63 protein-coding genes, 1 tRNA gene and 1 pseudogene (2 of these 65 running past the window's edge) are annotated in these 55,021 nt (G+C 58.8%); 31 read left to right on the plus strand and 34 right to left on the minus strand.

Annotated elements, in window-relative coordinates; all coding sequences use genetic code 11:
• Positions 1-1,068, plus strand: the 3' end of a protein-coding gene (locus LIX15_RS05625) for a lamin tail domain-containing protein (protein ID WP_345410365.1). The gene continues 1,353 nt to the left of window position 1, outside the view; 1,068 of the gene's 2,421 nt are visible here — the last part of the coding sequence; its start codon lies beyond the left edge, outside the window; its stop codon occupies positions 1,066-1,068.
• 236 nt (positions 1,069-1,304) lie between these two features.
• On the opposite strand, the gene LIX15_RS05630 is transcribed toward LIX15_RS05625, so the two are convergent.
• Positions 1,305-1,484 (minus strand): hypothetical protein, encoded by a 180-nt coding sequence (locus LIX15_RS05630; RefSeq protein WP_227776515.1) that lies wholly within the window; start codon positions 1,482-1,484, stop codon positions 1,305-1,307.
• A 165-nt stretch (positions 1,485-1,649) separates the two neighbouring features.
• Between LIX15_RS05630 and LIX15_RS05635 the strand changes: the two genes are divergently transcribed.
• The 4 genes from LIX15_RS05635 to LIX15_RS05650 all read left to right on the plus strand — a co-directional run bounded on the left by LIX15_RS05635 (position 1,650) and on the right by LIX15_RS05650 (position 6,195).
• Positions 1,650-1,859 (plus strand): DUF7561 family protein, encoded by a 210-nt coding sequence (locus LIX15_RS05635; RefSeq protein WP_227776516.1) that lies wholly within the window; start codon positions 1,650-1,652, stop codon positions 1,857-1,859.
• A 109-nt stretch (positions 1,860-1,968) separates the two neighbouring features.
• Positions 1,969-3,129 carry a site-2 protease family protein gene (locus tag LIX15_RS05640; protein ID WP_227776517.1) on the plus strand — a complete coding sequence of 387 codons (1,161 nt, stop codon included), beginning with the start codon at positions 1,969-1,971 and terminating at the stop codon, positions 3,127-3,129.
• A gap of 119 nt (positions 3,130-3,248) precedes the next feature.
• The gene (locus LIX15_RS05645) at positions 3,249-5,036 is read left to right on the plus strand and encodes a helicase C-terminal domain-containing protein (RefSeq protein ID WP_227776518.1); all 1,788 of its coding nucleotides are present in this window, start codon (positions 3,249-3,251) and stop codon (positions 5,034-5,036) included.
• A gap of 88 nt (positions 5,037-5,124) precedes the next feature.
• Positions 5,125-6,195: an N-acetylmuramoyl-L-alanine amidase gene (locus tag LIX15_RS05650; RefSeq protein ID WP_227776519.1), complete on the plus strand. Its 1,071-nt coding sequence runs from the start codon at positions 5,125-5,127 to the stop codon at positions 6,193-6,195.
• A 113-nt stretch (positions 6,196-6,308) separates the two neighbouring features.
• On the opposite strand, the gene LIX15_RS05655 is transcribed toward LIX15_RS05650, so the two are convergent.
• The 3 genes from LIX15_RS05655 to LIX15_RS05665 all read right to left on the minus strand — a co-directional run bounded on the left by LIX15_RS05655 (position 6,309) and on the right by LIX15_RS05665 (position 9,384).
• Entirely contained in the window at positions 6,309-7,313 is a 1,005-nt protein-coding gene (locus LIX15_RS05655; RefSeq protein ID WP_227776520.1) for a class I SAM-dependent methyltransferase, read from the minus strand.
• Positions 7,306-8,418, minus strand: a complete 1,113-nt coding sequence (locus tag LIX15_RS05660; protein WP_227776521.1) for a 60S ribosomal export protein NMD3 — start codon at positions 8,416-8,418, stop codon at positions 7,306-7,308. The genes LIX15_RS05655 and LIX15_RS05660 overlap by 8 nt, the downstream gene beginning before the upstream one ends.
• 84 nt (positions 8,419-8,502) lie before the next feature.
• On the minus strand, positions 8,503-9,384 hold the full coding sequence (locus LIX15_RS05665; protein WP_227776522.1) for an NAD-dependent epimerase/dehydratase family protein: 882 nt from the start codon (positions 9,382-9,384) through the stop codon (positions 8,503-8,505).
• A gap of 175 nt (positions 9,385-9,559) precedes the next feature.
• Here LIX15_RS05665 and htpX point away from each other — a divergent pair, with 175 nt between their 5' ends.
• The 3 genes from htpX (at position 9,560) to radA (ending at position 12,371) form a co-directional block, all read left to right on the plus strand.
• A complete protein-coding gene (gene htpX, locus LIX15_RS05670; RefSeq protein WP_227776523.1) occupies positions 9,560-10,438 on the plus strand; it encodes a zinc metalloprotease HtpX in 879 nt (292 codons plus the stop codon).
• Positions 10,439-10,570: 132 nt separating this feature from the next.
• Positions 10,571-11,176 (plus strand): PspA-associated protein PspAB, encoded by a 606-nt coding sequence (gene pspAB / locus LIX15_RS05675; protein ID WP_227776524.1) that lies wholly within the window; start codon positions 10,571-10,573, stop codon positions 11,174-11,176.
• 163 nt (positions 11,177-11,339) lie between these two features.
• Entirely contained in the window at positions 11,340-12,371 is a 1,032-nt protein-coding gene (radA, locus tag LIX15_RS05680; RefSeq protein ID WP_227776525.1) for a DNA repair and recombination protein RadA, read from the plus strand.
• A 46-nt stretch (positions 12,372-12,417) separates the two neighbouring features.
• On the opposite strand, the gene LIX15_RS05685 is transcribed toward radA, so the two are convergent.
• The 7 genes from LIX15_RS05685 to LIX15_RS05715 all read right to left on the minus strand — a co-directional run bounded on the left by LIX15_RS05685 (position 12,418) and on the right by LIX15_RS05715 (position 18,331).
• Entirely contained in the window at positions 12,418-12,915 is a 498-nt protein-coding gene (locus LIX15_RS05685) for a GNAT family N-acetyltransferase (protein WP_227776526.1), read from the minus strand.
• A 45-nt stretch (positions 12,916-12,960) separates the two neighbouring features.
• Positions 12,961-13,377 (minus strand): iron-sulfur cluster assembly scaffold protein, encoded by a 417-nt coding sequence (locus LIX15_RS05690; protein WP_227776527.1) that lies wholly within the window; start codon positions 13,375-13,377, stop codon positions 12,961-12,963.
• A 27-nt stretch (positions 13,378-13,404) separates the two neighbouring features.
• Positions 13,405-14,694, minus strand: a complete 1,290-nt coding sequence (locus LIX15_RS05695) for an MFS transporter (protein WP_227776528.1) — start codon at positions 14,692-14,694, stop codon at positions 13,405-13,407.
• An 89-nt stretch (positions 14,695-14,783) separates the two neighbouring features.
• On the minus strand, positions 14,784-15,626 hold the full coding sequence (locus tag LIX15_RS05700; protein ID WP_227776529.1) for an ArsR/SmtB family transcription factor: 843 nt from the start codon (positions 15,624-15,626) through the stop codon (positions 14,784-14,786).
• Positions 15,627-15,660: 34 nt separating this feature from the next.
• Entirely contained in the window at positions 15,661-16,302 is a 642-nt protein-coding gene (locus LIX15_RS05705; protein ID WP_227776530.1) for an HD domain-containing protein, read from the minus strand.
• Between the two features lie 163 nt (positions 16,303-16,465).
• Positions 16,466-17,002: a DsbA family protein gene (locus LIX15_RS05710; protein ID WP_227776531.1), complete on the minus strand. Its 537-nt coding sequence runs from the start codon at positions 17,000-17,002 to the stop codon at positions 16,466-16,468.
• Positions 17,003-17,083: 81 nt separating this feature from the next.
• Positions 17,084-18,331, minus strand: a complete 1,248-nt coding sequence (locus LIX15_RS05715; protein ID WP_227776532.1) for an aminotransferase class V-fold PLP-dependent enzyme — start codon at positions 18,329-18,331, stop codon at positions 17,084-17,086.
• A gap of 117 nt (positions 18,332-18,448) precedes the next feature.
• On the opposite strand from LIX15_RS05715, the gene LIX15_RS05720 reads away from it, so the two are divergent.
• Positions 18,449-18,628, plus strand: a complete 180-nt coding sequence (locus LIX15_RS05720; protein ID WP_227776533.1) for a hypothetical protein — start codon at positions 18,449-18,451, stop codon at positions 18,626-18,628.
• A gap of 21 nt (positions 18,629-18,649) precedes the next feature.
• On the opposite strand, the gene LIX15_RS05725 is transcribed toward LIX15_RS05720, so the two are convergent.
• Positions 18,650-18,940 carry a DUF424 domain-containing protein gene (locus LIX15_RS05725; protein WP_227776534.1) on the minus strand — a complete coding sequence of 97 codons (291 nt, stop codon included), beginning with the start codon at positions 18,938-18,940 and terminating at the stop codon, positions 18,650-18,652.
• A 7-nt stretch (positions 18,941-18,947) separates the two neighbouring features.
• Complete coding sequence (locus tag LIX15_RS05730) at positions 18,948-19,679, minus strand: tetratricopeptide repeat protein (protein ID WP_227776535.1); 732 nt, start codon at positions 19,677-19,679, stop codon at positions 18,948-18,950.
• A 188-nt stretch (positions 19,680-19,867) separates the two neighbouring features.
• Between LIX15_RS05730 and LIX15_RS05735 the strand changes: the two genes are divergently transcribed.
• The 3 genes from LIX15_RS05735 to LIX15_RS05745 are packed head-to-tail and all read left to right on the plus strand — an operon-like array spanning position 19,868 to position 21,249.
• Entirely contained in the window at positions 19,868-20,428 is a 561-nt protein-coding gene (locus tag LIX15_RS05735; protein ID WP_227776536.1) for a TATA-box-binding protein, read from the plus strand.
• 38 nt (positions 20,429-20,466) lie between these two features.
• A complete protein-coding gene (locus LIX15_RS05740) occupies positions 20,467-20,829 on the plus strand; it encodes a DUF7473 family protein (RefSeq protein ID WP_227776537.1) in 363 nt (120 codons plus the stop codon).
• A gap of 42 nt (positions 20,830-20,871) precedes the next feature.
• Positions 20,872-21,249 (plus strand): hypothetical protein, encoded by a 378-nt coding sequence (locus LIX15_RS05745; RefSeq protein ID WP_227776538.1) that lies wholly within the window; start codon positions 20,872-20,874, stop codon positions 21,247-21,249.
• On the opposite strand, the gene LIX15_RS05750 is transcribed toward LIX15_RS05745, so the two are convergent.
• The 11 genes and pseudogenes from LIX15_RS05750 to thpR all read right to left on the minus strand — a co-directional run bounded on the left by LIX15_RS05750 (position 21,250) and on the right by thpR (position 29,585).
• Positions 21,250-21,732, minus strand: a complete 483-nt coding sequence (locus tag LIX15_RS05750) for a dihydrofolate reductase (protein WP_227776539.1) — start codon at positions 21,730-21,732, stop codon at positions 21,250-21,252.
• Positions 21,729-22,727 (minus strand): thymidylate synthase, encoded by a 999-nt coding sequence (gene thyA, locus LIX15_RS05755; protein ID WP_227776540.1) that lies wholly within the window; start codon positions 22,725-22,727, stop codon positions 21,729-21,731. Before thyA ends, LIX15_RS05750 begins: the two co-directional genes overlap by 4 nt.
• A gap of 80 nt (positions 22,728-22,807) precedes the next feature.
• Positions 22,808-23,967: pseudogene (locus tag LIX15_RS05760) on the minus strand (CapA family protein).
• Between the two features lie 261 nt (positions 23,968-24,228).
• Positions 24,229-25,194: a methyltransferase domain-containing protein gene (locus LIX15_RS05765; protein WP_227776975.1), complete on the minus strand. Its 966-nt coding sequence runs from the start codon at positions 25,192-25,194 to the stop codon at positions 24,229-24,231.
• Between the two features lie 364 nt (positions 25,195-25,558).
• Entirely contained in the window at positions 25,559-26,692 is a 1,134-nt protein-coding gene (gene ftsY / locus LIX15_RS05770) for a signal recognition particle-docking protein FtsY (protein WP_227776541.1), read from the minus strand.
• Between the two features lie 6 nt (positions 26,693-26,698).
• Positions 26,699-27,154: a prefoldin subunit alpha gene (gene pfdA, locus LIX15_RS05775; RefSeq protein WP_345410711.1), complete on the minus strand. Its 456-nt coding sequence runs from the start codon at positions 27,152-27,154 to the stop codon at positions 26,699-26,701.
• 212 nt (positions 27,155-27,366) lie between these two features.
• A complete protein-coding gene (locus LIX15_RS05780) occupies positions 27,367-27,624 on the minus strand; it encodes a DUF7344 domain-containing protein (protein WP_227776543.1) in 258 nt (85 codons plus the stop codon).
• 249 nt (positions 27,625-27,873) lie between these two features.
• Positions 27,874-28,539 carry a translation initiation factor IF-6 gene (locus LIX15_RS05785; RefSeq protein ID WP_227776544.1) on the minus strand — a complete coding sequence of 222 codons (666 nt, stop codon included), beginning with the start codon at positions 28,537-28,539 and terminating at the stop codon, positions 27,874-27,876.
• 4 nt (positions 28,540-28,543) lie between these two features.
• Entirely contained in the window at positions 28,544-28,822 is a 279-nt protein-coding gene (locus tag LIX15_RS05790; protein ID WP_227776545.1) for a 50S ribosomal protein L31e, read from the minus strand.
• Positions 28,822-28,974: a 50S ribosomal protein L39e gene (locus tag LIX15_RS05795; protein WP_227776546.1), complete on the minus strand. Its 153-nt coding sequence runs from the start codon at positions 28,972-28,974 to the stop codon at positions 28,822-28,824. The genes LIX15_RS05790 and LIX15_RS05795 overlap by 1 nt, the downstream gene beginning before the upstream one ends.
• Before the next feature lie 53 nt (positions 28,975-29,027).
• Positions 29,028-29,585 carry an RNA 2',3'-cyclic phosphodiesterase gene (thpR, locus tag LIX15_RS05800; RefSeq protein WP_227776547.1) on the minus strand — a complete coding sequence of 186 codons (558 nt, stop codon included), beginning with the start codon at positions 29,583-29,585 and terminating at the stop codon, positions 29,028-29,030.
• A 115-nt stretch (positions 29,586-29,700) separates the two neighbouring features.
• Here thpR and fer point away from each other — a divergent pair, with 115 nt between their 5' ends.
• Complete coding sequence (gene fer, locus LIX15_RS05805; protein WP_227776548.1) at positions 29,701-30,339, plus strand: ferredoxin Fer; 639 nt, start codon at positions 29,701-29,703, stop codon at positions 30,337-30,339.
• Positions 30,340-30,367: 28 nt separating this feature from the next.
• Here fer and LIX15_RS05810 read toward each other — a convergent pair whose 3' ends face one another.
• The gene (locus LIX15_RS05810; protein WP_227776549.1) at positions 30,368-30,844 is read right to left on the minus strand and encodes a hypothetical protein; all 477 of its coding nucleotides are present in this window, start codon (positions 30,842-30,844) and stop codon (positions 30,368-30,370) included.
• Between the two features lie 258 nt (positions 30,845-31,102).
• On the opposite strand from LIX15_RS05810, the gene LIX15_RS05815 reads away from it, so the two are divergent.
• The 3 genes from LIX15_RS05815 to LIX15_RS05825 all read left to right on the plus strand — a co-directional run bounded on the left by LIX15_RS05815 (position 31,103) and on the right by LIX15_RS05825 (position 33,759).
• On the plus strand, positions 31,103-32,482 hold the full coding sequence (locus LIX15_RS05815) for a signal recognition particle protein Srp54 (protein ID WP_227776550.1): 1,380 nt from the start codon (positions 31,103-31,105) through the stop codon (positions 32,480-32,482).
• Positions 32,483-32,616: 134 nt separating this feature from the next.
• A complete protein-coding gene (locus LIX15_RS05820; RefSeq protein ID WP_227776551.1) occupies positions 32,617-33,201 on the plus strand; it encodes a magnesium transporter in 585 nt (194 codons plus the stop codon).
• Complete coding sequence (locus LIX15_RS05825; RefSeq protein ID WP_227776552.1) at positions 33,202-33,759, plus strand: magnesium transporter; 558 nt, start codon at positions 33,202-33,204, stop codon at positions 33,757-33,759.
• Between the two features lie 3 nt (positions 33,760-33,762).
• Here the strand turns inward: LIX15_RS05825 and LIX15_RS05830 are convergent, their stop codons facing one another.
• Both LIX15_RS05830 and LIX15_RS05835 read right to left on the minus strand, forming a co-directional pair.
• The gene (locus LIX15_RS05830; RefSeq protein WP_227776553.1) at positions 33,763-34,176 is read right to left on the minus strand and encodes an RNA-binding domain-containing protein; all 414 of its coding nucleotides are present in this window, start codon (positions 34,174-34,176) and stop codon (positions 33,763-33,765) included.
• Positions 34,173-34,754 carry an AAA family ATPase gene (locus LIX15_RS05835; RefSeq protein ID WP_227776554.1) on the minus strand — a complete coding sequence of 194 codons (582 nt, stop codon included), beginning with the start codon at positions 34,752-34,754 and terminating at the stop codon, positions 34,173-34,175. The genes LIX15_RS05830 and LIX15_RS05835 overlap by 4 nt, the downstream gene beginning before the upstream one ends.
• Positions 34,755-34,861: 107 nt before the next feature.
• Between LIX15_RS05835 and LIX15_RS05840 the strand changes: the two genes are divergently transcribed.
• From LIX15_RS05840 to LIX15_RS05850, 4 genes are all read left to right on the plus strand, one after another.
• Positions 34,862-34,936, plus strand: a tRNA-Arg gene (locus LIX15_RS05840).
• A 267-nt stretch (positions 34,937-35,203) separates the two neighbouring features.
• Positions 35,204-35,773 carry a DUF1684 domain-containing protein gene (locus tag LIX15_RS05845; RefSeq protein WP_227776555.1) on the plus strand — a complete coding sequence of 190 codons (570 nt, stop codon included), beginning with the start codon at positions 35,204-35,206 and terminating at the stop codon, positions 35,771-35,773.
• Between the two features lie 271 nt (positions 35,774-36,044).
• Positions 36,045-36,194: a DUF7563 family protein gene (locus LIX15_RS33605; RefSeq protein ID WP_425556727.1), complete on the plus strand. Its 150-nt coding sequence runs from the start codon at positions 36,045-36,047 to the stop codon at positions 36,192-36,194.
• A 61-nt stretch (positions 36,195-36,255) separates the two neighbouring features.
• On the plus strand, positions 36,256-36,501 hold the full coding sequence (locus tag LIX15_RS05850) for a GIY-YIG nuclease family protein (protein ID WP_227776556.1): 246 nt from the start codon (positions 36,256-36,258) through the stop codon (positions 36,499-36,501).
• Positions 36,502-36,510: 9 nt separating this feature from the next.
• Here the strand turns inward: LIX15_RS05850 and LIX15_RS05855 are convergent, their stop codons facing one another.
• Complete coding sequence (locus LIX15_RS05855) at positions 36,511-37,089, minus strand: NADPH-dependent FMN reductase (protein WP_227776557.1); 579 nt, start codon at positions 37,087-37,089, stop codon at positions 36,511-36,513.
• 182 nt (positions 37,090-37,271) lie between these two features.
• Here LIX15_RS05855 and LIX15_RS05860 point away from each other — a divergent pair, with 182 nt between their 5' ends.
• Together LIX15_RS05860 and LIX15_RS05865 are read left to right on the plus strand one after the other, a co-directional pair.
• Positions 37,272-38,654, plus strand: a complete 1,383-nt coding sequence (locus LIX15_RS05860; RefSeq protein WP_227776976.1) for a phosphoglucomutase/phosphomannomutase family protein — start codon at positions 37,272-37,274, stop codon at positions 38,652-38,654.
• 345 nt (positions 38,655-38,999) lie between these two features.
• Positions 39,000-39,692, plus strand: a complete 693-nt coding sequence (locus tag LIX15_RS05865) for a glycosyltransferase family 2 protein (RefSeq protein WP_227776558.1) — start codon at positions 39,000-39,002, stop codon at positions 39,690-39,692.
• Positions 39,693-39,711: 19 nt separating this feature from the next.
• Here the strand turns inward: LIX15_RS05865 and LIX15_RS05870 are convergent, their stop codons facing one another.
• The 4 genes from LIX15_RS05870 to LIX15_RS05885 all read right to left on the minus strand — a co-directional run bounded on the left by LIX15_RS05870 (position 39,712) and on the right by LIX15_RS05885 (position 41,679).
• The gene (locus LIX15_RS05870) at positions 39,712-39,903 is read right to left on the minus strand and encodes a hypothetical protein (RefSeq protein WP_227776559.1); all 192 of its coding nucleotides are present in this window, start codon (positions 39,901-39,903) and stop codon (positions 39,712-39,714) included.
• Positions 39,904-39,928: 25 nt separating this feature from the next.
• Entirely contained in the window at positions 39,929-40,318 is a 390-nt protein-coding gene (locus LIX15_RS05875; RefSeq protein ID WP_227776560.1) for a GNAT family N-acetyltransferase, read from the minus strand.
• Entirely contained in the window at positions 40,315-40,512 is a 198-nt protein-coding gene (samp2, locus tag LIX15_RS05880; protein WP_227776561.1) for a ubiquitin-like small modifier protein SAMP2, read from the minus strand. The genes LIX15_RS05875 and samp2 overlap by 4 nt, the downstream gene beginning before the upstream one ends.
• Positions 40,513-40,578: 66 nt before the next feature.
• Entirely contained in the window at positions 40,579-41,679 is a 1,101-nt protein-coding gene (locus LIX15_RS05885; protein ID WP_227776562.1) for a bactofilin family protein, read from the minus strand.
• A gap of 137 nt (positions 41,680-41,816) precedes the next feature.
• On the opposite strand from LIX15_RS05885, the gene LIX15_RS05890 reads away from it, so the two are divergent.
• The 6 genes from LIX15_RS05890 to LIX15_RS05915 all read left to right on the plus strand — a co-directional run bounded on the left by LIX15_RS05890 (position 41,817) and on the right by LIX15_RS05915 (position 50,764).
• Positions 41,817-42,791 carry a replication factor C small subunit gene (locus LIX15_RS05890; protein WP_227776563.1) on the plus strand — a complete coding sequence of 325 codons (975 nt, stop codon included), beginning with the start codon at positions 41,817-41,819 and terminating at the stop codon, positions 42,789-42,791.
• Between the two features lie 426 nt (positions 42,792-43,217).
• Positions 43,218-43,955, plus strand: coding sequence for an ABC transporter ATP-binding protein (locus tag LIX15_RS05895; RefSeq protein WP_227776564.1), 738 nt, complete (start codon positions 43,218-43,220; stop codon positions 43,953-43,955).
• Complete coding sequence (locus LIX15_RS05900; protein WP_227776565.1) at positions 43,952-45,604, plus strand: hypothetical protein; 1,653 nt, start codon at positions 43,952-43,954, stop codon at positions 45,602-45,604. Before LIX15_RS05895 ends, LIX15_RS05900 begins: the two co-directional genes overlap by 4 nt.
• 52 nt (positions 45,605-45,656) lie before the next feature.
• On the plus strand, positions 45,657-48,428 hold the full coding sequence (alaS, locus tag LIX15_RS05905) for an alanine--tRNA ligase (protein WP_227776566.1): 2,772 nt from the start codon (positions 45,657-45,659) through the stop codon (positions 48,426-48,428).
• Between the two features lie 378 nt (positions 48,429-48,806).
• Positions 48,807-49,424: a GAP family protein gene (locus LIX15_RS05910; protein ID WP_227776567.1), complete on the plus strand. Its 618-nt coding sequence runs from the start codon at positions 48,807-48,809 to the stop codon at positions 49,422-49,424.
• A gap of 134 nt (positions 49,425-49,558) precedes the next feature.
• Positions 49,559-50,764 (plus strand): ABC transporter substrate-binding protein, encoded by a 1,206-nt coding sequence (locus tag LIX15_RS05915; protein WP_227776568.1) that lies wholly within the window; start codon positions 49,559-49,561, stop codon positions 50,762-50,764.
• Positions 50,765-50,823: 59 nt separating this feature from the next.
• On the opposite strand, the gene LIX15_RS05920 is transcribed toward LIX15_RS05915, so the two are convergent.
• Positions 50,824-51,636 carry an ATP-grasp domain-containing protein gene (locus LIX15_RS05920; protein WP_227776569.1) on the minus strand — a complete coding sequence of 271 codons (813 nt, stop codon included), beginning with the start codon at positions 51,634-51,636 and terminating at the stop codon, positions 50,824-50,826.
• 148 nt (positions 51,637-51,784) lie between these two features.
• On the minus strand, positions 51,785-52,042 hold the full coding sequence (locus tag LIX15_RS05925) for a DUF8028 family protein (protein ID WP_227776570.1): 258 nt from the start codon (positions 52,040-52,042) through the stop codon (positions 51,785-51,787).
• Between the two features lie 227 nt (positions 52,043-52,269).
• Between LIX15_RS05925 and LIX15_RS05930 the strand changes: the two genes are divergently transcribed.
• The 3 genes in view from LIX15_RS05930 to LIX15_RS05940 are tightly spaced (at most 21 nt apart) and all read left to right on the plus strand, a layout consistent with a single transcriptional unit that may run on beyond the window.
• Positions 52,270-53,676, plus strand: coding sequence for an extracellular solute-binding protein (locus LIX15_RS05930; RefSeq protein ID WP_227776571.1), 1,407 nt, complete (start codon positions 52,270-52,272; stop codon positions 53,674-53,676).
• A 4-nt stretch (positions 53,677-53,680) separates the two neighbouring features.
• Positions 53,681-54,631 (plus strand): carbohydrate ABC transporter permease, encoded by a 951-nt coding sequence (locus LIX15_RS05935; protein WP_227776572.1) that lies wholly within the window; start codon positions 53,681-53,683, stop codon positions 54,629-54,631.
• Between the two features lie 21 nt (positions 54,632-54,652).
• Positions 54,653-55,021 carry the start of a carbohydrate ABC transporter permease gene (locus tag LIX15_RS05940; RefSeq protein ID WP_227776573.1) on the plus strand. Its footprint extends 558 nt past the window's final position, so 369 of the gene's 927 nt are visible here — the first part of the coding sequence; its start codon is at positions 54,653-54,655; the stop codon falls past the right edge of the window.

The following is a 55,021-nucleotide window of genomic DNA, read 5'->3' on the forward strand; positions in this document are numbered from 1 at the left end:
GCGAGCGTCATGACTTCCACGGGCGGGGTCGCGGACTCCCGCGTTCCCGTGTATGCCGAGAGCACGGCGACCCAGAACGGCGGCTACGCCTACAGCGACGACATCCCGCTCGCGGCGGTTGACGAGTCTGTGAACGTCGCCATGCTCGGAAGCCCCCTCATCGACGAGGGCTACGAGAGCGACGAAGGCTTCGACGTCGATACCTCCGGCTACGAGAACTTCGTCTTCCTGACGAACCTCATCGACTACCTCTCCGATACGACGGGCGACGTGCTCATCGACGGCGGCCACGGTCAGTTCGACGCCGGCTACGCCCTGTCGAACGACGACGCCGCCTACTACCAGCGATTCCTCGAAGGCGTCGGCATCTCGTTCGAGCAGTCGAACAGCCTCGATACGTTCGACCTCTCCACCTGGCGAGCAATCGTCGTCACGACGCCCGTCTCGGCGTTCACGCAGTCCGAAATCGACGCCCTCAGCTCGTTCGCGGCGGACGGCGGCGCGGTTATCCTCATCGGCGCTGGCACGGCCCCGTCGAGCGCTCGAACGAACCTGAACGACCTCGCGTCCGGACTCGGTTCCGACCTGCGACTCAACGACGACCAAGTGACGGACGGTTCGAACAACATCAACGGCGATTCGGCGATTCCGACGACCGCGGTTTTCGACACCTCGTTCCCGCTGTTCGAGGCCTACGACGGTTCGCTCGGAGACGGTGATGGCGACGACGGAAGCGGCGACCTCACCGTCGCCGAGATTCACGAGGACGCGGCGGGCAGCGACACGGACAACCTGAACGACGAATACGTCGTCTTCGAGAACGCCGGGAGCGGTGACCTCGACCTGACCGGGTGGTACGTGCAGGACGAAGTCGAGAAAACCTACACCTTCCCGAACGGTTTCACCCTCGGTTCGGGCGAACAGGTGACGCTCCACACCGGCACCGGAACCGACACCCAGACCGATCTCTACTGGGGGAAGACCGGCACCGCCGTCTGGAACAACGGCGGCGATACGGTGTTCGTATACGACGACGGCGACAACCTGCACACCAGCAAGTCGTACTGAAGCGAATAACCGGGGGAGTAGCCGTTTCGTTTTTATTTCGTACCTTCTTTCTGTAGGAGTACTTTGGTCGGTAGCGCGCTAGGGGAACGGTGAAAAACCGAGCAGTACGCGATTTAAGTTGGCGTCGGTTCGTCGATAGCAACTGCCGACTCCACTGAAATCGCCACCGCACGCGCCAGGGTGGTTTGTCCCTATTCCGGAATCCGAGTCACTCTACATGGCGCTCGAAGCGACCGTCAGGTCGCCCGCGCGAGGTCGTCGTGAACGAAGTGAGCGACGACGGGGCGAACGAGAGCAGGGAGGAACTTGTTCCTTTCCGTGGGAGCAGGCGTCTTCCGGTAGACGACCGAAGAGAGTCGGTTGGGCGAGGGATGTGGGCGGGTGCGGTGGCGGTATTTGTCGTGCCTACCTCGCACCACTTCAAAATTCGAGTACTGGCAGGAGAATCGCTCCTCGTCACAATTCTGCGTCGTTTGCAGTACTTAGCTTCGTCCCAGGACTCACTTTGAACACCTGGAAGTGATTTGCTTCGTCCTCTCGTTGCCGAATGTTCTTTGCCCTCGAATCACCTACCAAGCGGTATGGCCACGGAAAAATGCGACGGCTGTGGGGCAGATGTCCCCATCGCGGGCGGCATCGCAAACCTCTGGAACACGAGTCAGCAGTCGTCCGGCGGGATGACGCTGGAGTTCGAGGACGGGAGCGAACATTTCCTCTGTTTTGCTTGCATCGAACAGTTGCCGGACTATCCCTCGAGCGAGGACGTGGCGAAAATCGAAACGGCGGACTAAGGTCCGCCGGACTTTCCGACCGCATTCTCCGCCGCAACCTCCCGTCCTCGTCACACCGTTCTTTCCCCGTCGAAATATTGACACGCGTTCGCGTCGTTACTACGTTGCTATGAGGGGGATTCGTCTCGGGTCGGTGTGGGGGGTTCCAGTTCGAATCGACATCAGCCTCTTGTTGGCGCTTCCGGTTCTGGGCTGGTGGATTCAACGGGGCGTCTCCGTCCGAGTGTGGATAGACGTTCTCACGGCGATTTCACCGCACGCACTCGCCTACTCGTCAATCGGCACTGGCGCGACGCCGTGGCTCATTGGAACGACGGTGTTTTTCGGCTTCTCGGCGAGCCTGTTCGTTCACGAATTGGCTCGCGTGGGGGTCGCCAGACGACACGACATCGAGGCTAGGTACATCCTCCTGTGGATTTTCGGCGGCCTCTCGCAGTTCGATTACGAACCCCGGTATTTCGAACACGAGACGCAGATCGCGCTGTCCGGATTGATAGCGAACACGCTTCTCACCGGATTTTTCACCGCGATTCTTTGGTCGCTTCCCGGAACTACGCCCGAGTTCGTCGCCTCGTTCGGCCTGCTTGCAATGTTCAACGGCGTGGTTTTGATCGTCAATCTCCTACCGATTTTTCCGTTCGACGGCGCGCTTTTGCTTCGCTCGCTGGTGGTTCGCGTTCGCTCCGCACAGACGGCGACGCGGGTGGTGAGTCTCCTTGGACAGGTGCTAGCAATTGGGATACTGTTTTACGCCGCGATCGTCCTCGGTAACGTCCTTCTGGGACTCATCGCCGTCTTCTTTTACTTCTCGACGGTGTCCGAACACCAGTTGGTGACGAATCAGTCGTTTCTGGCCGACATGACAGTGTCAGAGTTTGTGCGACGAAAGGAAGACTGCGTTCCGGCGAAGACGCCAGTGAAAGACTTCTTCGCAGACGAACGGCCAGACCGTGGCGGGATAGACCAATATCCAGTCTGTGGCAGGGAAGGAAATCCGGTCGGAATCCTCACGACGAATACCGTACTATCGTGGAGAGAACGAGCGCGACTCCCGAGTACGACGACCGTCGGCAAACTCGTATCGAAGGATTTCGTGGTCGTCTCGCCGGACGAAAACGCATTCGACGTGTATCTGTCCCTCCGCGAACGGACGAAATACGTCCTTGTATCCTATCCTGACTCGGTCGCCGTGTTGACCAAACCGGACTTTCTCTCCATGCTCGAAACGAGACAGCAGATAGCTGGCGTTCGTCCCACTACGTGGCCGTAAATCTCACTCGATATCGTGAACCTCACGGTCGCCCAGTCTTCTTGTTCTCCCGTTTCGGGAGAGAAATCTTCACCAGGGAACCCGTAGGTTTTACGCCCCACATCTCGTTAGGCCATACAGTGAATCCCGAGCGGATTTTGGACGAATTTCCCGCGCCCTCCTTTCGCGGCAACCAGCAAGACGCCCTCGCAGATATTCGAGACGCCTTCGAGAGTGGCAACGACGTGGTGCTGGTTCGCGCCCCGACGGGGAGCGGGAAATCGCTCCTCGCGCGTTCCATCGCGGGATGCGCCAGGCGGGTCGAGGACGCCGACCCGAGCGACGCCACGGGGTCGTACTACACTACGCCGCAGGTCTCTCAGTTAGACGACGTGGCCGGAGATTCCCTGCTAGGCGATTTGAAAATCATCCGCGGCAAGCGAAACTACTCCTGTATCCTGCCGGGGGAACACGACACGCCCGTGGATAGAGCGCCCTGCGCCCGCGAGAAGGGGTACGACTGCTCGGTGAAACACCGGTGTCCGTACTTTTCCGACCGAGCTATCGCCAGCAATCGGGAGATTGCGGCGATGACGCTGGCCTACTTCATGCGAACCGCCGGGTCGGAGGTGTTTAGAAAGCGCGACGTGGTGGTCATCGACGAGGCCCACGGACTCGCGGAGTGGGCCGAGATGTACGCGACCATCGATTTGAATCCCAGAACGGTGCCCATCTGGGACGACCTGAAAATCCCCGAGGTGACCGGACTGGACAGGGCGGTACAGTACGCAGACAGCCTCTCCGGAACCTGCAAGCAACGAAAGGACGACCTCATCGCACAGCAGGAACTCACCGCCCCGGAGGCGGCCCGCAGGGACCGCCTCCAGGAACTCATCTCCGAGTTGGACTGGTTCGTGGACGACTACCGGAACCCCGACAGCGCGACGGAGTGGGTCGTAGACCAACCCGACGGGGAGGGCGGGCCGATTACAATCAAGCCGATGAATCCCGAGCGTTATCTTGCGCACACCGTCTGGGAGCGCGGGAACAAGTTCGCGCTCCTCTCCGCGACCATTCTGAACAAGGATGCGTTCTGTCGGCAGGTCGGTCTCGACCCCGGCGACGTTGCGCTGGTGGACGTTGGCCACACGTTCCCGGTCGAAAACCGTCCGCTCTACGACGTGACGCAGGGGAAGATGACCTACGAACACCGCGATGAAACTCTGCCGAAAATCGCGCAAACTATCGTCAAAATCATGCAGAAGCATCCGGACGAGAAAGGGATCGTCCACGCACACTCCTACCACATTCAGGAGCGACTAACCGAAAAGCTCCGTGAGTTCGGCGTCGGAGACAGAGTCCGCGCCCACGAACGCGACAGCAGGGACGCCGATCTGGAAGCGTGGAAGGCCAGCGACGACCCGGACGTGTTCGTCGCGGTGAAGATGGAGGAAGCCCTCGATTTGAAGGGCGACCTCGCGCGCTGGCAAGTACTCTGTAAGGCCCCTTTCCTGAACACCAGCGACTCGCGGGTCGCCCACCGCCTCGAAAGCGGCCAGTGGGCGTGGTACTACCGGGCCGCGCTTCGAACTGTAATTCAAGCCTGTGGTCGCGTGATTCGCGCACCGGACGACTACGGCGCGACCTACCTTGCTGATTCCAGCCTTCTCCAGCTGTTCGACCGCGCTCGCACCGACATGCCCGACTGGTTCGCGGAACAGGTGAACAGGATGGGGCACCCCGATTTGCCGGATTTCGACCCCGGCGGTGCGGGTGGAAACGGCAGCGGTCGCGGAGAGAGGAATCGCGACAAAAATGGAGGCGACCGACGTGACAGCGGAAAGAAATCGAAGCCGAACTCACGAACCAAATCGGGCTACTCGCGCGAGCGAAAAAGTCCGATGGCGGACGTGTGGGATACGGACTGACTTCTTCTCAATCCGCGAAACTCCCAAATCGTATCCAGCATACTAGGTAGCTAATTTATCAATTTGTTTCTCGGAATCAGAACGAACGATGCACGAAACGAGACGAACGATTCTCAAGACTATCGGCGCTGTTGCGGGCGCAGGTGCGATTTCCGGCCAAACGAATGCGAAACGAACAATGCGACTTCCAGCGACGAAACCCGAAATGGAGTGGGCACCGGCGGACGAATCGAACTACAGCGAGGCGGAACGCGAATCCGATCTCGACATCCGGTGGTTCGTGGTTCACGTGGCGCAGGGCGAAGCGGAGTGGACGGTGGACTACTTTCAAAATCCGGATGCGAACGTCAGCGCGCACTACGTCGCAGACCACGAAACGGGCAACCTCACGCAGATGCTGGCTGAGGAGGACATCGGCTGGCACGCCGGGAACTGGCCGTACAACCAGCACTCACTCGGCATCGAACACTCCGGATGGGTCAACGACACGAACTACACCGACGAACTGTACGAAGCCTCCGCGAAAATCGTCCGGTGGTCTGCGACCGAGTTCGATTTCCCGAAGCGCGTCCGGCGCTACGACATCGCGCCCTGCGACGCAAAAAACGGGGAAGGCGGCGTCATCGGCCACGATCAGATACCGAACCCGAACGATTGCACGAAACCGGGCGGCATCAGCGGCCACTACGACCCAGGGTCGCTGTGGAACTGGGGTCGCTACGAGGGATTCATTCGGCGTTGGGACGTGGAATCCGGCGAAAACGCCGTCGTTCTCTTGGATGACGCGGTTCACCACGGGCCAGACGAACACGCGAAAACCGTGGCCGTTCCCGCAGGGGCGGTCGGAACCGCCACCGGAACCGTCCTCGTCCGCGATGGTGTACAGTGGTACCAATTCGACTTCGGTGGAACTCCCGGTTGGGCTTCCGCAGACGACGTGCTTTACGTGCGATTCGGTTCTGGGGAATCCGTGGAGACGACTTCAGAACTGTCCGTCCGGGCGGACCCAGACGGGGAACGACTCGGCGTCGTTCAGGAAGAAACGACAGGAACCATCGCGGACGGTCCGGTCGATACGGGCGGCTATCGTTGGTGGAAAGTGAACTACGAAGGTGGCGAAACTGGGTGGTCTGCTGACTACTGGCTCACAGCAGAGTAGCGGTGTAGGCGACCGCCGAGCTCAACATTAGCAGGACGAAGAACAGCGAGATCAATTTCTGCCGAAGGTTTTCCATACGAAAGCCGAACTATTCGAGGGAAATAAACCTTCGGTCACTCGATTCGGGCGTCCACGACGACGTGCCAGACGCCTTCGCTGTGGCTTTTGACGCGCCGTTTATCGAGGATTTCGACCTCGCGTCCGTGGGTTTCCGCGGCCTCTCGGAGTCGCCTCACTGGTCGCTCCCAGAGGAGATTTTCGGGCGTGGTTTCGTGCATGTGGACGATTCCGCCCGGTTTCAGCGCGGCGAGCGAGCTGTCGAGATAGTCGTGAGCGTCGTAATAGCCCATGACGACGCGCTCTACGGGTTCGTCGATCTCGATTTCTCGGCAGTCCGCCCGATAGGCGTCGATATTCTGGGTTACGTCGTTCAACACGGCGTTTTCGAGGAGGAACTGAAACGCGGTCGGATTTCGTTCCACGGCCGTCACCCGCGCTCCGGCGCGGGCCATCGGGAGTGTGAAGTAGCCGATTCCGGCGAACATATCGAGGACTCGTTCTCCGTGTTCGATGGCGGTTCCCATCCGAGCACGCTCGCGCTGGTTGCCGGGCGCGAACATCACTTTCCGCAAATCGAGAGCGTACTGGGTTCCGTGTTCGGTGTGGATTGTTTCCGTGTCGCCCGACCCGGCGACGACCGTTATCTCGGGTTCGCGGTGCTCACCCGAGATTCCTTCGCGTGCGAGGACGGTATCGGCCTTGCCGTGCAAATCGAGGAGCGTCTCGCCGACCTCCTCTTTTCGGGGACAGTCGCCGAACTGGATGAGAACGACGCTCCCGATGACGGCCCACGATTTCGGCACCCTTTCGAGTTCGTCGTCGTCCCACCCTTGTGTGCGGAGGTGCGATTCTAAATCCGGCAGTCGGGGTTCCGGACTTGGCTGCTCGATAACGTCCAGAACGTCGGTTTCCGCGGGGTCGTCCGTTACCGGTAGTTCGACAGTCTCACCGTCGTGTTCGCGCACTTTTCGGGTGTCGTCGTAGACTCCTTCGGCGGTCAGTTCGGCAATCGCGGTTTCCGCGTCCGATTTCGTTACGAGGGCGGCGAGGTCATTCATCAGGAACCACGTAGAGTCCGGAACGACTCTTGAACACCGGAACCACGTCACCGTCGTCGTCCATGTACGAGGGTCGCGCAATCGTCTTCGTCTGGAAGGTTTCGGGGTCGAGGACTTGCACCGCGTGCTCGTCCTCGACGGTGACGAGAGTGGTTTCCTCGGCGTCGTCGATGTGTCCCAATTTTTTCGCATCCGGGGCGTCCCCGTCCTCGAACTGCGATTCGTACTGCTCCCCGGTCGTGATTCGGATGCCCTTCAAATTGCCCCGGACGCTGCGAACCAGCACCGGGCCGTCGTCGTCGTCCGGGTCGATGATGTCCCCCTGTGTGAACGGCGGGAGTCGAATCGCGTAGGTCACTCGATACACTTCGTTGCCGTCCTCGTCCTCGGTGACGAGCGTTTCGGAATCCGTGAAGTTGCCGCCGAATTCCTCGATTACCTTGTTAGAAATCTTCTTGCCGATGTTGTTGGTCGAAACCTTGAGATTTAGCCCGTCGGCCGTCTCGTCTACTTCGGTGATGAAGGCGTTTCTGTCGCCCGTCGCTTCCATCTCCGCGACGATTTCGTTGGCGATTTCCTTCGTGCGCTTTTCCTCTTCTGGCGTCGGCACCCGGTCAACGCCGCGCAGTTGGACGATGCTGGCGTAGTAGTCGCCCGCGATGCGGCCACACCGGGTGCAGGTCTGTTTGGCCAGCATGACGGGAACCATCACTTCCTCCTCCACGAGGGTTCCGCGCACGACGCCGGAGAAATAACAGTGCATCCGAATCGTGTTCTGGTCGATCTGTTCCGGTTCGACCTGCCACGACACGTCGCGGGCATCCACGTGGACGGCGAGGGTTTCGCTCACCTCCTCGATGGCGATGTCGGTGTAATCCTGCGCGCCGATGTCCACCCAACGTCTGCCGCGGAAGACGGCACCACACTGCGCGCAGACGCGAACTTCGATTCGCTCCGGAGCGGAAACGAGGTCGAAACGGTCGAAGTAACACTCATCACAGAGCTTTCGGTCTTGGGTAGAGGCAGAGGCGGGATAGTCCCGTTCCGTAATATCCACTTCGATGGTGTTGCCGCAGTTCGGGCAAAATTCGCGGGACTCGGTCATTGGCGGTTCTATGTCGTTCTCACTTTTAAGCCTGTAGAACCGTATCTTCGCGCGAAGGGTCTATTTCGCGCGAATACCGAATCGTCACGCGAATATCGACACGTCATCGTCTTCCGAATCGCGCCACGAATAGGCGGGTTCCCACCCCAACATCGACCGGGCTTTCTCGGTCGAAAGCGCCGAATCACTGCCCGTAATTCGACAACTGTCGGGTACCTCGCCGAAGAACTCGGAAAGAACGTCTTCGATGGGGCTGTCGAGGTAGTTGTCCTCGGCGCTGACGAGAAACGGTTGGTGACCGCCGAAATCGGCCGTGATGGCGTCCTCGGTGGCCGTCGCAACGTCCCGAATATCCACGTACGACCAGAAGTTTCCCGCGCCGGTTGCGAGGTCGTTCCGCGCATCCAAACAGTCGTACTCGCCGGGGAACTGTATCCATGAGGCGCGAATCGACGCCACGGGGACGCCGTGGCGTCGGGCGACCATCGCGCCGATTTCCTCGCCGACGACCTTCGACGTTCCGTAGGGGTCTTCCGGACGAAGCGGATGCTCCTCGTCCAACGGCAGGTACTCCGGAAGCGACGGTTTGTCTGCGAGCGGGAATCCGAAGGCGCTCTCGCTCGACGCCCACGCGACGCGAGCGCCCGCACGCCCGGCGGCGGTCAGGACGTTGTAGACGCTGATGACGTTGTTCTCGAAGACGCGCATCCCGGCGTGGCGTTCCGGCGACGGGCGCGCCGTCCAGTGAACGACGGCATCCGGATTTTCGGTCGAAACGACCTCAGATGCTTCGACCTGTTCGGTCAAATCCGCGCTCCGAAACGAAAGATTGCGGTACCCCTCGAGATTCCACTCCGCTCGTGAAAGACCGACGCACGTAACGTCCCAGCCTTGTTCGGCGAGATGGACGGCGAGCCAGCGCCCGGTCTGGTCGAGACTACCGGTTAAAAGCACCGTACCGGTCATCGACATACCCTCGTCGGTTCACACGAGAACATACCAGGCCGTACTGTCCGTTTGTGGGTAAGCGTTCCGGCCCTCTTCACAATATTTGCGCATTAATCCGTATGAAATGATTGTGTCATACCGCTCCCCCGCAACTGACTAATCTTTAAACGGTCTGAATCCCTAGACACCACGTATGAAATGGAAGGCAGACTGGGGCCTCCGGGCCAGAATGGGCCTGACGATGTTCCTTTTATTCGCGCTGTACGTAGTGTTCGCCGTCGTGTTGATATCGTATTTCGGTGGCGAAGAGCTGATGTTCTTGGGATTCATGATGAGTTTCACCCTCGGAAGTTACTTCTTCAGCGATAAGCTCACGCTGTGGAGCATGGGCGCGAAGGAAGTCAGCGAGAGCGATTATCCGGAACTCCACGGCATGGTTAGCCGACTGTCCCAGCAGGCAGACCTGCCGAAACCAAAAGTGGCAGTCAGCGACCAGCGAGTTCCGAACGCCTTCGCGACGGGGCGTTCCCAGAAGAAAGCCGCCGTCTGCGTGACGACGGGATTGATGCAGACGCTCAACCAGGAGGAACTGGAGGGCGTCATCGCACACGAACTCGCCCACGTCAAAAACCGCGACATGATGGTGATGACCGTCGCCTCACTTCTCTCCACCATCGCGTTCATGGTCGTTCGCTGGGGCTGGTTGTTGGGCGGCGGCGGCGACAACCGCAATCAGGCGCCCATCTGGGTCGCCATCCTCGCCTCGTTCGTCGTCTGGATTGTCAGCTACATCCTCATTCGGGCGCTCTCGCGCTACCGCGAGTACGCTGCGGACCGCGGCGGGGCGACCATCACGGGCAAACCGTCGGCGCTAGCGTCGGCCCTGATGACCATCGACGGTCGGATGGACAAGGTTCCGAAAGAAGACCTGCGCGAAGAGGCGGAGATGAACGCCTTCTTCATCATCCCCATCCGGAGCGGTTTCATCGGGAAACTGTTCAGCACGCACCCGAGCACTGAGCGCCGGGTCGAACGACTCCGCGAGATGGAGCGCGAGATGGAGTCGTACTAGCGCTACGGGGGCTTCGCCCGCATTCCGTCGAGTTCACCGACACCTACCGGAACGGTGTCGAACCCGTTCCACGAGATATCGTTCTCTGATTTTATCAACTACTTTTTGCGCCCCCCGTGCGTACACCCGCGCATGGGACTACTGGATGGTATCCGCGAAGTACTCGGAATCCGGGCCGAGACGGACGCCGGACGGGACGCAGACCCGGACGACCTCTTCGGCATGAGTACGGCCTACGTCACGATGGAAGCCGACCTCGGCTACGAACCGGTCGGGATGGCAGCGCTCTGTTTTTCGGAAGTCGATAGCACCGACTTCAAGAACGCGGTGGACGACGTTCACGCCATTCTCGAAGCCGGAAAAGAAGAGACGGGGACGGAAGCGCACGCGCACGTGGACGACCACGGCTACTCGTGGGTCGTCCTCGAAGACGACGACTTCGAAGACCTTGTGACGAGTCTCCACTTCGCTGCCGACACGTTCGTCGAGCAGGGGTACGGTTCGCGCTTATTGGCCGCACTCTTCGGATTCCAGCAGGACGGAAACAACGTCTACTGGGTGTACTCGTTCCGCAGAGGAGCGTACTATCCGTTCGCACCCAAACGCGGCCACGACCGGGATTCCGCCGCGGAGTTCAAACTGGAGAGCAATCTCGACGGCGAACTCGAAATCGAGTCGGACGAGAAGTACTGGTATCCGCTCTGGCCCGACAACATCCGCCAACATCCGTGGGACTGAGTTCGTTTTCTTCGACGCCTGTGAGACAGAATGCCACGGCAGCGCGTCTTCCTATCTAAACTCTGTTGTTCCAACTCGTCCACCCCTCTGCAGTCACGTAGTTTCACTTTCACTCCACAGTTAACGGGGGTTTATATGATGGTGAGAACAAGGATGGAGTACGATGGCAGACGTAGACCTCGAAACCCTCCCCGGCGTTGGACCGGCGACAGCAGAAAAGCTCGGCGACGCGGGATTCGACTCGTATCAGAGCCTCGCAGTTGCAAGCCCTGGCGAACTCAGCAACACCGCCGACGTGGGCGAGAGCACCGCCGCGGATATCATTCAGGCCGCGCGGAAGGAAGCCGACATCGGCGGCTTCGAAACCGGTTCGCAGGTTCTCGAACGACGCGAACGAATCGGCAAACTCAGCTGGCAAATCGACGAAGTGGACGACCTCCTCGGCGGGGGCGTCGAAACGCAGTCCATCACCGAAGTGTACGGCGAGTTCGGTGCCGGAAAATCGCAGGTGACGCACCAGCTCGCGGTGAACGTGCAACTCCCCCGCGAACAGGGTGGCCTCGGCGGAAGCGTCATCTTCATCGACAGCGAGGACACGTTCCGACCGGAGCGTATCGACGACATGGTTCGCGGCCTCTCGGACGAAGTTCTGCAGACCACGTTGGACGACCGTGAAATCGAAGGAACGCCGAGCGACGACGAGGCGCTGACGGAACTCGTCGACGATTTCCTCGACAAGATTCACGTCGCAAAGGCGTTCAACTCCAACCACCAGATGCTCCTCGCGGAGAAAGCGCAAGAACTCGCTGGCGAACACGAAGACAGCGAGTGGCCCGTCCGACTGGTGTGCATCGACAGCCTTACGGCCCACTTCCGCGCCGAGTACGTCGGCCGTGGTCAACTCGCGGAACGCCAGCAGAAACTCAACAAACACCTCCACGACATCGACAAGGTCGGCAACCTGTACAACACCGCTATCGTCGTGACAAATCAGGTGTCCTCGAACCCCGATTCGTTCTTCGGCGACCCGACCCAGCCCATCGGTGGCAACATCCTCGGCCACAAATCCACGTTCCGGATGTACCTCCGCAAATCGAAGGGCGACAAGCGTATTGTCCGTCTCGTGGACGCGCCGAACCTCGCCGACGGCGAAGCGGTCATGCGCGTACAGGACGCCGGTCTGAAACCCGAGTAACCGCACCGTTTCGCGCGCAACGGCGACGGATTCCCCACTCTTCCTTTTACATCTCTTTTGCGTATTCGTAGCCGCGCGCGTCGATTCGTTCGTCGTAGAACTCCGATTCTCGCTCGTAGTTCGCCGATTCGTAGAAGCCAACAGCTTGTTCGTTCTCTGCCATGACACCCAACACGATTCGCTCTCCGTCTTGCTCTCTAACTCTCCGTTCGGTGTAATCGAGAAGTCGCCCGCCGATTCCCTTTCCCCACCGCTCGGGAGGGACGTAGATACGACCGAGGTGGTACGTAGTGGAACAATCGTCGTTGGGAGTAGCGGAAACGAATCCAACGGTTTCGGATTCGCTCGCTACCGCGATAGCAAAAATAGCATCATCGTCGTCGATGAGCGAGCGAAACGCTTCCGCATCGTAGTACTCTTCCAAAAATTCATCGACCGCTTTCGCCCCGATAATCGGTTCGTGGGCGGAGTACCACGCTTTTTCCGCAACTCGCTGAATGTCGTCGATATGCGTTGGTGTCGCCGGACGAATTTCGATACTCATATCGGGTAAACGTCAGTATCGGTAAAAAGAGCTGCTAGCCGATAATTACTCGGTCGTGGTTTGGTCGAGTTCCGCTTCTCCTTCGAAAATCTCCGCGCCGTCTTGGACGACTTTTTCGGCGAGCACGGCGCATTTCACCCGCATCGGACTGATTTCGACGCCGAGCATGTCGATAACGTCGTCCCTATCCATCTCCTCGACTTCGTCTAAAGTCATTCCCGGTAGCTTCTGCGACAGCATGCTCGCGCTGGCCTGGCTGATGGCACAGCCGTCGCCGCGGAATGCGACTCGCTCGATGGTCTCCTCGTCGTCTTCGAGAGTCACGTCGAATTCGAGTTCGTCGCCGCAAGAGGGATTGACGCCCTCGTGGGTGAAATGGGGGTCGTCCAGTTCACCGTAGTTGCGCGGGCTTCGGTAGTGGTCAAGAATCTGCTGTCGGTACATGTCCGAACCCATGCTCATTGTTGAATCTGGGTAGGAGAGTGGCGCCTAAAAGGATTCCGACGGTTCTGCCCGTTTCGGGCGTGTCAATCCGTACCGTTCCGAGCGGAGGTCTTCGACATCCGCGAGGCTTCGGAGGAGCGGATGGGTCAGCCAACAGGCGGCAATAAACATGAATCCGAATCCCGCACTGGTCATGACCATGGTATTTCCGAACGCGTCTCCACCGATTCCGCCGAGAAGGGAACCGAGAGGCATCGCGCCAACGGAACCGCTGGCGAGTACCGACGAGACGCGCCCCATCAGGTTTTCGGGAACGACGGACTGTATCATCGCGGCGAAGATGACGTTCGTTGCACCAACTGGAACGCCCGAGAGGAAAAACAGTGCCACCGTCGCTGGGAGCCACCCGATCCCCACTGCGGCAAGCCACGAAAGGCCGCTAAAAGCGAATCCACCGATGCTCAACGTCGCCAGCGAAAATCGTTTCAACGGCGTCGCGGATAGCGATCCGACAAGCATTCCACCGGTGACTGCGGCAAGGATGAATCCGTACGTGTCCGGCCCACCGTAGGTGTTCGCGTAGGCCGGTAGCACTGCGAGTGCCGTCCCGATAGTGGCGTTGACAACGAGACTCCCGACGAGAACCCAGACGAGTACCGAACCGCGAACGTAGCGGATGCCATCCGCGAGTTGCGCACGATACTCGTCTATGACAAAGCTGACGTTCTTCCCATCGCCGTCGCGGTCGTGTTCCTGATTCTCGGCGGGCGGGATTTGCACGCCGACGAACACCAGTGCCGCGATAGCGAAGGTCACGGAGTCGATGAGATAGAGCGCCACGGCACCGACCACTGCAACCACGATGCCGCCGAGGGCCGTGAAGACAAAATCGACTCCCTGATAGGCAAATGAGAACGCGGAGTTCGCTTCGATCAGTTCCTCTTTCTCAACGACGCGAGGAAGGGCGGCCTGCTGTGCCGGGTAAACGAACTGGTTGAGAAGCGAGACGATGGGCATCACGACCAGAACCACCCACACGGAGAGCAATCCCATCATTGCGGCGAGCGGAATCGCGAGGACGAGAATTCCTTGTGCAACCTGCGTCCCTACCAGAATTCGGCGGAGTTGCCGGCGGTCAACCAGTGGCCCCGCGAGGAACTGAAACGCTTGGGGAAGCATGGTTAGAAAACCCGCCAAACCCGTGTAGAACGACGACCCGCCGAGTTCGAACGCGAGCCACATCGCGGCGATAGTGTAGGCACTGTCTCCAGCGTTCGTTATCAAGCGCCCGAGAAAGAGTCGCGTGAAAGTCCGATTTTTGAATAGGGAGTGCACGAGACGAAGCAGACCCTCTCATCAGATAGATGTTCGCAGAAATACGTTTCTGTCGTAGGAACTACCGAAGCGAGATTCTGTTCGCTGGATTACAACTCATTGATTTCGATATTCAGTGTATCGTCTACGGTCACCGTAAGTTCGTCACCGTCCAGTTCGACCAGCAGTGGGTCGTCTGAAATGATTCGACTCTCGTTTTCGATGAGCCATTCGAGTTCCCACGCAGACTGCTGGCGGAGATTGACGCCGTGTTCGTAGTGGAACGCAACGACTGCCGGATGCTGAAGAATGTATGACCCGATTGACCCGAACCCGTGGTCGTTGCATCGCTCGCAGACGAATTCGACGCCGACTTCCGCTTCCTGTTCGAAATACTTCGATTCGGTAACGAGCGACTTGGTGGTTCGTCCCGAACAGTTTAAGCAAACACCGTCGGCCATCATCGAGAACACGTTACGAAGCCAGCGTTCGAAGGTTCGCGGCAGTTCCGTAACCTCACGGTCTTCGAACGCACCCGGCGGAAATCCGAACTCCGACCGCTGCTCGTCACAGGCTGGACAACAAACGCTCACCACCTCCTCGTCGTACTCCGCTTCCAACCTCGTTTCGCATTTGACGCAGAGAGAATCGAGTTCGTACGTCGTGGATTCAGCGCGTTGTGTGTACGTTCCCGAGAGAATTGCACCGATGACTCGAAATCCGGCGAAGGGGAGTTCGTACTTCCCGTTTTTCTGCCGGACGAACAAGCCGACGAGTTGGTTCAGATGGTAGTTAAACTGCCCGCTATCGCGCATGCCGACTCGGTTGTGCAGTTCGGAAAACGACAGCGGTTCGTCGGCCTCCCAGAGCGTCTGAATGATTCTGATTCGCGTGTCGTTCCCGAGGAGGGAGAACGCTTCGTCGGGGGACAAATCCCGTTCGTCCGCATCCATGAGTTCCCATTCGTCGGAGGTGTGAAAATGATTTTCAAGCTTCGCCGGTGACTTCGCGTTCGAACCGCTCGATAAAGTCTTCCACGAACGTACCGCGTTCCTCGGCCATTCGGCAACCTGCATCGGTGTACATCCGGTCAGGCAGTCGGAGAATTTTCTTGTGAAAGTGGTTCATCGCCGTGGCTCCGGAAGTCGTGTCGTCCGTCTCTATTGGTAGGTCGGGGTCGTGGAGCGTTTGGCCGAGTTCGCCGCTGAAACAGAAGTTGCGCGCGATTCCGACCGCGCCGAGCGCGTCGAGATTGTCCGCGTCGGAGAGCAACTTTGCTTCGGTCGTTTCGGGTTCCACGTCGTTCGAAAAGCGGTGTGCCCGAATGCAGTGTTGGATGGCCTCGATTTCGGATTCGGATACGTCGAACTCGGCGAGAATATACTTCGCTTCCCTCGCACCCCATTCGGCGTGGTCGTCGATTTCGCCGCGATCTTCGTGCCCTCTGCCGATGTCGTGGAGCCAAACCGCGGCGAACAGGATTCGGTCGTTCGCGTCGTGTTCTTCAGCGAGGGTTTCGGCGAGGGCGGCGACTCGCTGGACGTGGTGCCAATCGTGTGCAGGTGCGACATCGCCGAAGTAAGTTTTCGCGCGAGGGCGGACTGCTTCCGGGAGCGTTTGTGTCGCCATTCGTCTCCGTTATCGTAGGGACTGTCCAACTTTTACAATTATTGTTTCAGCTATATCGTGTATTTCAATGATTGGTTTTGCCCGGGGTACGTTCGTCGAACAGAATAGCCCATTCATCAAATGTATTATAAATCTGGTGTAGTTCCCTGTGTTCCAGTGGATATCACATCGCATCTTCTAACGCTGTTCGAAGCGGGGCAACGTCCCATTGCTCGTCGTAGCGCTCGCCGTTGATGAAGAACGTCGGCGTCCCGATGACCCCGCTCTGCGCGCCGGAGATGATATCCTCGCGAACTCGGCTACGGTGGGTGTGCATCGCGAGTTCGTCGTTGAACTGGGTGAGGTCGAGGTCGAGGGTTGCCGCGAAATCCTGTAACTCCGCCTCCCTTATCTCGCTTGGATGCTCGAAAAGCAGGTCGTGCATCTCCCAAAACTTCCCCTGTTCCGCCGCCGCTTCTGCCGCCTCTGCCGCTCGCTGTGCATGCGGATGTAGTTGCGTGAGCGGAAAGTGGCGAAAGACGAACCGCACCCTTTCGTTCAGCGTCCGTCTCAGCTCTTTTACTGCCTGATGTGCCTCTTCACAGTACGGACATTCGTAATCACCGTATTCGACGAGTGTGACGGTTGCATCGACCACCCCATCGACGTGGTCGTGCTGATTCACTGGCACAGAAAGCTGTGTTGCGCGTGATTGGCTCATTCATACCCTCGTATAGAACTACCGTCATCATCGGTCATAGACCTACCGCGAACTGCCGACAAATCGACTCCGCGTCGGTATCTACTGCGCGAACAACTGCCGTGCGGCGTCCACGGCTTCGACCAATTTGTCCACCTCTTTGCGGGTGTTGTAGATGTAGAACGAGGCCCGTGCCGACGCCGGAACGCCGAGTTTGTCGTGGAGCGGCTGGGTACAGTGGTCGCCCGCTCGAATCGCAACCGCGTGGTCGTTCACGATGCTGGAGAGGTCGTGGGCGTGAACACTCTCGACGTTGAACGAAACGAGGCCGCCGCGGTCGTCGCCCGGCGGGCCGTAGATTTCCACATCGTCCTCCTCGGTCAGGCGGTCGTAGGCGTACTCCGCGAGCTGTTCCTCGTGACGCTGGACGTTCTCCATGCCGATGTCTTCCAGATAATCGACCGCGGCGGCCAGCGCGACCCCCTGCGCGATGTTCGGCGTTCCGGCTTCGAATTTCCACGGCAGGTCTTCCCACGTCGCGTCTTCGTAGGTGACCTTGCGAATCATGTCGCCGCCGTAGAGGTATGGATCCATCTCCTCCAGTATGTGTTTTTTGCCGTACAGCCCGCCAATACCGGTCGGTCCGGCCATCTTGTGCCCCGAAAAGGCGTAGAAGTCGGCGTCTATTTTTTCGACATCGACGGGGCGGTTCGGCACCGCCTGCGCGCCGTCAACGAAGATGTACGAATCGTGGTCGTGAGCGATGTCGGCCAGTTCGCGAACCGGGTTCGTCGTCCCGAGGGTGTTCGAGACGTGGACGACGCTCACCATCTTCGTGTCGTCGGTAATCATCTCCCTCGCGGCGTCCATGTCGAGGTAGCCCTGCTCGTCCACGGGGATGTACTTCACGTCCGCGCCGGTTTTCTTGCCGAGCTGTTGCCACGTCACGAGCGAAGCGTGGTGCTCCATCTCGGTGAGGACGATTTCGTCGCCCGGCCCGAGTTCCTCCAGTCCCCACGCGTAGGCCACGAGGTTTTCGCCCTCGGTCGTGTTCTTCGTGAACACCATCTCCTCGCGCCCGCCGCTCGCACCGATGAACTCCGCGACTTTGTCGTGGGCCTCCTCGTAGGCGATGGATGCCTCTTGGCTCAACTGGTGGATGCCGCGGTGGACATTCGCGTTATAGTTCCGATAGTAGTCACAGATAGCGTCGACTACCTGCTCGGGGGTCTGCGTCGTCGCCGCGTTGTCGAGGTACACCAACTGATTTCCGTTTATTTCCCGCTCCAGAATTGGGAAATCCTCCCGAATACGCACTGCATCGAGCGCATCAGACTGCTGTGGTTCCATTGTGCACTGATTGGTGTTCGAGTCAAAACACTCCTTCGGTCCGTCGAGCGCAACGAAACCGGTTTTCGTTACGTCGTTGGCAACGTGGCTTAAGCCGCTCTATCCCCTCCCGTCCGTATGGTCTCGAAACGACGACTCGGCGCGAGCCTGCTCTTTCTCGGCCTCGCGTTCGTCGGTGCCTTCCACACGTTCCTCTCCTTGGCCTTCGACACCGGACTAACGACGGTTGGAGCGATTTTTGCGGTCGGATCACTGCTCTGTCTGGTGGCAGTGAACGTCCCCGCGTTGCTCGATTAATAGGGTAGCGAAGTAACAGGGCTAAAACCGCAAAAATTGGGCGTGTTTCGTAGAATCCAAATCGAGGACGCTCTCCTCGTCGACGAATCCCTTTTCGATTGCGAGCGCCACCGCATCAGTGCCGACGATGTTCGCTACGCTGGCGCGGGTGAGACTATCCACGACTTCGCTTTCGTCAACCTCGTCGCCACCGTAGAACTCCTCGGAGACGGTAAACGACACGTCGCCCGTCTCGAACGTCTCACCGAGCACGTCGTCGTCACAGACGGCGACCAGCAGTCCCTCCTGTGTGTCTCGTTCCCTGAGAATCATTATCTGTTTATTCCTGAACCAGTTCTTGCTCTGCCTGCTTTCGCATCTCTTCTGCTTCCTCCGCCAGTCGTTCGGCCTCCTCGTCCTCGCCGACTTCTTCCAGCGCGCGCGCTTTCTCTTCGACGACCTGCACGTTTCTGAAGCCGAGTCGAATCGCGTTGTCAAAGCAGTTCAGCGCGTCCTCCGCCAATCCGCGTTCGAGTAGGAAGAAGCCGCGATTGAACCACGCCTGAGGGAATCGCTGGTCGATTTCGACCGCGCGCTCCGAGTGTTCGAGCGCCTGTTCGGTCTGGCCGGACTCCCACAGCGCGTAAGCAAGATTCGTTTCGGCGGTCGCGGCGTGTTCGCTGTCGTCGTCGATTCGCAAGGCTTCACGGTACGACCCGATGGCTTCGTCCCACTCTTCGAGTTGGCCGTGCGCCGCCCCTTTGTTCACCCACGCCTCCTGCGCGTCGAGAGAGTCTTCATCGGCGAAGCGGGCCGCGCGCTCGAACGTCTCCGTCGCCTGTTCGAAGCGATTGATTTGCATGTAGCTCAGGCCGACTTCGACGAGGTCTTTAACGGAGACCCTATCGCTCGGAATCGCCTGCCGGTCTAACAGATCGGTGACGACGCGGGAGTCCACGGGGTCCACTTCGTCCGGACTCACTTCGAGTTCGGGCGGGTCTAAGTCGAACTCGTCGTACGGGTCGCCGAAGCCCTCTCCTTCCGAAAACTTGTGACTTCGCTCGTCGGTCATTACCCGTCGATTGGGGCGGCGCACTGTTAAGGTCTGCGCCATCGCGATTCGGTGAGACGGGCGCGAAAGGCCACTAAAAACCATAATATGAACGTTTCGCCCTGAAACAGTTCATAAAGGCTGTTTGAGACGTGTCAGCGAGGACTACCAACCTTTATAAACCTTAAATACGACATTTAAGTCGCGCTATGACCGACCCCAAGGAAACCATCAACATTGAAAACGTGGTCGCCTCGACGGGCATCGGACAGGAACTCGACCTTCAGAGCGTCGCTATGGACCTCGAAGGTGCGGATTACGACCCCGAACAGTTCCCCGGCCTCGTCTACCGTACCCAAAACCCGAAATCGGCCGCACTCATCTTCCGCTCCGGCAAAATCGTTTGTACCGGCGCGAAAAGCACCGCCGACGTTCACGAGAGCCTCGAAATCGTTTTCGACAAGCTCCGCGAACTGAACATCGAAGTCAACGAAAATCCCGAAATCGTCGTCCAGAATATCGTTACCAGCGCCGACCTCGGGCGCAATCTCAATCTCAACGCTATCGCTATCGGTCTCGGTCTGGAGAACATCGAGTACGAACCCGAGCAGTTCCCCGGCCTCGTCTACCGTCTCGACGAACCAGAAGTCGTCGCGCTGCTCTTCGGTTCCGGCAAACTCGTCATCACCGGCGGCAAAAAGCCGGAAGACGCGGAAAAGGCGGTCGACAAAATCGTCTCGCGTCTCGAAGAACTCGGTCTGCTGGAGTAATCGCTACACCCAAGACGCCACGCTCGTGAATAACGAGTATGGCACTGCTGGGTGAACTGACGCCAATCGTCGGAACGTATCTCCTTCTGGCGAGTTTTCTCACGCTGACGGCGCATATCGCCGCGAGAAACTTCCTTGGAAACGTGCCGTTTACTCGGGCGCTCGCAATCGGCCCGCCAATTGCGGTCGTTCCGTTCGTTCTCCAACGCTATTTCGGACTTCTCATCATCGTTATCGCGCTGGCGCTCGACTTGAGTCTTTTTCACATCGTCTATCGAATCAAATGGCGAACCGCGGGATTCGTCACCGCCATCCACGTCCTCGTCAGCTTTCTGGCGAGCATCGTCATCGGCGGTATCGTCTACCTCGTTTCGCTCGGTCCACCCACTGCACCGAGTTAAAAAGTCAGAAAACATATTATTCAGGACGACAAATATTTCTTCATGTCCCTCCCGCGCCGACTCGAACAAGTCGGCATCGTTCTCGGAAGCGTATTGATGCTCTCGCTTCCACTCAGCGTTTTTACTCCTTTCACCGCTGAAAATCCCGCTTTGTGGCAAATTACTCTCCTCTGGTACGTTCCCGGTCTCGTCGTCGGCACGCTTATCGCCATCGACAAATTCCCGATTTCGTACCAGCAGGTTTGGGCGTTCGGTATCGTCAGTTGGCTTGCGACGGTCGCGCTGTGGATGATTTTCGATGTTCAGAGCGTGACCGCAAATCAATCGACCGCGATCGGAACGTGGCTGGTCGCCCTGCTCGTCGGCGCGTTGGTCGCGTGGGTGAATCCGCGGATTCACCCACGCGAGAGTGAGACGTAACTATCGACGTTCGTACCGAACGAAATCCAACTCGTCGCGCTCGTCGCGTTCAGTTTCCCGCCACTCCTTCAAATCCCATTCCGGAAACCGCGTATCTCCCTCGTACTGTTCGTGAATCTCGGTGATAATCATCTCGTCCGCGCGCGGAAGAAACTGCTCGTAAACCGTAGCACCGCCGATGACGAAGGCGGTGTCGTCCAATTCCGTCACCGCGTCGATCGCTTCTTCGACGCCGTGAACCAACAGTACGTCCTCCGGCAGGTCGGGACTCGACCGACTGAGGACGACGTTCGTCCGACCCGGAAGCGGGCCGCCGATTTGCCCCGCGATGCTGTCGTAGGTCGTCCGCCCCATAATCACGGGGTGGCCCATCGTCGTCTCCTTGAAGTGGCCCAAATCCTCGGGATAATGCCACGGCATATCGCCGTCACTGCCGATGACGCCGTTTTCCGCGACGGCGGCGATACAGACCAGTCGCATCATTCTGCCACGCTGAATTTGATACCGGGGTGGGCGTCGTACTCCCGGAGCGCGATGTCGTCGTAGGTCAGTTCGGCGAGCGAATCCGCGGTAATCTCGATTTCGGGGCGCGATTTCGGTTCCCGCGACAGTTGGGTCAGCAGGCCGGGAACGTGGTCGAAGCCGTCTTTGCCTCCGGCCTCTTCCGGAGCCTCCGATTCGAGCCATTCGCGCACTTCCTCGAATCCGGCTTTCATCTCCACGTCGCCCAGTCGCGCTTGCAGTTCGCCGAGGTTTTCACGGTACCACTCGCCACGTTCGCCCTCGCCGCAGTAGATGTGGGCGTCAACGATTGTGTGGGCGAACTTTCCAACCTCAAATCCGGTTTCCCGCGCGAGAACCGTCGCAAGCAGGGCGTAGGCCGCGATGTTGAACGGAATTCCGAGGGCAACGTCGCCCGACCGCTGGGTGAGATGCAGGTTGAGCGTCTCACCCTGCACGTTGACGACGAAGGTGTAGTGGCATGGCGGAAGCGTCGAAACCGCCGCGTTCGCCGGATGCCACGCGGAGACGACGAACCGCCGCGAGTTCGGATTCTCGTTCAGACCGTCGATAACGTACTGAATCTGGTCGAAGGTTCCGTCCTCGTTTGTCCAGCGGTGACCGTCCTCGGGCCACGATTCGCCCGGAAGTCCCGATTCCGGAACCGGGAACCGCCGCCAAAACCGTCCGTAGGCGGTGTCGAGATTGCCGTCTTCGTCCGCCCACTCGTCCCAGATTCCGGTTTTTTCGCGTAAGTTCCGAACGTGTTCCTCACCCGAAATATACCAAAGGAGTTCGTGCAACATGGAATCCCAGCGAAAGCCGTCCATCTGCTTCGTCGTCAACAGCGGAAAGCCCTTCTGCAGGTCGATTTCGTAATGTTGGCTGAACGTCGAAATCGTGTCCACGCCGGTTCGATTGGGCTTGTACGTCCCCTCCCGAAGGACGTTCTCCACGAGACCCAGATATTGTTCCATAGGCGTGGATTTGTCCCCGGTGTAATAGGGCTTCTCGATTCGGAAATTTCGCTCACGTTGACTCCCGAGAACTCACAGACTCATAGCTGAACAACGAGACCGGCGTCATCCCGCTCGTACGTCGTTCTGAACGGTTCAGAGCGTTTGCGCATCGTCTCACGGAGCCAGGTCGCCTCGTTCTCGGTGGCGGGACGAACGCCGTTGTCGATGTGGAACGGAACGAGGCGTATTTTCTCGAACTCCCCGTCCTCGAGCGTAACTTCGAAGAGATAGCTCTTGTCGTTGCCCAGATCGCCTTTGATTCCGAAATCGTCAACGAGATTGCCGGTGTCGTGGAGAATAACACCGCCATCGTACTGCTCGACCGCCTGAACGACGTGCGCGCTGTGACCGTGAACGAGATCCGCACCTCGATCGATGAGCCAGTGGCCGAACGAAACGAGCCGGTCGCTGGGGTGCTCGATCCAATTTTCCCCCAGTGAAGCGATACGACGAGCAGATCCGGATTCGTCGATTTCGCGCTCTCTATCGCATTCCCAACGATCCGTCGGGTTCTCGAATTTTCAGAATCGGTCTCGGCCCAGGCTGTTCCGGGACGGTCGTTGGTCACAGCGTACGCTTCGTATTCGTCCGAGAACGAAACCACGGCGACATCGAGGTCACCGACCGAAAACGTCGCCGGATCCCATGCAGATGCCGGGGTTTCGCCGGTGCCTGCGTTTTCGATGCCTTTCTCCTCGAGCACGTCTATCGTATCGGTCAGGGCGACCGCGCCGAAATCCATCGCGTGATTGTTCGACAACGTTGCGAATCGAATGTTTCCGGCGCGGAGTGCCGGAACCGCCCAATCGGGGTCGCCGCGGAAGTAGTACACCCGGTCCGGGAACCGTTCACCGCGCTTCGATAAACAGCATTCGAGGTTACAAAAAACGCCGTCGAGGGATTCGAGTCGGGGTCGGAAATCGCCCCAAATAGTCGCCGGATCAACGTTCTCTTCGCCGTAAATCTGATTGAGACTTCGTCCGACCATCGTGTCGCCGGCGAACCCAATCGTCGTTTCGTGGTGCTCACGGCTGTTGGTCGAATCGATAGCGTCAGTCGTGTCGCTATCGTCTGCCGCAGTGCGGGTATCGGATGTGCCAGTCTTGCCGGACGAAGGCGAACCGGTTAGTTTCCCAGTACATCCTCCGACCGCAACAGCCCCGGCGGCCGCGAGGTACGCTCGTTGGTTTCTATCCATTTAATTGATGATTTTTAAATCCTTATATTAATACCTTCCGTATTTATCAACCTCGTCGCGTTCGAAACCGGTCTGAGCAAGGAGTCGAATCCGTCCGAACCCTGGGGGAGTGACGGAAGCGGTTCGCCATTCATCGTCTGGACGAAGACAAATATTAATCACGTACTCAATTAGAGATATCGATCGATAGACTACGTTTGCTCCGTCCAACGCATACGTATGAACACAGCCCAATATGAGGATTTCAAACGGTTAAATTCCCTATCGAGACAACACCGCAATGTATCGCGTCAGCGACCGGTGAACCCGCCGTTCGAACTCATTTTCGACAGTCCAGTCGGCTTCCCGCGCTTCGTCTATCCACGGGCGGTCACCGACGATAACAGCGCGAGACGCAACACGATGGGCTTCCGAGAGCGCGCCAGCCACGAGGTTATCGAGTTCGAGGTTGGCGATTTTGGACTGCCGACCGTAGGGCGCGTCGAACACCACGCCGTCGATGGAATTGTCGGGGAACGGAAGGTGTGTCGCATCCCCACGAACCGCCCCCGCGTCGCTATCTGGCGCGTAGTGTGCGAGATTTTTCCGCGCGCCGCGAACCATCTTTTCTTGTGCGTCCACGCCGAGCGGCCGCGCGCCGACAAGCGCGGCCTCGATGAGGACGCCGCCAGTGCCGCACATCGGGTCGAGAATCGTCGTCCCCTCCCGCGCTCCGGCGATGTTCGCCAGCGCGCGCGCGAGCAGCGGGTGCATACTTCCGGGCTGAAAAAATGGTTTGTCGGTCGGCATCCGGGTACCGAAGTCCCGTCTGCTCTCGATTTCGAGCCATCCGAGTTGGCAGACATCGTCCGAGAAAACGGCCCGCAGTTCGTGGTCGGGGTCGTCTAAATCGACTGAAAATCCGCGTTCAACGAGTACCCCCCCGAGTTCGCGTTCGACTTCTTGCGTGCTGATTCGCGTCTCGCGCACTGCGCGCGCACGCACGGCGACAGTTCCTTCGCGGTCGATTGGCGCCGCGGAAAGCAGGGCGCACGCGCTGTCGATGTCGGCGTCGGTTTCGCCGACCAGCTCGCTCGCCCGGTGCGTGTACGCGAGATCCTGCACGCGCTCCGTGACGGCCGTCGCTCGTGCGAGTCCGGGCGCGACGAGTTCGACTCCGGTCGCCGCACTCTCTGCCTCACAGACCGCAAATTCGTCGTCTTCTCCGCCGAGTTCCAGTACGTACACGATTTTCCTCTGTGGTCGCTGTCGTTCGACAGGAGTCGGTCGTTGGCCTTGGTGGTTGCGAATTACGTGTGAATGGGGATCCTGCGAAAACCGTTGATTTGATTCTTCTGCCGCGACCGCATCCGTGGTTTGTTTACTGTGACCGCAAGTCACGACCCCAAATACCGCAACCGCATGCGGGCGAGTGCGCCGACCGCTGACGCACTCGCCCTTTTCGTCCCCCTCCCCGGGCGCTCGAACACCTTCCCCGACCGCTGTCTCAGGCGTCCTCGCCGCGTCCTGTCGGTGGTGAAAATGCACGATTCTGTGGATTCCTGTCGCTTCTCGAAACGAGATTGCTCGCTCAAAAAGCGTTGGAAGTTGATTACTCGTCTTCCTCGCCGAGCAGCCGTTCTACGAGCGTTTCGGGGTCGAATCGCTCGATGTCGTCGTACCCCTGCCCGGTTCCGAGGAAGAGAATCGGCTTCCCCGTCACGTGCGAGATGGAAATCGCGGCTCCGCCTTTCGAATCGGCATCCGCCTTCGTTAGGATGGAACCGTCGATTGCCGCGGCGTCGTTGAATTCCTTGGCGCGTTGCACCGCGTCCTGTCCAGCCACGGCTTCGTCCACGAAGAGAGTCATGTCCGGCCCGACGACGCGTTCGATCTTCGCCAACTGATCCATCAACCCCTCACTGGTGTGCAGACGACCCGCCGTGTCGCCCAGCACCACGTCGATGTCGTGGGCGTCCGCGTACTCCACGGCGTCGTAGATGACCGCCGCGGGGTCGCCGCCCTGCTCGTGGGCGATGAGTTTCTTGTCGAGTGCGTCGGCGTGAACCTCGATTTGCTCGTTCGCACCCGCACGGTAGGTGTCACCGTTCGCCATCACGGACGAGTGACCGTGCTCTTCGAGATACTTCGACATCTTCGCGATACTGGTCGTTTTCCCGACGCCGTTGACGCCGGTAAAGATGATGACGAGTGGTTTGTCGGCCTCGGCGACTCGCCGGTCGAAATCGAACTGGCCGACGTTGATGACCGACAGCAAGGAGTCGCGAAGCGCCTGCTCGACCACGTCACCCGTTTCGGCGCTGAACTTCCGCGTCGCGCCGACGAGGTCGTTTCGGATGCCTTTGAGCATCTCCTCCGCGACGCTCATCTCCACGTCGCTTTCGAGGAGCGCCATCTCCAACTCCCAGAGGGGGTCTTCGACGTCCTGCTCCTCGATGATGATTTCACCGCGAGCGAACGATTTCGCTTTCTGTGTGAAGCCGCCACCGCCGTTGTTCGACTCCCTAGGTTCGGACTCCGCGTCCGAGTCCGTTTCTGTTTCCGAATCGGATTCTGCATTCGACTCGGCGGTTTCTGTTTCGGCTTCCGTTTCCTCGACGGGTTCCGTTTCTCGAACTGCGTCTTCCTCCTCGGCTTCGTCTGCGGCCTCCTCGGCCTTCTCCTCGGTCGTCTCTTCGACGTCCTTACGGAACCCGCTTAACTTATCCTTCAGACTGTCGAACATCGCCGGTTACTCGTCCTCGTCTTCCTGTTCCTGCATCTGCTGCATCTGCTGTTGCATCTGCTGTTGTTGCATCTGCTGGGCCTTCTGCTCCAACTGGTCGCTCTGGTCGTCAACCTCGGCGATGTCTTCCTGCACGCTACTGATTTGCTCGTCGACAACGTCTTTTCTGCTTTTCAGCGACTCGATGGCACCGTTCTGGTCGCGCTCTGCGGCGTAGCCGCCACCGAGTTCGACGACGACTTCGTCGATGTCTTCGACGCTGGCACGGATGTACGCGCCGCCGCCGAGCGGTACTTGAACGACCGACCCGGTGTCGAGCGTCTCGATTGCCTCGATGGCTTCGTCCATCTCGTCTTTCTCGTTACGCAAGTCTTCGACTTCGCCTTCCAATTCCTCCTTTTCGGCTTCCAACTGCTGAAGCTGTTGGGACAACTGCTGAAGTTCTTGATTTCCGCCGCCCATCATCGCTCTTCACTCTCCGTTCCGCGAGTAATCGTGCTCATGCCCACACCTCCGTGAGCGAGCGGGAAGAATCTTCCTAACTCTAGCTCCCTGCCAGTGGGTTTTTGTGCCACCGGGAGACGGTTCGGTTTGGTCGAAAAGAGATGTCACGCTCGTCCAATTTTCGCTCGCTGGTTCGAGTCGATAAAATTTCCGAGACTTGGTTCCCAGCGCTACACTTCCGGCGGTTCGTCGCTCACCCCGAAACGAGAGTTACGAGGAGTGATACCGTGTTCCCACGCGGTCACTTGTTCGACTATCGCTCCGAGAGTTACCGGTTCGTCATGTTGCTTGAGATAGTAGAGCGCGTACCGCCGCCGCTGATTTCGAAGAATGTGAAATAGTTCGTCTCGCGAGAGTGTATCCCTGCTGTCCGCCTCTCTAACCGTCGTTTCGTTCTTTTGCTCTCCGCTTTTCGCGGGTTGTAACACTGTCTGGCTTATCTCGTGCTCTCCTCCCCCAACACGGGGGACGACGGAGAATACATGCTCGCCAGTGCTCTTATTGGTAGGGTATCTTTCACAGAATTATCGGAGTAATACGACTATTTCTTCAGATCATTGTCGTCGGTGTAACTGTTGCAGACTGCGTCTGTGTCCCCCAGAAGCCCTTCACGCGATGAGAGCCGCCTGTGAGAACGGGACGAGGGGAGGGTCCGTCCCGGAGTGGAAAAATGGAATTTAGTCGATGTAGCCCAGCGCATCCTCGATTCGGCCGAGTTCCGGCCCGGTGGTCTTCTGACCGACGACGTAGCCACCTGCGTTTGCGATGAGTCCCGACCCAACGAGCGGCCCACCGTAGTTGATGGTGCCGATGTCGGCAGGGACGCCGAGTACGTCCTCTATCGCGTCGAGTTCGTCGTCCGTCGCTTTGGGATGGCAGAGGACGCCCCTGTTCGTCGCCACTGCCGCGGTACCGACCGTCCGAACATCGGCAATCATGCCGCGTTCGACCGGGACGTCGAGACCGTCGGAAACGGCTTGGACCGCTTCGTGCGTGAGATCCGGATGGACGTACGCTCCGGTGTCGTTCGCGAGAACGACGTTTCCGGCGGCGTTGATGCGTCCCGGCAGTTCGGTGACGGGGACGTCCGTGGCCTCTTCGAGTTTCTCGCGCTCGCGGTCGGTCACGCGACTGCTGACGAGCAGACCGTTCTCGTTGCCCGCGATAAGCGCGCCGACGGTGGACGACCCGCCGAGGTTCGTCTCGATACTCTCAACTTCTAGCTCCGTGGTGAGAGATTCGACCAGTTCGTCGTCCAAATCGGGTCGAATCAGGAGGCACTCGTCAGTGGTTCGTGCGAACACACCAACGTACGACGACCCATTAAACGCGGTACGAAACACCGCTCTACTCTTCGTACTCCGCTTCGACGACGGCTTCGCCCTCTTCGTCGAAGCGTGCCGCGTGAACGCGGATTTTTCGTGGCGGCTTCTTCTGGCCGCGCGACCAGATTGCCTCGTTGATGGAGGGGTCGAGACGCACGTCTTCCTCGTCAACCTTGAAATGTTTGGCGAGGTGTCCGCGCACCACTTTCATCGCCTTTCCGGCGCGTTTCTGCTTCGGTTCTGCTTTCACGTCTCGGAGCGGAACCGTGATGACTCGCTCCTCGAAATCACTTGCACTCATTATTCGTCAGTGTCGCTACGCCGCCAGTTGCGGCGTTTTGGGTTTCGCATCACGTCTCGGTCGGTCTTCATGATGACCCACGCGGGGACGCGGCTATTCTGCTGTTCCAATTTGGAAAGCCGCTTCTTTTTGGCCTTCGACTTCTTGCCCATAGTGGTTGCCACTTTTCCGCCGTAGCTTAAAATCTTGTTCCTTTCAAACGGGGTCAGAGTCGGAACGCGGCGACGGTCGAATACTCCGGGCCCTCATCGGTCAACTCGCTTTTCGTCAGCCGAATCGCCTCGACCTCCATCTCCCCGATTTCGGGTTTCAGTTCCCGCACGGTATCCTGAACGAGCTTCTTTCCGCCGGCGTGTTGCATTCGGGCGATGGTCATATGCGGGACGAAATCGTTGTCTTCGGGCTCGAATCCGAGGTCGTAGACGCGCGATTCGACGGCGTTGTGAAGCAGTCTCATTTCTTCCGCACCATCGTCCACGCCGACCCACACCACGCTAATGTAATCGAGGCTCGGGAAGACGCCCAGTCCGCCGACCGTCGCGTCGAACGGGCCGAAATCGATGTCCGATTCGACCGCCGATTCGAGGGTGTTTTCGATAGCCGGAATGCGGTCTTCGTCCACATCGCCTAAAAATTTCAGCGTCACGTGCGCTTGTTGCGGGTCGGTAAACGTCAACCCGTCAGCGTCACGGAATCGGTCTTGGACGCCCGCGACACTCTCCGCGAGGGAATTCGGCAGGTCGATACTCACGAACAGTCGCATATCGAATGCTTCGCCGTGAGACGGCTTGAAGATTGGTTTCGTCGAAACCGAATCGACCGCGGTCTCTCGCGCCGTCGGGGACAGGATTTATGCACTCGATTTCCTAACACTACGTGTGAAATCCCCGTTCGATATTTTAGGGATAGATGCGGATGCGGACGATGCGGAAATCGTCGCGGCGTACAGACAACGCGTGAAGGAAGCCCACCCCGACGTGGGTGGCACCGCGCGTGAGTTTCAGCGAATCAAGGCCGCATACGAACGAATTCAGGCCGGGTACGGAACCGAGGAGTACGACGAAGAGAGCGTGGAAGAACCGCCCGGACGGCAAAAGCCAGAAGTCGAGTTCCTCAACTACGAGATTCTCGACGATTACGGCTGGGAAATCGACGACGACGACTTGTTTCGGAAAGCTGCCGCGGTCGGACTCGACCCGGAAGATTACGGTCGGTTCCAAGTAGAATCTAACGAGTCGCTTCTGGAGGCCGCAGAGAACCGCGGATTCGAGTGGCCGTTCGCCTGCCGAGGCGGAGCGTGTGCGAACTGCGCGGTTGCGGTCGTGGGCGGAGAAACGGAAATGTTCTCGAACCACGTCCTCTCCTCTGAGATGACCGACCGCGGATTCCGACTGTCCTGCATCTGCGAACCGGCGACTGACGATATGCAGGTCATCTACAACGTCAAGCACCTGCCGGGCCTCGACGAACTCCGACTGCCGCCACAGCAGTTCGGGCAGGCTTCGTCCGACGATTGAAGCTGAACCCCCTGATCTATTTTTCTGGTTACGACTCGCCGAGATGCTGATGTCGGCGAGAGAGATAGTATAGACAGAGTGCAATGGCGAGAAGCGGGAGTACCATCGACGCCGCCTCGCCCACGAATTTCGTCGCAAGCGACTGTTTTTCGGGGCCGTTGCTTCCACTAGCGCCGAGGAGTACAAGTGCCGTGCCGCCGTAGAAGTACGGATTCGGCGACCAATCGAGCGGGCTCGCACGAATCCCGCGGGCGTCGAGAAACAGAGCGATGCCGAGTACGGGAAAACCGAGCACGTAGATGAAACCGGTGATGGCGGCCAACGCCTGCGTGATTGGTGCGATTGCGGCCGGAATAAACGGAGAAAGTAGCGATGTGACGACCGTCAGAAACAGCCCCGCTATCGGATAAGCCGCGATATAGTACCACCATCGGGAACCGAATTTCGAAGCTTCGCTAAATTCCTCTTCGCTGTCGCCCGACTGTTCGACCGCTGACAGCGACATCGAATTGCAGCTATTGCAGGGCGGATTGTTCTTACGATGGACTTCTCCACAGTCGTCACACACCCACCGAAGGTCTACTTGCCTCTCGATTCGCTCAGTCTCGCCGGCGCCATCAACTCCGCGCTGTCCCGACATGGTTAAACTGACAATATACCGATATTTATCGGTATTTGTCTGAAATGAGTTGGCAGCCCGAATCGACCGAAAATCGACTAGAAAAAGCATTTAAACCGCCAGAAAACCAAACACTGCATAACAATGGTGCTCGACAATCTCGGTAGTTCTCTTCGCGGTTCCCTCGACACGCTAAGCGGGAAATCCCGCGTCGGAGAGGACGACATCGAGGAAATTGTAAAAGAGATTCAGCGCTCGCTCTTGCAGGCTGACGTGGACGTGAGCCTCGTGATGGAGCTTTCGGACTCCATCAAAACCCGAGCGTTGGAAGAAGAACCGCCGGGCGGGACGACAGCCCGTGATCACGTCCTCAGTATCGTCTACGAGGAACTCGTCTCTCTCGTCGGCGAAAGCACGGAAATCCCGCTCGAAAACCAGACCATTCTTCTCGCCGGTTTGCAGGGGTCGGGGAAGACGACTACCTCCGCGAAGATGGCGTGGTGGTTCTCGAAAAAAGGACTTCGTCCTGCGGTTATCCAGACGGACACGTTCCGCCCCGGTGCCTACGACCAAGCTAAAGAGATGTGCGCCCGGGCCGAGGTTGACTTCTACGGCAATCCCGACAACGACGACCCTGTGGACATTGCCCGGAAAGGTCTGGAGGAGACTGCCGACGCAGACATTCACATCGTGGACACCGCTGGTCGGCACGCGCTCGAAGACGACCTTATCGCCGAAATCGAGGAAATCGAGTCGGCGGTTGACCCCGACCGAAGCTTGCTCGTCCTCGACGCCGCAATCGGACAGGGCGCGAAAGACCAAGCCAAGCAGTTCGACGAATCCATCGGCATCAACGGCGTTGTCATCACGAAATTGGACGGTACCGCGAAGGGTGGTGGTGCGCTGACCGCCGTCAACGAAACCGACTCCTCGATTGCATTCCTCGGTTCCGGTGAGACCGTACAAGACGTGGAGCGATTCGAACCGAACAGCTTCATCTCGCGCCTGCTCGGCATGGGCGACCTCGGCCAACTCACCGAGCGCGTCCAGCGGGCGATGGAGGAAACGCAGGAGGAAGAAGAAGACTGGGACCCCGAAGACATGCTGAAGGGCCAGTTTACCCTCAAAGATATGCGTCACCAGATGAACGCGATGAACAAGATGGGGCCGCTCGACCAAGTGATGGACATGATTCCGGGGATGGGAGGGGGCATCATGGACGAACTGCCGGACGACGCGATGGACGTGACGAAAGACCGGATGCGCGCCTTCGAGGTCATCATGGATTCGATGACCGAAAACGAACTCGAAAATCCACGCTCCATCGGTGCGAGCCAAATCCGGCGTATCTCGCGCGGAAGTGGGAAGGACGAGGAGCGAATCCGCGAACTGCTCCAGCAACACAAGATGATGTCCCAGACGCTCAAACAGTTCCAAGGCATGGGACAGGGTGGCGATATGGAGCGCATGATGAAGAAAATGCAGGGCGGCGGCGGTGGCGGCGGATTCGGGCCGTTCGGATAAGCGCGGATACCCAATTTCGACTTTGTCGTCGCTCGTCTACTCCGTTTGAGTGTGCTCATTCGACAAATCGTTCCAGACGACAGCAACCGCAACACACCGCTTTTTTGTTCTGTGCCCGCATCAACAGCAAATAGATGTCCGTCCGGGAAGTCGCCATCGAGGCATACCGAGAGGCTCTCCCCGCGCTGGCCGCGAGCGTCGTCGGTGGCCTGTTCGCGGGCGTTGTCCTCGGCGGGATGCGCGCCGAACTCCGCGAAGTACAGGGCTTGTTGGTTCTCGTCCCCGCCCTGTTGGCTACCCGCGGGAACGTTTACGGGTCGCTCGGCGCGCGCCTTGCCTCCGGACTCCACCAAGGGCTCGTCGAACCGTCGTTCGTCCCGGACGACAGGCGGGTGTGGGCCGCCATCGTCGCTTCGCTGGCGAACGGAATCCTCGCCAGTCTGTTCGCGTCGGTGGTCGCGTTTTCCGTCCTCCGTCTGCTTTCCGACCCGGTTGCGCCCCTCCCTACCTTGGTTGCTATCGCACTCATCGCGGGCTCGCTATCGGGAATCGCGCTGACCGTTGCCGTCGTCATCGTCGTATTCGCGGGCTATCGTCGGGGACAAAATCCGGATACGCTCGTCGGGCCGCTGGTGACGACGACCGGCGACGTGTTCGGGATTTCGTTCCTCCTGCTCGCCGTTCGAATCGTCCTCGGACTCAATTTCGGGGGCGGGTAAATGCCGACACAATGGACAGTTCGCGCCATCATGCGAGCCATGCTTCCGGTTTTGCTCACGCTGACAATCGTGGAAATCGGCAGCGGTCTCGTCCTCGGGTCGTTCGAGAACACGCTCCTCCGCTATCCAACGCTTCTCGCACTCGTTCCGGTCACCATCGGCACCGCGGGCAACCTCGGGAGCATCCTCGCCGCGAGGCTTTCGACCGCGTTTCACCTCGGGACGCTCTCGTTCGACCGAGGCGACGAATTGCTCGCCGGGAATGCGATTGCGACCGTCGCCCTCGCCGTCACCGTTTTTCCGGTCGTCGGAGTCGGCGCGTGGTCGCTGACGTGGCTCATCGGCGGCACCGAACTCAGTCTGCTGACCGTCGTCTTCATCTCGCTAATGAGTGGCATCGCACTGGCGTTCATCGCGGTGCTGGTTACGCTCGTCGCCACCTATGTCGCCTACCGATTCGAACTTGACCCGGACGACGTTGTCATTCCGGTGGTTACGAACGCCTGCGACGTGCTAGGCGTCATCGTGTTGTTCGTGGTCGTACAACTCGTAATCTGAAAATTAGCTGTCGTCAGTAATCGGTTTCCCGTTCTTCGTCGGGGGCGCGACGTAGTCGATGAACTCCTCGACCGTCGGGTCGTTTACTCTAATTCGGACGTGAATGTCGCCGAGTTCGTCGGGATTGCCGACCGCGAAGTTGATAACACCCTGAAACGCGGCCTGCTTTTTCAGCGAGAATGAGAGCGCGTTTCCTTCTTGTCCGCCGAAAAACTCCCCTCGAGCGGTGTCGAGAATTTCCTGTCGGTGGAGCGCTTCCGAAAACTCCTCGACGCTGTGGGCCTTCGCGATGAGTTCGCCGTGGCCGGATTCTACCTCCGCGCCGGGGAAGACGTTCTCGATTGCGTCCGCGACTCGCGCTTCGATTTCGGTGTCCTGTACCGGTGCCGTAATCTGAATATCGACGCTGTAAATCATTGTTGTTCGGCGGTTTGTACGGTCTCTAGTCCCGAAAGTCCATCTTCGAACAGGGCACGAATCTGTCTTCGGAACGAATCGAGCGTGGCCGTGTTGTCGATGACGGCGTCGGCTCGCGCCATCGCGTCGCCGAGTCCGAAGCCGAGTTCGCGCTCGTCGCGCTGTTTCAGTCCTTCTTCGTTCTCGTCGGTTCGATCTCTGCTGCGCGCGCCGAGTCGCTCGGCGCGAACCTCGAACGGCGCTTCGATGCTCACCAGCACGAAGTCGTCGCCGAAGGCGGATTCGAACCGTTCGACCTCGACCCCGGAGCGGATTCCGTCCACGAGGACGGTGTCCGATTCCTTTAGTGCAGCCTCTATTTGCGGCAGTGACACTTGTGCGATGGCGTCTGGGCCGTTCTCCTCGCGGAGCGCCGTGGCAATCTGCCCGTGGTGCTCCGCCGGGTCGAGACCGCGCTCCCGGCACGCTTCGCGGATGACATCGCCCATGGTGACGACGGGGATGCCCAACTTCTCCGCGACGGTTGCGGCTTCGCCCTTGCCGCTTCCCGGTAGGCCGACCGTTCCGATTACTCGCATTGCTCTGATTTCTCGTGAGCCGTGCTTAAGGGCTGTGCTCTCGGGTGACCGCCTCGCTCGGATAAATCCCAATCCCTTATGACGACTGACCGAGAACGAGACGGTGAGGGCACGTAGCTCAGTCTGGATAGAGCGTCGGACTTCTAATCCGACGGTCGTGGGTTCGAATCCCATCGTGCCCGTTCGCGTTTTTCTTGTGGAGTTTTTGTGTTCGTTTGTGACGCTAGCTACTTCCGACTCCAATGAAATCACGGCCAGAGTAAAATCGACAGCGAATCTCTGAAATCTGTTTCAGGATGTTGTTTACGAGTCGGCAATTGCCAAGCACCTCTTCCGAGAAAACATCCTGTTAAGCACCGCTTCTGAGAAAATTTGTCAAACATCAGCACCCAGAAAACGTCCTGTTCGCGGACGGAGTTTTTACCCGCGTCGAACCCGAAGACCAGTCCATGACCGACGCGAGCGATGTGGACGAACTCAGCGAGGATGAGTGGCGCGAAGAACTCCAGAACACGCGGCGGGAAAAAGACGAATTTTTCGGCGACCATCCGCAGTCACCGATTCCGCCGGAAAAGCGCGACGAGTTCGACGGCCTGACGTACTTCGACCCGGCCCCGGAATATCAGGTGACGGCGACGGTCGAGAGTCACGAAGACCGGGAGCCAATCGACCTCGAAATGACGTCGGCGAATCCACAGCGATACCTCCGGACGATGACGCTCCATTTCGAAGTAGACGGGCAAGAGCAGTCGCTCGCGGTGTATCAGCAAGACGGGCAAGAGTCGCTGTTCGTTCCCTTCCGCGACAAAACGACGGGCCAGCAGAGCTACGAAAACGGGCGGTATCTCGAACTGCATCCGGACCGAGAACTGACGGACAGCGACGAAGTCACGCTGGATTTCAATCTCGCCTATTCGCCGTTTTGCGCCTTTAGCGAAACGTTCGCGTGTCCACTCCCGCCCGAAGAAAACTGGCTCGACGTGGCGATTCGCGCTGGCGAGCGAAAGTGGGACGAGTAAGTTTTACCTTCCAGTTCGTTCGTTTTTCGGTACGTTCGCGTGATTCGCGGTTCTTGATGCATTTTCCACTGGAAAATAAGGGGTAATTAGTCGATTGTTGTCGAGAGAGGACGTCTTCTCGTACACTCCGAACAATGTTGGGAAAAGACATATTTTGATGTTCGAAAAACGAATTTTGTCGATTGGTGAATTTGGGTGAGAGTTTGGAAAGGATATTTAGTGTCTCGCCACTAAGCGACGAACGCCGACGGCGAAGTCGTCGGCTGACAGCATGCCAAACTGTGACCACTGCAACGCGCACGTTTCCGAACGGTTTGCGCGCGTCTTCGCTGACGAACACGGCCACGTCCGTGCTTGTCCTGCCTGCTCGGCGAACGCTGGAATCGCCGAAGTGGCGCGACAACGTGCGCAAAGAGCATAGCCCACTGTGGCGAAAGGCGGAATCGACAGGAACAAATCGAACCACGCGAAGCCTGTCAGGTGTGACTACCCACTGGGTCTACGTCATCGAATGTAACGACGGCAGTTTTTACACCGGTTACACCACGGACGTAGAACGCCGCGTCGCGGAACACGATACTGGCGAGGGCGCGAAATACACTCGCGGTAGAACCCCCGTCGAACTTATCCATACGGAGAGATTCGATTCGAAATCGGCCGCGATGTCCCGCGAGTACGAAATCAAACAGTTGAGCCGCGCGCAAAAGGAGAAAGTGGTTGATTACTAAGACTGGTTTTTAGTCGTCTGCCGCCGCTTCGTCCGCCTCGGCGGAGGTTACGTCGGGCGTGATGAACGCATATTCGGCGGCCTGCTGACCGAGTTTTCGAGTCCGGTCTTCCAAATCTTCGTCCACGAACTCGCCGTTTTCGAATTGCTCGTACGCGTTTCGGATTCCGACCTGATGCGGAAGCACCCAACCGTGAACCCCGCGAACGGTGATTCGCATGTGGTCTAAGGTGCTCGCGTAGGAACCGCCGCCGGCAACCGCGAGCAGGCCGACCGTGGTGTCTTCGAACTCGTCGAAGCTACAGTAGTCGTGAACGTTCCGGAACGCGGCGGTGTACGAGCCGTGGTAGACGGGACTGCCGAGGATGACAGAATCGGCCTCGCGGATGATGCGCTTGATTTCGACCGCATCTGCCGATTCGTCCTCGTCAGGGTCGAAGATGGGGAGGTCGTACTCGCGCACGTCGATGAGTTCGGTTTCCGCACCAGACTCTTCCGCGGCGTCCAAGACGTGTCTCAGAGCAGTTCGCGTATGGCTTCCGTCGCGCATGCTTCCGCAAACCGCGACGACGTTCGGTTTCGTTTGCATTATTTCTCACTCGGGGGTGCGAACGTATAACCTGCACGTTCTCTGTAGCACAGGCCACAACGGGTGATTCTTTCCGAGCGAACAAAACGGTTCCCCGGAAACAATTTTTGTAAAATATTTATTACCAGTGTGTGATTGTGGAACGCGGTGGTTTTTTCGACCGGGACGCTGTCGAACGACATATGGAAACGCCGATTTCGTTCGGAACCGACGGTTGGCGGGCGACGCTCGACGAGTTCACTTCCCCGCGCGTGCAGATAGTCGGACAGGCAGTTGCGGAGTACCTCCGCGAGGTCGAAGACCGAGCGGGTGACACCGTCGCAGTGAGCTACGACGCCCGCGAAACGTCGCGCGGATTTGCGGAAGACCTCTGTCGGGTACTCGCCGCAAACGGCTTCGACGTGCTTATTCCGGAACGAGATACGCCGACGCCAATCCTCGCGTGGACGATTACCAACCGCGACCTCGCCGGTGGATTGATGATAACCGCAAGTCACAATCCGCCCGAGTACAACGGCGTGAAGTTCATCCCTTCGGACGGCGCCCCCGCACTTCCCGAAGTGACCGACGAAATCATGTCTCGACTCGCCGAACCCAACCCCCTCTCGGAGGACGAACACGGAGTCGTCCACGAGGAGGATTTCGTCGCGCCCTACGAAGACCACGTTTTCGACCTCGTGAAGAGCGACCTCTCCGACCTCACGGTCGTCTACGACGCCATGCACGGAAGCGGCCGCGGCGTTACCGACAAACTTCTCGAAGACGCCGGGGCGAGCGTCGAACGGCTCCGCTGCGAGCAGGATGCGGAGTTCGGCGGCAGCTCACCGGAACCCAACCCAGACCACCTCCAAGAACTCGTCTCGGCGATCGAAGACGGCGATGCAGACCTCGGAATCGCCAACGACGGAGACGCTGACAGACTCGCAATCGTGACACCGGAGCGCGGCTACCTGGACGAAAACCTCTTTTTCGCCGCGCTGTACGATTACTTGCTCGAAGACGACACCGGACCGGCGATTCGAACCGTTTCGACCACCTTCCTTATCGACCGAATCGCGGAGGCACACGGCGAGGAAGTCCACGAAACCCCGGTCGGATTCAAGTGGGTCGCACAGGCCATCGAAAAGCATGACGCCCTCGTCGGCGGCGAGGAGAGCGGCGGATTCACGATTCGCGGTCACGTCCGCGAGAAGGACGGCGTCTTGATGGCCCTGTTCGCCGCCGCAATCGCCGAAGAGCGTCCTTTCGACGAGCGCGTGGATGACCTGCTCGCCGAGTTCGGTGAGATTCATCAGAACAAAATCAGCCTCGACTGTCCCGATGCCGAAAAACAGCGTGTCCTCTCCGACCTCGAAACTGAACTTCCCGACGAAGTCGCCGGGAAGGACGTTGAGGATGTTGTGACCAAAGACGGCTTCAAAATCCTGCTCGAAGACGGTTCGTGGTTGCTCGTCCGACCGAGCGGTACGGAGCCGAAGATGAGAATTTACGCCGAAGGCGACAGCGAAACGCGCGTCAGCGAACTGCTTACGGCGGGCGAGAAGTTGGTCAAACCGTTGATTTAATCTGCAGACTGCGGTGAAGTTCCTAAACCTGGTTTTTCTCGCCTCGGCGGGTTCGATTTTCCGCAGATTTGGAGTCGTTAGTTTGCAGATACCGAACCGCGTAGATACCGTACACCCGATTTCGAAAGATGGCGGATGTTCGACGCGGATTGGGGTCCCCTCGGTTGTGTATCGCTATTCGCTATATCAAATACCGAAACGGCTAACACCGAAACGACTGATCGAAGCAGGTTCGACCGAAGAATTTCGTCTTTCGATGAGAGTGTCGATGACGTAGATACGCTAAAGAAGTGTCACAGACAAATTATTATTTCAGCAACCGTTCGACGTTGGTAGGGTTCCAAAATGACCGCTCCGGATGTCTCTATCATCACCGCGGCGTACAACTCGGCGGACTACATCGAGCAGGCGCTCGAAAGCGTTCGACGGCAGACGATCGATGAGTCACGAATCGAGCACATCGTCGTGGATGATGGCTCAACCGACGAAACCGCATCGGTCGTCGAATCGTTCGATGCATCGTACCTGCGCCTCGTCGAGAACGAGCAAAACAGTGGCAACGGAACGATTGCCTGCAATCGAGGAATCAAAAAAGCGCGCGGTGATTTCGTAGTTGTTCTCGACTCGGACGATGCGTTTCTCCCGTCGCTGGTTGAACGGTCGTGTGAGATCCTCACGAGCCACGAAGATGTCGATTTCGTCTACACCGACTACTACGAACGGTTTCCGGACGGAGAACGGAAAATCGTCCAGACCGGCACGAACATCATGAATACCGTGAAAGTCGGCGTGATGCATCGAACCGACCGACTCCGGCAGTTCGATATGTACGACCCGACGATGATATTCGCGGAGTACGACCTCTTGCTACGAGATCTCAACGCGGGTCTTACCGGCCATCACGTACCAGACCCGCTATTCGTGTATCATCGACGGAGAGACAGTCAAACAGGAGATAATGCACGGGTTAAAATCGGAAGAGAGGAATTACGGGAAAAGTACGGAGAAGACCTGCAAATACGCGGATACACGTTTTGAGATTCGAATAGCTGGGAACTCATTCGAACGACAAAATATCACCGGGATTGAGGTAGTAGAACGCCGCGAGTCCCACTCCAAAGACGACCGTAAACAGCCCGAGGAGGTCACCTGGCGAGGTGTTAAAGCCATCCTGAAACACGTATATCGCCATCAGCAGTGCAAATACTACCCAGATGAGCGAGAGACGGCGGCGTTTCGTCTCGTCCATACGGTTCATTCGTGAACGCGGAGTATCAGTGTTCACGTTCGAGGGTTCCTCGAAGTCGCCCCTCGTTGCCCTCGACCGATTCGATATCGAACCCAAGCGATTCGTAAAACGGCCGAACTGTGGACTCGAACTCGGCGGTCAATCTCCCGTATCGTTCCCCCGCAGTTTCGACCAACTCGCGTCCGATTCCCTGCGCTCTCCGAGCGCGGAGAACCGCGATTGCGTCGATGTGCGCGCCGGAATCGCGAGGTTCCAGCACCCCAGTCCCGAGGATTCTACCCTCCTCTTCCGCGACGAGGACGGTTCCCGCCTCGATTCGTTTCTTCACTTCGTTCGCGTCGGCTTCCAACATCGCACCGTCCACGATTCGCATGACCGAAAGATGTTCGTCGAAGGTCGCAGGGCGAACAGTCATCCGCCTTTGATGAGCCTGAGGACTTTCACGTGCGCCGCTTCGACGGGTTGGTCTTCCGGTACGGGTCGGCCATCGACCATCACCGACACCTCGTGGGGACTCAGGTCGACCTCTGACAGCAGGTCGGCGTAGGTTTCGTCGTTCACGTCGAACTCGTGGGAATCCTCGCCGACCACCTCGACGGTTACGTTCATGTTCTCAGTTGCCAGCGTCGCGTCTTCAGCGTGTCGGGGTTCGGTGGTGGTGCGAGCAGTCCGGAATCACGCGGTGGTCGATTCGTCGTCGGCGCCCGTGTCCATCGTCTCCGACCCCTCTGTTCCCGCGTCCTCCGGCGCGTTTCGGCGGCCACGATAGCGTGCTCGGGTTGCGGTCGCTAGCGCGCCGAAACCGAGCAGCAGGACGAGGAATTGGATGAGTCCGCCGAGGATCGGGATTTGGGTGACAACCGCGACCACGAGCAGTCCGACGAGCAGTGCGAGCCACCGATTCGCGCTATCGGCGAGCGCTAACAACCAGACGCCGACGCTGAACGAACCGTACACCGTTCCGACCCAGAGCAGGACAGCGAACAGGAGCGCCCCCAGGAGCGAAATCGGAATTCCGATGATGGTGATGGCGAAGAGGACGAGCACGATCGGAACCAGAATGAACAAGAGCAGACCGACACCAGCTGAGAACAGCGGATTGCCTCGCGCGCGCTCCGCGACCCCTTCAGAGAACGATGGAAACACCGCCAGCAGGATAACACCCAACAGGAGGTTCACGAAGAATCCGTACAGCGTGCCCACCCAGTTCGGGATCTGCGGGACGGGCGTCGGGCCGACGTCGGCCATCGACTCGTCCTGTCGTACCGTGCCGCCGATAGTCGCGCCGGGCGCGCGTTCGAACGTTTCCGCGTCGTAGACGAGATTTCCGTCGATAGTTGCAGTCTCGGTGACTGCCAGCGTATCGCTGGCGACTTGGACATCGCCCCCGACAGTTCCCGCGAGCTGGCTGTACCCTGCCGCACCTTCGAGCGATCCGCCGACCGTTCCGGTCTGTGCGAGGACGAAGTTTCCACCGCCGGATTCGACGTTTCCGGTGACGGTGCCTTCTATTCGGACGTTTCCGGCGATCGCCGACACGTCTCCGGAAACGGTTCCGGTTCTGGCGACGAGAACGTTTCCGGCCAACGCGGTCAGGTCGCCGTTTACGGTTCCGCGAACGACGACACTCCCGGCGGTGGCCGTAAGGTCGTCGTTTACGGTTTCACCCTCCGCGATAACGACAGTGCCAGCGGTTCGCGTTTGTTCCGCCGCCGCGGTGGCGGGGAGGGTCGCGACGAGTAAAAAGACGACGAGCAGTGTCGCTTTCGCGCGCATGCCGGGTGGTCGCTATCCGGCGGCAAAGTAATTGAGTCGTTGTCCGCCGGAATCGTCGATTGTCGTCCAAGAATCGGATGGCTAACTCGGCGCGGAGTCTCGGGGACTTTAAGAACGACAGGTTCCTCTGCTGGAACATGAGCGAGGCCGACGCGGAAACCGTTCCCGGGCGGGGTACCATCTGGGTCGAAAAGTACCGGCCACAGACCTTGGACGAGGTCGCGGGGCACGACGACATTACGGCGCGGCTGAAGAGCTACATCGAGAAAAACGACTTGCCGAATCTCCTATTTTCCGGACAGGCAGGAATCGGAAAAACGACCAGCGCGGTCGCCATCGCCAAGGAACTGTACGGCAACGACTGGCAGACGCACTTTCTCGAACTGAACGCATCCGATGAGCGCGGTATCGACGTCGTCCGCGACCAAATCAAAAACTTCGCCCGCCACGACCCCGGCGCGGTGGACTTTCAAATCATCTTCTTGGACGAGGCGGACTCCCTAACGAACGACGCGCAGGCCGCCCTTCGACGGACGATGGAGCAGTTCTCCGACAAAACGCGGTTTATCATGTCGTGTAACTACTCCTCGAAAATCATCGACCCGATTCAGTCCCGGTGTGCAGTCTTCCGATTCGGTCCGATTCCGGACGGCGCGGTGGCGGAGCGAATCCGCTACATCGCAGACGAGGAAGGTATCGAGACGAACGAGGGCGGGGTTGACGCCCTCGTTTACGCCGCAGATGGCGACATGCGAAAGGCGATAAACGCCCTCCAAGCGGCGGCGGTTATGGGCGAAACGGTGGACGAAGAGAGCGTTTTTGTCATCACCAGCACGGCCCGTCCCGAGGACATCAAGGAGATGGTGAAAGACGCACTGGAGGGTGATTTCACCCGCGCACGCTCCAAACTGGACGAACTGATTACGGAGCGCGGGATGGCTGGCGGCGACATCATCGACCAACTCCACCGGTCGGTTTGGGAGTTCGGCTTAGACGACGCGGACGCGGTTCGCGTCCTCGAACGAGTCGGCGAAGCCGACTACAGAATCACGGAAGGGGCGAACGAGCGCGTGCAACTCGAAGCGATGTTGGCCTCGTTGGCGTTAAACTGACCGAAAAAGGACGAAGCGAATCGGGATAGGGTCGCACTAACGAACGAGTTTCGAATCGTTCACGCAGATAACGACGGGTTGGCGCGAAAACGGTCGGCGGGGTTGACGATTCGAGACGGCGAATCGGTTATCATGGGCAGGTACCCGAGAACTGTACGAGACGCGCAAATCAAATGTATCGACTGCAACGCGCCGGTCGTTCAGACCGTCGAAAACGCCTTCATCTGTGTGGGCTGTGGCGAGTCACCGATTAGTGAAAATCACCAGTCGGCACGAAATTGACCACGAATCGGCCACAGCTATAAACTGAACGTTAGTTTTAATCGTGTTTTTTACTGTTGGCTCTAGTCACACGAGCATGGCTCGAACTGTCCCCGACACTGCGACCCTCCACATTATCGAACGCCCATGCTCGGAGGAAATTCGATGACGCCCGCCATCGAAACCGACGGGTTGACCAAACGATTCGACGACACGACGGTCGTTTCCGACCTCCAGCTCACCGTCCCCGAGAAATCCGTCTACGGATTTCTCGGCCCGAACGGGGCGGGAAAAACGACGACGATGCGGATGCTCACGACGCTCACCCGACCGACGAGCGGCACCGCGCGAGTCGCCGGGCAGTCGATAGACGACCGCGATGCGGTCGTTTCCCGCATCGGATTTTTACCGGAAGAGCCGCCACTGTACGACGAACTCACCGCCCGCGAGCAGTTGCGATACGTCGCCGGACTGCGCGATGTGGATGCGGAGGAGCGAATCGATACCCTGCTCGACCGGTTCGACCTCACCGACGATGCGGACGAGCGCGTGAGTACGTACTCGAAAGGGATGAAACAGAAGACGGCGCTGATTCAGGCTATTCTCCACGAACCAGAACTCGTCTTTTTGGACGAGCCGACCTCCGGGTTAGACCCACGCGCCGCGCGAACCGTGCGCGAACTCATCTCGGAACTCACAGACGACGGCATGACAGTCTTCCTTTCGACGCACATCCTTCCCGTGGTCGAAGAACTCGCCAACACCGTCGGCGTGCTTCACGACGGTAATCTCGTCGCCGAGGACTCGCCGGAGCGACTCACCCACCGCGCGGAAAAAGAGCAGTCGCTCGAAGACGTATTCCTCGACGTGACGAGCGAGGAAGAACCGATGGTGCCCCAATGAACTGGCCGAACCCCCGACGGAGTGCCAGCATCGCCCGAGTAGAATACCGGCGGAGCATCCGCGCCATGTTGAAAAATCCCGTGCAGTTGTTGGGATTCGCCTTTTTCCTGCTCCTCTTCGTCGGTGTCCCGACGCTGGGGGGTTCCTACGTCGCGTACAAATTCGGCGGCCAAATCGACCAACTTCCGGCTTCGCTTCCACTCCTCGATTTTGCACGCGGCGGCCTCGCCGCCGCATGGCTCATGGTCGGAGCGCTGGTAGTGGCGAGAGCGGTCGGGAAAACCGGGCGAATCGACCACGAGGCGGGAATGCTGACGACGATTCCCGCGCGCGATGTCGTCGGTGGTCTCGTCCTCGCGGAGTTCGCCCGAATCGGCTCGGTCGTGGCGTTTCCGTTACTCTCGATAAGTGTGGCGTGGAGCGTAGCACTCGGAACTCCAACCGCCTTCGTAACTATCGTCCTCGCGGTAGCGGGCCTGTTTACGACCGCGATTCTCGCGGGTCACATCGTCGGACTGTTACTCAAGGTCGCATTCGCGCGGTCTGAACTGCTCGCGCAGTACAAATCCATCATCGGCGTTGTCGGCTTCGGAGTCTATATGGCGGCCATCCTGTCGAACACGCTCGGTCGCGTGATGACGTCTCTCGGGGGGCTGTTGCAGGACGTGCCAACCGCGTGGCTCGGCGACGTGTTCATGCTCGGGATTCCGGGCGTTTCCGCCTCACTTCCCCGCGTCGGCGGTGCGGTTGCGTTCGTCGCGGTTTCGATTCCGGTGTTGTTGTCGCTCGACGTGCGCACCGCGACGTGGCTCTGGTACGGCGACCAAGTCCAAGTGGAGAACAAAAAATACGAAGCCGACGAGTCGAACGCCGACTTCCTCGCCGGATTCGTTTCCCGTCCGACTCGAACCGTCACGGCGAACGTCTGGCGGCGGACAAAACGCTCGCCGCTTCGACTGCTCTACGTCGTTTACCCCGTGTTCTTCATGACCGCGCCGCTTCAGAATGCGGTTCAAACGGGAACCGTCTCGGACTTTCTCGCGGTTTCCATCGCGCTCTACGGCGCGTGGGCAATCGGAGCAACGGCGCTCAATCCGTTGGGTGACGAGGGCGCGATGCTTCCGGTGACCATCACGTCGACCATTCGCGGCGGGGAGTTCGTTCGCGGCCACGTCCTCGCGGTGACGTTGGTTGGGCTTCCCTTCGTCGTCGTCGGAACCGCGATTGCGGGCTTCATGAGTCCGCTTTCGCTCGAACGCTCGGTCGGATTGACGGTCGGAAGCGCCCTTCTCGGCGTCGCCGGAACCGTGGTCGCGCTCGCAATCGGCACCGTGTTTCCGCGGTTCAGTTCGGTTCGCGTGACGCGGAGCAGGCGCGTGGTCGTCCCGAGCAAATCGGCGTTCGCGCTCTACACGATTCTGCTCGTGGCCGGATTTGCTGGGGTGGCGATGGCGACCATTCCGGGTGTGCCCGGAATGGTCGCCGGGTTCGTGGCGTTCGTGACGGACTTCTTCGGGTTCCAAATACTGCTCGACACCGCCGCCCTTCGAATCGTCGGCGGTGCGGTCGCCGTCTTCCTCGGCGGGGTCGCACCACCCCTCGCGTACCGCTACACGGTGCGGGAGTTCGATAGGTACGTCCTCGGCTAATCGCGCCCTTGCGGAACTGTTTTACGCACCGATGGGCGACAAACTACCAAGAATGAGTGAACTTGAGGAGGAGTATCGCCTCGATTATTTCGAGGAAAACGACTTCGTGCGAAAGGAGTGTCCCGAGTGTGGGGCACACTTCTGGACGCGCGACCACGACCGCGAAACGTGCGGGGAACCCCCGTGCGAGGAGTACGGGTTCATCGACAACCCGAGTCTCGACGAGGAGTATTCTCTCTCGGAGATGCGGGAGGCATTTCTCTCGTTCTTCGAGAAACACGACCACGAGCGAATCGACCCCTACCCGGTGGCGGCGAACCGATGGCGCGACGACATGCTGCTCACCATCGCCTCCATCGCCGACTTCCAACCGCTGGTCACGTCGGGCCAGACGCCGCCACCGGCCAACCCGCTCACCATCAGTCAGCCCTGCATCCGGATGCAGGACATCGACAACGTGGGCAAGACGGGACGGCACACGATGGCCTTCGAGATGATGGCCCACCACGCCTTCAACGTCCGCGAGGACGCCGAGAAGGAGTACGCCTACGAGGGCGAAATATACTGGAAAGACCAGACCGTCGCGTACTGCGACGAGTTCTTCGAGTCGATGGGCGCGAATCCTGAAGAGATAATCTACATCGAAGACCCGTGGGTCGGCGGCGGCAACGCCGGTCCCGCCATCGAGGTCATCTACCGAGGGGTCGAACTCGCCACGCTCGTCTTCATGTCGATGGAACAAGACCCGGAAGGCGAGTACGAGATGAAAGACGGCAACCGCTACTCGAAGATGGACACCTACGTCGTGGACACCGGGTACGGACTCGAACGCTGGACATGGGTGAGTCAAGGGACGCCGACCGTCTACGAGGCCGTCTACCCCGACATGATAGACTTCCTCAAGGAGAATGCCGGAATCGACCACTCCGAGGAAGAAGAAAAACTCGTCCACCGCGCCGCGAAACTCGCGGGGCACATGGACATCGACGAGGCCGAGGATATGGAGGCGGCCCGCGACAACATCGCGGACAAACTCGGCGTCACCACGGGCGAACTCGAAGCGCTGGTGGAACCGCTGGAAATCATCTACGCCATCGCCGACCACAGCAGGACGATGGCGTACATGTTCGGCGACGGTATCGTCCCGAGCAACGTCTCTACGGGATACCTCGCTCGGATGGTGCTCCGCCGAACGAAGCGACTCTGCGACAACGTCGGCGTCGATGCGCCGCTGGACGAACTCGTGGATATGCAGGCCGAGCGACTCGAATACGAGAACCGCGATACCATCCGCGATATCGTTCGGACGGAAGTCGAAAAGTACCGCGAGACGCTCGAACAGGGCGGACGCCGAGTTCGGCGAATCGCCAAACAGCACGCCGAGGAAGGGAAATCGATTCCAACCTCGACGCTCGTAGAGTTGTACGATTCTCACGGCCTCCAGCCGGACATGGTCGAGGAAATCGCCGACGAATTCGGCGTGTCCGTCGAGGTTCCGGACGACTTTTACAGCCTCGTCGCGGACCGCCACGACGGCGGACAGGCCTTCGAGGAGGAGAAATCGACGGACGAGCGACTCGACGACCTTCCGAAAACGGAACGCCTGTACTACGAAGACCAGTACCGGACGGATTTCGAAGCCGTCGTCTTGGACGTGTTCGAGCGCGAGGCGGGCTACGACGTCGTCCTCGACCAGACGATGTTCTACCCCGAGGGTGGTGGCCAACCGGGCGACCACGGGTCGCTCTCGACGGACGAGAAAACGGTGTCCGTAACCGACGCCCAAATCGAAAACGGCGTCGTCCTCCACCGCACCGACGAATCGGTCGATAAGGGCGAAATCGTTCGCGGGAAAATCGACGCCCAGCGCCGTCGCCGACTCATGCGTCACCACACGGCGACGCACATCGTCGTCCACGCGGCGCGGCAGGTTCTCGGCGACCACATCCGGCAGGCCGGTGCCCAGAAGGGAACCGACAGCTCCCGCATCGACGTGCGCCACTACGAGCGCATCGACGGCGAAACCGCGAAGCAAATCGAACTGCTGGCGAACGAAATCGTCATGGAGAACACGACGGTTCAACAGGAGTGGCCGAACCGCCACGAAGCCGAGGAGGAGTTCGGCTTCGACCTCTATCAGGGCGGGATTCCCGCCGGGACGAACATCCGCCTCATCCACGTCGCGGAGGACGTCCAAGCCTGCGGCGGCACCCACGTTCGCCGAACCGGGGACGTCGGCTGTATCAAACTCCTGAACATTGAGCGCGTGCAGGACGGAGTCGAGCGACTCACCTTCGCCGCCGGTGACGCCGCAATCGAGGCGACCCAACAAACGGGCGACTACCTCCAATCCGCCGCGGACATCCTCGACGTTGCGCCGCCCGCCGTTCCGGAAACCGCGGAGCGATTCTTCGAGGAGTGGAAGGCTCGCGGCAAGCAAATAGAGAACCTGAAAGAGCAACTCGCCGAGGCTCGCGCCAGTGGTTCCGGCAGTGGCGAGGAAGTCGAAATCGGCGACACTATCGCCGTGATTCAACGAATCGACGCCGATATGGACGAACTCCGCGCAACCGCGAACGCGATGGCCGAGGAAGGGAAAATAGCGGTCATCGGAAGCGGTGCTGACGGCGCGCAGTTCGTCGTCGCGGTACCAGACGGCACCTCGCTGAACGCCGGCGAAGTCGTCGGGGAACTCGCTTCCCGCGTCGGCGGTGGCGGCGGCGGCCCCGCCGACTTCGCGCAGGGTGGCGGCCCCGACGCTGACAAGTTGGACGGCGCGCTGGAAGACGCCCCAGACGTGCTTCAGCAGGTTAAAAACGCGTAGGGTTCGTCGGCAATCGACGACCGCCGTTTGCGATGTGGTTTTTCGAAAGTGATACAGGATCCACCAGCAGCGCGACTATTTTTTCGAAATCGTACCCGCGAGAAGCGGTGGAACGCCGTCGCTTCGAACGGAGAGAGACCAGCGATGTGCTCGGGCACGTGTTCGATAAATTTCAAAATGCTATATGAAATCGAAATGAGTCGGGATGGACGGTACGCTGATACCCTTCGACGGCGTAATAGAGTGGGACATGGGTGGAGTTGACAGCAACTGCACGGTGCGCAACACGGCATTCGTCACACGTCAGAGCAATGAGCCAACGAGGGTGGGGAATACTGTCGAGCGAACAGTTCGGTTCTTACGGGTGGTGAGAGCATCGTGACCGTTTTAGAAATTCTTCCGTTGGCATTCGTCATGGTGGCGGGACCGCAGATTCTCAGCACTATCTTCCTCGCGACGAGCGAGAACTGGCGGTGGAACTCCGCCGCGTACGTGTTCGGTGCATCCCTCTCGATTACGTTCGTCGTTCTGGCGACGTATTTACTCGGCAACGGCATAACTGCAGGAAGAACGTCGAATGACACGGTTCATCTAATCGTTCTCCTTCTTCTTCTCGTCGCCATGGTTCACGTGTATCTGAACAGGAAAGAGTCAGAGCCGCCGAAATGGATGGGTAAACTGGAGAAAGCGAGCCCGAGGTTTTCGTTTCGGCTTGGTTTTCTCCTGCTGGGATTTTTTCCGACGGACATTCTCACGTCGTCCACCGTCGGTTCGTACCTCGCGGGGACGAACCGTCCATTGGACGACTCCATTCCGTTTATTCTCCTCACACTTCTGTTTCTGGCGTCGCCGTCGATCACGCTCATCGTATTCGGTAGCCGAGCGGAAACGTTCCTTCCGAAGGCGCGGGATTGGATGAACGCGAATTCGTGGGTTGTCAACGAGGTCGTTCTCTTGTTCTTTGTCGGAATGAACATCCGTACGCTCGTGGGGTAAAGCGGAACGGACAGATTGTAGACGCTGTGCCATAATTGGCACTCGGGCGTTTTCGAAAACGGGGAATACAGCGTAACCGAGTATTTTGGACGAATGAAAAAGCCTAAGTCTGAGTTTAGGCAAGCCTAAAACACATGAGCGGAAAATTCGCTAGAACTCCGACTCGCCGTGAATACGTCAAGGGCAGTGGTGCCCTCATCGGCGGCGGCCTGCTCGCCGGTTGCACGAGCGACGGTTCAGAGACCACGACGAACGGAAATCAGGGGGGAGACGGAACGACAGATTCGAATAGCCCGTACTCGGTGACGATGGCACCGATGGGTAAAGTCGAGTTCGACGGCGTTCCCGAGAACGTCTTTTCCCTCTTTCCGCAGTACGCGGATATGGCGGTCGCGCTCGGACACGGGGACGCGATAAATTCGATTTACGTCCCCGAGATGTCCGGCAAGACGATGAACACCTACTACGAGCGACTCGACGGCGTCTCCTTCGAGTGGGATGGACTTCCAGACCCGCTGGAGAACGGATTGAGCAAGGAACTCCTCTACCAGCTCGACAGCGACGTTCACTTCATCGACCCGGCCTACGTCACCACACAGAACAACTGGTCGCAGTCCGACATCGAAGATATCCAGAACAACATCGGCCCGTGGTTCGGGAACTTCTACAGCGGCACCCACGACGACCCGCCGGAAGGCTACCGCGACGGGTATCAGTACTACGGACTGTGGGAGATGTTCGAGAAGGTCGCTGGGGTCTTCCGAGAACGAGAACGCTATCAGGCGCTCAAAGAAATTCACGACACCGCGCTCGCGACGATAGAGGACAGTCTACCGCCGAAAAGCGAGCGACCGACGGCGGTGCGCGTCACCTACAGCGACGGGACGTTTTACACCTACCACCTCAACAAACCCGGCTACTGGTTGGCGGATACCCGCCCACTGGGTGCGACGGACGCCTTCGCTGAACAAGATTGGGGAAGCCTGTGGGGAACCGTCGATTTCGAGACGATGCTCGAAGCCGACCCGGACGTTATCCTCCACCTCTGGGGCATCTCGCCTGGATACTACCTCGATGAGATTCAAAAGAAGATCGAGAACCACGCCGCCGGACAACAACTCTCCGCGATTCAGAACGACCGCTTCTACAGCGCTGGAATGCGCTATCAAGGCCCGATTATGAACTTATTCCAGTTGGAGATGACGGCGAAGCAGTTGTACCCCGAGCAGTTCGGCGAGTGGCCGGGTTACGTCACCGGCGAGCCGTACCCGGAAATTCCGAAAGAAGAACAGTTATTCGACCGACAGACCCTTTCGGACGTAATCAACGGAAACATCTGATGTGATTCACGGGCCGCGACGGCCCGTGAGTCAGCGGTAAATCGTGTGTGGGTACGCACTCACCACCATCTTCCCACTCTGTCGTCCGCAGAGGGTTTCACGCCGCGGAGCGCCGCCGAATGGAGTTCAACCGGACTCCACGGTTCGAACTCCCCCTGCCCGCACATGTTCCACCACCGCTTTTCCTCCCGATTCCAGTAGACGCCGTTGAAGTTGCATTCCACGCAGTACCACTCCCCGTTCGTGCTCATGATGAAATCAATACCCCACGTCGTCTCCGAAAGTTCGTCCGCAACTCGTTCGGCGTAGCGACGCGGAGCGGAGAGGTCTACGTCCGCAACCAGCGATTCGAGATAGACGTAGCCGTCCGTGCAGACGTGCGATGCTTTTTCAGCAGTTGTCGGAGTGTGGCCGAGAACCTCGCCGTCGTCGATGAAGAAGCGAACTGATGGGTGACAGGTGTGCGTCGGGTGGGGGCAGAAGTCGAAATCGAGCCACTCGCGCACGACCAGTCCGCCGCCGTGGGGCCACGACTGTTGGTCGTTCTGGTTGAGCAGAGACGCTATCGTTCTATCGACCACCGTCGCGTCGGGCCGGTGGATGAACGACCCTTCGCGGAGTCGAACCGTGGCCGCCTTAACTTGCGTTCGGACGAACGCTCGGTCGTACCCGTTTCGCTCCATGAAGGCCAGAATTTCGTTGGTGTCCCAGCGATAGGAGTCACCGTCCGATTCGAGCGGGACGAACGTCGTTTTCGGAACGGGAACGTCGAGATTCCGAAGACGAGGCCAGTAGTGGTCGAATCGACAGCGTTCGTCCTCGAAATCGGTGAGTAGAGCGAGACGGGAGACATTATGCGTGAGACTGTTCAATAGCCATTAATATGATGATGACGCCGTCGGCGCAGAACGGTAGAATCGAACGATTGGAAACGAGGAACACATTTGATATAGCAAAATAAGATATATAGAAATCAGCGGTAGAAATCGGTGTCCTCGCTGAAAGTGGTTCTCGACCCGTCTATACGTCGGTTGGACGTTCGCGGTCGGGTTCGACTTCTGATGTTACTTCTTCACGTCCGTATCTGTGACCGAGTAGTAGTGAGACGGCGTGTATCGCGAGCAAGGTGACGAAGATTCTGATGCCCGGTTTGAATCCGGCGAAAAGGAGCGGAACGTAGAGCAGTGGAAGCGACACGGAAGCCCAAAAACTGACGAACTGAAGCGGGAAAACAACGACCTGTACGACGAGCGTGCTGACCAATTCTATCACATACATGTCAGTATCCACAACGTTCTTATTGAAGACTATTCGTCACATAAACAAAATTATCCGATTTATAACCGAGTGAGATTCCGTTTATTTTCACGAATGCAGAACCTCTACGCCCTTTCCCGCATTATTTAACTAATCTAAAAATATGGAACTATTATGCCACTTCCAATGTCTACAGATGGGGAATACCTTTGCAGATATCCGTAGTATGTTGTGTGGGTTGGAAACAAATGACACAATCGACTCGGCGACAGTTCATTCGGACGGTGGGGGCAACCGGGGCGTTTTCGGGACTCACCGGTTTCACTGCATCCGCGAGACAGGGAACGACCACGATTCAGTGGGCGGGGAATCAGGTGGACAACCAGAACGTCGGGCAAATTAATCAGGCGCTTCAGGAGGCGGGCCTCCCGAACGACATCGAAATCGAAATTATCGTTACGTCGGAAGTCTCCGAGGACGTACAGCAGCAGTACCGCCAGTGGCTTTCCGCGGGGCGGAGTCAACCGGACATCCTCCGCATGGACAGCGGGTGGACGATTCCATTCATCGCGCGCAACGAGATACTCAATCTGAATCAGGCCATGTCGCAGGACGCGGTGAACCGCATCAAACAGGATAACTTCACGGCCAGCGTCAACAGCGCGTCGGCACCGAATGGCGACCTCTACGCGGTGCCGTACTTCACCGACCTACCGACCATCCAGTATCGGAAAGATTGGGTGACCGATGCCGGATTCGACCCGGAGGGAGAGAATTGGGCGACGGAGCCGATATCGTGGCAGCGGTTTTCAGAGGTCATCGCACAGACACAGAATCAATCGAACGCGCAGTACGGCTACGCGTGGCAAGGTTCGAACTACGAAGGGCTATCGTGTTGTACGTTCAACGAACTCATGACGACGTGGGGCGGCGCGTACTTCGGCGGTCGAGAAAATCTCTTCGGACCGGTCGGCGAGCGACCGATCACGGTCAACGAACAGCCCGTCATTCAGGCTCTTCGGATGGGGAGGACGCTCATTCACGGGCAGGGTGACCAGTCATCCTTGGAAGGTTACCAACAAACCTCGCCGCAGGCGACGCTCCAGTGGACGGAAGGGCCGGTTCAATCGGCGTTTATGAACGGCAACGCCGTGGCGATGCGCTGGTGGCCGTCCGGTCTCTACGATGCAGCACAGGAGTACGGCGACCAACTCGGCGTCATGCCGATTCCGTACGGCGTCCAACCGAACGAAGCGGAGTACGAGGGAACCGGTGGAACTGCAGCGGCGCTCGGCGGGTGGAACCTCGCAGTCAATCCGAATTCGCAGAATCAACAGGCTGCGGTGCAGGTGGTCGAAGCGGTTTCCCAACCGTCGTTCCGCAACTTCGAGTTCACGTCGCTCGGATACCTCCCCTCGGACGCCTCGTACTTGGAAAGCAACAGAGCCCAGCAGGTGGATATCTGGGGCGACTACATCGACACGCTTCGAATCGCGGGTGAGTCGGCGATTCCGCGACCCGTCACCGTCGTCTGGCCGGACGAATCGGCGGCCATCGCTGAAAGCGTGAACGGGACACTCGCACAACAGCAGGCACCGCAACAGGCGATGTCGTCGCTCAATAGCACGCTTCAGGACATAGAGGGGAGCGTCTGACCTGATGAGTTACTCCCGAACTCGACGATTGTTGGCGCGTCCGGCGAGTTGGACGGAACGATTGGGTGAAGAGCAGTTCGCGTATCTGCTCCTCCTCCCGTCGTTTTTACTAGTGGGGACGATGGCGTTTTGGCCCCTCGTTCGAACGTTTCAGCTATCGCTCCACGAGGACAACCTCTTCGGCGGCGGGTACGTCGGCGAATTTGTCGGGTTCGAGAACTACGTCGCGCTCCTATCCGGGGCGCGCGACAGCATCCTCGGTAGTCCGTTCATCAGCCTCGGACAACCGTTCGAAAGTGCAGTAATCGTCACCCTCATTTTTACGATTGTGTCCGTGTCGCTCGAAACGATTGTCGGGTTCGGACAGGCACTCGTCTTAGACCAAGATTTCCGCGGCCGACGCTGGGTGCGCGTGGCAATCATCATCCCGTGGGCGGTTCCAATCGCCATCCAGGGCATGATATTTTACCTCATCTTCCAGCCCGGTATCGGCTTCGGCGCCAGATTGATGCAAGACCTCGGCGTGTTCACGGCGACGCCGCTCATCAACAGCGTCGATTCGCTCATCATCATCATCATCGCGGACGTGTGGAAAACCTCGGCGTTCATGGCGTTGCTCATCCTCGCCGGACTCCAAAGTATCGACCGAACGCTGTATAAAGTCGGACAGGTTTCGGGTGCGTCGCGATGGCAACAGTTCAAATACATCACCTTCCCGCTCGTGCTACCGACGCTACTCGTCGCTATGTTGTTTCGCACCATCGATGCGATGCGCGTGTTCGGTATCGTGGAAACCGTCTCGGATTGTTCGACGATTCCGACGCTGTCGTGCCTCGTCGTCACCACGTTTACCGCGGGACGGTACGGAACGTCGGCAGCGGTGGCGTTCATCACGGCGGCAATCGTCGGCGTGGTCGCGCTGGTGTACATCGTTCGTTACGCGGATATGGGGTGAATCGTGGCGGGGCGTGATACGATGAACGGAGGCGATACCACGACGGAGAAATTCGAGGGGCCGTACACGCGCTGGGTGCAGGGAGCGATTCGAAATCCGAGGCGAGTGTACCGCGCGATGTTCTACGTCGCGGCCATCTTCTTCATCGTCACGACGCTGTTTCCGTTCTACTGGTTGCTCGTCCTCGCGCTGACGCCGCTCGACCGAATCGTCAACATGGGTCTCGTTCCGAAGGGATTCAACCCGTCGGCATTCATCGAGATGTTTCAGTTCATCCCGTTCCACCAGTACATGTTCAACAGCATCGTCATCGGACTCGTGACGACGTTCATCGTCCTTCTCATCGGCAGTTTCGCGGGGTACGCCTTCGGTCGCCTGAACTTCCGCGGG

Origin of the sequence: Haladaptatus pallidirubidus (assembly GCF_020700235.1) — an archaeon.
GTDB classification, from domain to species: Archaea; Halobacteriota; Halobacteria; order Halobacteriales; family Haladaptataceae; genus Haladaptatus; species Haladaptatus pallidirubidus.

Excerpts from the sequence above, each read along its gene's own strand:
- LIX15_RS05635 (WP_227776516.1), top strand. The coding sequence starts at position 1,650 with ATGGCCACGGAAAAATGCGACGGCTGTGGGGCAGATGTCCCCATCGCG.
- LIX15_RS05640 (WP_227776517.1), top strand. The coding sequence starts at position 1,969 with ATGAGGGGGATTCGTCTCGGGTCGGTGTGGGGGGTTCCAGTTCGAATC.
- LIX15_RS05650 (WP_227776519.1), top strand. The coding sequence starts at position 5,125 with ATGCACGAAACGAGACGAACGATTCTCAAGACTATCGGCGCTGTTGCG.
- LIX15_RS05655 (WP_227776520.1), bottom strand. The coding sequence starts at position 7,313 with ATGAATGACCTCGCCGCCCTCGTAACGAAATCGGACGCGGAAACCGCG.
- LIX15_RS05660 (WP_227776521.1), bottom strand. The coding sequence starts at position 8,418 with ATGACCGAGTCCCGCGAATTTTGCCCGAACTGCGGCAACACCATCGAA.
- LIX15_RS05665 (WP_227776522.1), bottom strand. The coding sequence starts at position 9,384 with ATGACCGGTACGGTGCTTTTAACCGGTAGTCTCGACCAGACCGGGCGC.
- htpX (WP_227776523.1), top strand. The coding sequence starts at position 9,560 with ATGAAATGGAAGGCAGACTGGGGCCTCCGGGCCAGAATGGGCCTGACG.
- pspAB (WP_227776524.1), top strand. The coding sequence starts at position 10,571 with ATGGGACTACTGGATGGTATCCGCGAAGTACTCGGAATCCGGGCCGAG.
- radA (WP_227776525.1), top strand. The coding sequence starts at position 11,340 with ATGGCAGACGTAGACCTCGAAACCCTCCCCGGCGTTGGACCGGCGACA.
- LIX15_RS05685 (WP_227776526.1), bottom strand. The coding sequence starts at position 12,915 with ATGAGTATCGAAATTCGTCCGGCGACACCAACGCATATCGACGACATT.
- LIX15_RS05690 (WP_227776527.1), bottom strand. The coding sequence starts at position 13,377 with ATGAGCATGGGTTCGGACATGTACCGACAGCAGATTCTTGACCACTAC.
- LIX15_RS05700 (WP_227776529.1), bottom strand. The coding sequence starts at position 15,626 with ATGGATGCGGACGAACGGGATTTGTCCCCCGACGAAGCGTTCTCCCTC.
- LIX15_RS05705 (WP_227776530.1), bottom strand. The coding sequence starts at position 16,302 with ATGGCGACACAAACGCTCCCGGAAGCAGTCCGCCCTCGCGCGAAAACT.
- LIX15_RS05710 (WP_227776531.1), bottom strand. The coding sequence starts at position 17,002 with ATGAGCCAATCACGCGCAACACAGCTTTCTGTGCCAGTGAATCAGCAC.
- LIX15_RS05715 (WP_227776532.1), bottom strand. The coding sequence starts at position 18,331 with ATGGAACCACAGCAGTCTGATGCGCTCGATGCAGTGCGTATTCGGGAG.
- LIX15_RS05720 (WP_227776533.1), top strand. The coding sequence starts at position 18,449 with ATGGTCTCGAAACGACGACTCGGCGCGAGCCTGCTCTTTCTCGGCCTC.
- LIX15_RS05725 (WP_227776534.1), bottom strand. The coding sequence starts at position 18,940 with ATGATTCTCAGGGAACGAGACACACAGGAGGGACTGCTGGTCGCCGTC.
- LIX15_RS05730 (WP_227776535.1), bottom strand. The coding sequence starts at position 19,679 with ATGACCGACGAGCGAAGTCACAAGTTTTCGGAAGGAGAGGGCTTCGGC.
- LIX15_RS05735 (WP_227776536.1), top strand. The coding sequence starts at position 19,868 with ATGACCGACCCCAAGGAAACCATCAACATTGAAAACGTGGTCGCCTCG.
- LIX15_RS05740 (WP_227776537.1), top strand. The coding sequence starts at position 20,467 with ATGGCACTGCTGGGTGAACTGACGCCAATCGTCGGAACGTATCTCCTT.
- LIX15_RS05745 (WP_227776538.1), top strand. The coding sequence starts at position 20,872 with ATGTCCCTCCCGCGCCGACTCGAACAAGTCGGCATCGTTCTCGGAAGC.
- LIX15_RS05750 (WP_227776539.1), bottom strand. The coding sequence starts at position 21,732 with ATGATGCGACTGGTCTGTATCGCCGCCGTCGCGGAAAACGGCGTCATC.
- thyA (WP_227776540.1), bottom strand. The coding sequence starts at position 22,727 with ATGGAACAATATCTGGGTCTCGTGGAGAACGTCCTTCGGGAGGGGACG.
- ftsY (WP_227776541.1), bottom strand. The coding sequence starts at position 26,692 with ATGTTCGACAGTCTGAAGGATAAGTTAAGCGGGTTCCGTAAGGACGTC.
- pfdA (WP_345410711.1), bottom strand. The coding sequence starts at position 27,154 with ATGGGCGGCGGAAATCAAGAACTTCAGCAGTTGTCCCAACAGCTTCAG.
- LIX15_RS05790 (WP_227776545.1), bottom strand. The coding sequence starts at position 28,822 with ATGAGTGCAAGTGATTTCGAGGAGCGAGTCATCACGGTTCCGCTCCGA.
- LIX15_RS05795 (WP_227776546.1), bottom strand. The coding sequence starts at position 28,974 with ATGGGCAAGAAGTCGAAGGCCAAAAAGAAGCGGCTTTCCAAATTGGAA.
- thpR (WP_227776547.1), bottom strand. The coding sequence starts at position 29,585 with ATGCGACTGTTCGTGAGTATCGACCTGCCGAATTCCCTCGCGGAGAGT.
- LIX15_RS05810 (WP_227776549.1), bottom strand. The coding sequence starts at position 30,844 with ATGTCGCTGTCAGCGGTCGAACAGTCGGGCGACAGCGAAGAGGAATTT.
- LIX15_RS05815 (WP_227776550.1), top strand. The coding sequence starts at position 31,103 with ATGGTGCTCGACAATCTCGGTAGTTCTCTTCGCGGTTCCCTCGACACG.
- LIX15_RS05820 (WP_227776551.1), top strand. The coding sequence starts at position 32,617 with ATGTCCGTCCGGGAAGTCGCCATCGAGGCATACCGAGAGGCTCTCCCC.
- LIX15_RS05825 (WP_227776552.1), top strand. The coding sequence starts at position 33,202 with ATGCCGACACAATGGACAGTTCGCGCCATCATGCGAGCCATGCTTCCG.
- LIX15_RS05830 (WP_227776553.1), bottom strand. The coding sequence starts at position 34,176 with ATGATTTACAGCGTCGATATTCAGATTACGGCACCGGTACAGGACACC.
- LIX15_RS05835 (WP_227776554.1), bottom strand. The coding sequence starts at position 34,754 with ATGCGAGTAATCGGAACGGTCGGCCTACCGGGAAGCGGCAAGGGCGAA.
- LIX15_RS05845 (WP_227776555.1), top strand. The coding sequence starts at position 35,204 with ATGACCGACGCGAGCGATGTGGACGAACTCAGCGAGGATGAGTGGCGC.
- LIX15_RS33605 (WP_425556727.1), top strand. The coding sequence starts at position 36,045 with ATGCCAAACTGTGACCACTGCAACGCGCACGTTTCCGAACGGTTTGCG.
- LIX15_RS05855 (WP_227776557.1), bottom strand. The coding sequence starts at position 37,089 with ATGCAAACGAAACCGAACGTCGTCGCGGTTTGCGGAAGCATGCGCGAC.
- LIX15_RS05860 (WP_227776976.1), top strand. The coding sequence starts at position 37,272 with ATGGAAACGCCGATTTCGTTCGGAACCGACGGTTGGCGGGCGACGCTC.
- LIX15_RS05865 (WP_227776558.1), top strand. The coding sequence starts at position 39,000 with ATGACCGCTCCGGATGTCTCTATCATCACCGCGGCGTACAACTCGGCG.
- LIX15_RS05870 (WP_227776559.1), bottom strand. The coding sequence starts at position 39,903 with ATGGACGAGACGAAACGCCGCCGTCTCTCGCTCATCTGGGTAGTATTT.
- LIX15_RS05875 (WP_227776560.1), bottom strand. The coding sequence starts at position 40,318 with ATGACTGTTCGCCCTGCGACCTTCGACGAACATCTTTCGGTCATGCGA.
- samp2 (WP_227776561.1), bottom strand. The coding sequence starts at position 40,512 with ATGAACGTAACCGTCGAGGTGGTCGGCGAGGATTCCCACGAGTTCGAC.
- LIX15_RS05885 (WP_227776562.1), bottom strand. The coding sequence starts at position 41,679 with ATGCGCGCGAAAGCGACACTGCTCGTCGTCTTTTTACTCGTCGCGACC.
- LIX15_RS05890 (WP_227776563.1), top strand. The coding sequence starts at position 41,817 with ATGAGCGAGGCCGACGCGGAAACCGTTCCCGGGCGGGGTACCATCTGG.
- LIX15_RS05895 (WP_227776564.1), top strand. The coding sequence starts at position 43,218 with ATGACGCCCGCCATCGAAACCGACGGGTTGACCAAACGATTCGACGAC.
- LIX15_RS05900 (WP_227776565.1), top strand. The coding sequence starts at position 43,952 with ATGAACTGGCCGAACCCCCGACGGAGTGCCAGCATCGCCCGAGTAGAA.
- alaS (WP_227776566.1), top strand. The coding sequence starts at position 45,657 with ATGAGTGAACTTGAGGAGGAGTATCGCCTCGATTATTTCGAGGAAAAC.
- LIX15_RS05915 (WP_227776568.1), top strand. The coding sequence starts at position 49,559 with ATGAGCGGAAAATTCGCTAGAACTCCGACTCGCCGTGAATACGTCAAG.
- LIX15_RS05925 (WP_227776570.1), bottom strand. The coding sequence starts at position 52,042 with ATGTATGTGATAGAATTGGTCAGCACGCTCGTCGTACAGGTCGTTGTT.
- LIX15_RS05930 (WP_227776571.1), top strand. The coding sequence starts at position 52,270 with ATGACACAATCGACTCGGCGACAGTTCATTCGGACGGTGGGGGCAACC.
- LIX15_RS05935 (WP_227776572.1), top strand. The coding sequence starts at position 53,681 with ATGAGTTACTCCCGAACTCGACGATTGTTGGCGCGTCCGGCGAGTTGG.